Origin of the sequence: Nonomuraea ceibae (assembly GCF_019396325.1) — a bacterium.
Taxonomy (GTDB): domain Bacteria; phylum Actinomycetota; class Actinomycetes; order Streptosporangiales; family Streptosporangiaceae; genus Nonomuraea; species Nonomuraea ceibae.
In genome coordinates, this window is record NZ_JAHKRO010000043.1 from 1 (window position 1) to 55,172 (window position 55,172).

Annotated in this window: 56 protein-coding genes and 2 pseudogenes (1 of these 58 running past the window's edge); 30 read left to right on the forward strand and 28 right to left on the reverse strand. The window is 70.4% G+C overall.

Features of this window, described 5'->3' with window-relative positions:
* Both KME80_RS24880 and KME80_RS24885 read right to left on the reverse strand, forming a co-directional pair.
* Positions 1-265: MBL fold metallo-hydrolase (locus KME80_RS24880; RefSeq protein ID WP_219508549.1), on the reverse strand; the 265-nt coding region annotated here is incomplete at its 3' end.
* A 34-nt stretch (positions 266-299) separates the two neighbouring features.
* Positions 300-869, reverse strand: a complete 570-nt coding sequence (locus tag KME80_RS24885; protein ID WP_219508550.1) for an isochorismatase family protein — start codon at positions 867-869, stop codon at positions 300-302.
* Positions 870-909: 40 nt separating this feature from the next.
* On the opposite strand from KME80_RS24885, the gene KME80_RS24890 reads away from it, so the two are divergent.
* Entirely contained in the window at positions 910-1,362 is a 453-nt protein-coding gene (locus KME80_RS24890; RefSeq protein ID WP_219508551.1) for a MarR family winged helix-turn-helix transcriptional regulator, read from the forward strand.
* Positions 1,363-1,679: 317 nt separating this feature from the next.
* On the opposite strand, the gene KME80_RS24895 is transcribed toward KME80_RS24890, so the two are convergent.
* The 3 genes from KME80_RS24895 to KME80_RS24905 all read right to left on the reverse strand — a co-directional run bounded on the left by KME80_RS24895 (position 1,680) and on the right by KME80_RS24905 (position 3,466).
* Positions 1,680-2,231 carry a GNAT family N-acetyltransferase gene (locus KME80_RS24895; protein WP_219508552.1) on the reverse strand — a complete coding sequence of 184 codons (552 nt, stop codon included), beginning with the start codon at positions 2,229-2,231 and terminating at the stop codon, positions 1,680-1,682.
* Positions 2,146-2,628, reverse strand: coding sequence for a class I SAM-dependent methyltransferase (locus KME80_RS24900; RefSeq protein WP_219508553.1), 483 nt, complete (start codon positions 2,626-2,628; stop codon positions 2,146-2,148). The genes KME80_RS24895 and KME80_RS24900 overlap by 86 nt, the downstream gene beginning before the upstream one ends.
* 223 nt (positions 2,629-2,851) lie before the next feature.
* Positions 2,852-3,466 carry a TetR/AcrR family transcriptional regulator gene (locus tag KME80_RS24905; RefSeq protein ID WP_219508554.1) on the reverse strand — a complete coding sequence of 205 codons (615 nt, stop codon included), beginning with the start codon at positions 3,464-3,466 and terminating at the stop codon, positions 2,852-2,854.
* 115 nt (positions 3,467-3,581) lie between these two features.
* On the opposite strand from KME80_RS24905, the gene KME80_RS24910 reads away from it, so the two are divergent.
* Positions 3,582-4,397, forward strand: a complete 816-nt coding sequence (locus KME80_RS24910; RefSeq protein ID WP_219508555.1) for an SDR family NAD(P)-dependent oxidoreductase — start codon at positions 3,582-3,584, stop codon at positions 4,395-4,397.
* Positions 4,398-4,465: 68 nt separating this feature from the next.
* Entirely contained in the window at positions 4,466-5,287 is an 822-nt protein-coding gene (erm, locus tag KME80_RS24915; RefSeq protein ID WP_308125921.1) for an ErmE/ErmH/ErmO/ErmR family 23S rRNA (adenine(2058)-N(6))-methyltransferase, read from the forward strand.
* Between the two features lie 502 nt (positions 5,288-5,789).
* Here erm and KME80_RS24920 read toward each other — a convergent pair.
* On the reverse strand, positions 5,790-6,524 hold the full coding sequence (locus KME80_RS24920; protein WP_219508557.1) for an SDR family oxidoreductase: 735 nt from the start codon (positions 6,522-6,524) through the stop codon (positions 5,790-5,792).
* A 116-nt stretch (positions 6,525-6,640) separates the two neighbouring features.
* Between KME80_RS24920 and KME80_RS24925 the strand changes: the two genes are divergently transcribed.
* Positions 6,641-7,297, forward strand: coding sequence for a TetR/AcrR family transcriptional regulator (locus KME80_RS24925; protein WP_219508558.1), 657 nt, complete (start codon positions 6,641-6,643; stop codon positions 7,295-7,297).
* 268 nt (positions 7,298-7,565) lie between these two features.
* Here the strand turns inward: KME80_RS24925 and KME80_RS24930 are convergent, their stop codons facing one another.
* Positions 7,566-8,405, reverse strand: coding sequence for a helix-turn-helix transcriptional regulator (locus tag KME80_RS24930; protein ID WP_219508559.1), 840 nt, complete (start codon positions 8,403-8,405; stop codon positions 7,566-7,568).
* 133 nt (positions 8,406-8,538) lie between these two features.
* Here KME80_RS24930 and KME80_RS24935 point away from each other — a divergent pair, with 133 nt between their 5' ends.
* From KME80_RS24935 to KME80_RS24945, 3 genes are read left to right on the forward strand one after another with little or no spacing between them, the layout of a single operon-like run.
* Positions 8,539-8,982, forward strand: coding sequence for a nuclear transport factor 2 family protein (locus KME80_RS24935; protein WP_246645749.1), 444 nt, complete (start codon positions 8,539-8,541; stop codon positions 8,980-8,982).
* A complete protein-coding gene (locus tag KME80_RS24940; protein WP_219508560.1) occupies positions 8,979-9,998 on the forward strand; it encodes an NAD(P)H-binding protein in 1,020 nt (339 codons plus the stop codon). The genes KME80_RS24935 and KME80_RS24940 overlap by 4 nt, the downstream gene beginning before the upstream one ends.
* On the forward strand, positions 9,985-10,836 hold the full coding sequence (locus KME80_RS24945; protein WP_219508561.1) for a helix-turn-helix transcriptional regulator: 852 nt from the start codon (positions 9,985-9,987) through the stop codon (positions 10,834-10,836). The genes KME80_RS24940 and KME80_RS24945 overlap by 14 nt, the downstream gene beginning before the upstream one ends.
* Here the strand turns inward: KME80_RS24945 and KME80_RS24950 are convergent.
* Complete coding sequence (locus KME80_RS24950; RefSeq protein ID WP_219508562.1) at positions 10,823-11,740, reverse strand: NADP-dependent oxidoreductase; 918 nt, start codon at positions 11,738-11,740, stop codon at positions 10,823-10,825. The two genes, KME80_RS24945 and KME80_RS24950, sit on opposite strands and share 14 nt — an antisense overlap.
* Positions 11,740-12,063, reverse strand: coding sequence for an ester cyclase (locus tag KME80_RS24955; RefSeq protein WP_219508563.1), 324 nt, complete (start codon positions 12,061-12,063; stop codon positions 11,740-11,742). Before KME80_RS24955 ends, KME80_RS24950 begins: the two co-directional genes overlap by 1 nt.
* Before the next feature lie 160 nt (positions 12,064-12,223).
* Between KME80_RS24955 and KME80_RS24960 the strand changes: the two genes are divergently transcribed.
* Entirely contained in the window at positions 12,224-13,258 is a 1,035-nt protein-coding gene (locus tag KME80_RS24960) for a Kelch repeat-containing protein (RefSeq protein WP_219508564.1), read from the forward strand.
* 280 nt (positions 13,259-13,538) lie between these two features.
* Here KME80_RS24960 and KME80_RS24965 read toward each other — a convergent pair whose 3' ends face one another.
* A complete protein-coding gene (locus tag KME80_RS24965; protein ID WP_219508565.1) occupies positions 13,539-13,928 on the reverse strand; it encodes a MerR family transcriptional regulator in 390 nt (129 codons plus the stop codon).
* 78 nt (positions 13,929-14,006) lie between these two features.
* Between KME80_RS24965 and KME80_RS24970 the strand changes: the two genes are divergently transcribed.
* Entirely contained in the window at positions 14,007-15,191 is a 1,185-nt protein-coding gene (locus tag KME80_RS24970) for an MFS transporter (RefSeq protein ID WP_219508566.1), read from the forward strand.
* Positions 15,192-15,513: 322 nt separating this feature from the next.
* Here the strand turns inward: KME80_RS24970 and KME80_RS24975 are convergent, their stop codons facing one another.
* Both KME80_RS24975 and KME80_RS24980 read right to left on the reverse strand, forming a co-directional pair.
* Positions 15,514-16,323, reverse strand: coding sequence for an MBL fold metallo-hydrolase (locus KME80_RS24975; RefSeq protein ID WP_219508567.1), 810 nt, complete (start codon positions 16,321-16,323; stop codon positions 15,514-15,516).
* 292 nt (positions 16,324-16,615) lie between these two features.
* Positions 16,616-17,122, reverse strand: a complete 507-nt coding sequence (locus tag KME80_RS24980; protein WP_219508568.1) for a pyridoxamine 5'-phosphate oxidase family protein — start codon at positions 17,120-17,122, stop codon at positions 16,616-16,618.
* A gap of 263 nt (positions 17,123-17,385) precedes the next feature.
* Here KME80_RS24980 and KME80_RS24985 point away from each other — a divergent pair, with 263 nt between their 5' ends.
* Entirely contained in the window at positions 17,386-20,028 is a 2,643-nt protein-coding gene (locus tag KME80_RS24985; RefSeq protein WP_219508569.1) for an ATP-binding protein, read from the forward strand.
* A gap of 18 nt (positions 20,029-20,046) precedes the next feature.
* On the opposite strand, the pseudogene KME80_RS50645 reads toward KME80_RS24985, so the two are convergent.
* Both KME80_RS50645 and KME80_RS24995 read right to left on the reverse strand, forming a co-directional pair.
* A pseudogene (locus tag KME80_RS50645) lies at positions 20,047-20,292 on the reverse strand (Tn3 family transposase); the annotation flags it as partial.
* Positions 20,293-20,319: 27 nt separating this feature from the next.
* Entirely contained in the window at positions 20,320-20,922 is a 603-nt protein-coding gene (locus tag KME80_RS24995) for a CGNR zinc finger domain-containing protein (protein ID WP_219508570.1), read from the reverse strand.
* A gap of 69 nt (positions 20,923-20,991) precedes the next feature.
* Between KME80_RS24995 and KME80_RS25000 the strand changes: the two genes are divergently transcribed.
* The 6 genes from KME80_RS25000 to KME80_RS25025 all read left to right on the forward strand — a co-directional run bounded on the left by KME80_RS25000 (position 20,992) and on the right by KME80_RS25025 (position 28,938).
* Positions 20,992-21,381, forward strand: a complete 390-nt coding sequence (locus KME80_RS25000) for a RidA family protein (RefSeq protein ID WP_219508571.1) — start codon at positions 20,992-20,994, stop codon at positions 21,379-21,381.
* Positions 21,382-21,673: 292 nt separating this feature from the next.
* Positions 21,674-23,086 carry an MFS transporter gene (locus KME80_RS25005; protein WP_219508572.1) on the forward strand — a complete coding sequence of 471 codons (1,413 nt, stop codon included), beginning with the start codon at positions 21,674-21,676 and terminating at the stop codon, positions 23,084-23,086.
* 771 nt (positions 23,087-23,857) lie between these two features.
* Positions 23,858-26,872, forward strand: coding sequence for a S8 family serine peptidase (locus tag KME80_RS25010; protein ID WP_219508573.1), 3,015 nt, complete (start codon positions 23,858-23,860; stop codon positions 26,870-26,872).
* A gap of 671 nt (positions 26,873-27,543) precedes the next feature.
* Entirely contained in the window at positions 27,544-27,969 is a 426-nt protein-coding gene (locus KME80_RS53585; RefSeq protein ID WP_246645750.1) for a hypothetical protein, read from the forward strand.
* A gap of 41 nt (positions 27,970-28,010) precedes the next feature.
* Positions 28,011-28,391 carry a hypothetical protein gene (locus tag KME80_RS25020; protein ID WP_219508575.1) on the forward strand — a complete coding sequence of 127 codons (381 nt, stop codon included), beginning with the start codon at positions 28,011-28,013 and terminating at the stop codon, positions 28,389-28,391.
* A gap of 136 nt (positions 28,392-28,527) precedes the next feature.
* Positions 28,528-28,938, forward strand: coding sequence for a hypothetical protein (locus KME80_RS25025; protein WP_219508576.1), 411 nt, complete (start codon positions 28,528-28,530; stop codon positions 28,936-28,938).
* A 134-nt stretch (positions 28,939-29,072) separates the two neighbouring features.
* Here the strand turns inward: KME80_RS25025 and KME80_RS25030 are convergent, their stop codons facing one another.
* Together KME80_RS25030 and KME80_RS25035 are read right to left on the reverse strand one after the other, a co-directional pair.
* Positions 29,073-29,702: an RICIN domain-containing protein gene (locus KME80_RS25030; protein WP_219508577.1), complete on the reverse strand. Its 630-nt coding sequence runs from the start codon at positions 29,700-29,702 to the stop codon at positions 29,073-29,075.
* Between the two features lie 438 nt (positions 29,703-30,140).
* Positions 30,141-30,347, reverse strand: coding sequence for a hypothetical protein (locus tag KME80_RS25035; protein WP_219508578.1), 207 nt, complete (start codon positions 30,345-30,347; stop codon positions 30,141-30,143).
* A 38-nt stretch (positions 30,348-30,385) separates the two neighbouring features.
* On the opposite strand from KME80_RS25035, the gene KME80_RS25040 reads away from it, so the two are divergent.
* Together KME80_RS25040 and KME80_RS52000 are read left to right on the forward strand one after the other, a co-directional pair.
* Positions 30,386-31,285 (forward strand): Ig domain-containing protein, encoded by a 900-nt coding sequence (locus tag KME80_RS25040; RefSeq protein ID WP_219508579.1) that lies wholly within the window; start codon positions 30,386-30,388, stop codon positions 31,283-31,285.
* Positions 31,286-31,634: 349 nt separating this feature from the next.
* Complete coding sequence (locus KME80_RS52000; protein WP_281427158.1) at positions 31,635-31,757, forward strand: hypothetical protein; 123 nt, start codon at positions 31,635-31,637, stop codon at positions 31,755-31,757.
* Here the strand turns inward: KME80_RS52000 and nuoH are convergent.
* From nuoH to KME80_RS25065, 5 genes are all read right to left on the reverse strand, one after another.
* Positions 31,745-32,992: an NADH-quinone oxidoreductase subunit NuoH gene (gene nuoH / locus KME80_RS25045; protein ID WP_219508580.1), complete on the reverse strand. Its 1,248-nt coding sequence runs from the start codon at positions 32,990-32,992 to the stop codon at positions 31,745-31,747. The two genes, KME80_RS52000 and nuoH, sit on opposite strands and share 13 nt — an antisense overlap.
* 56 nt (positions 32,993-33,048) lie before the next feature.
* On the reverse strand, positions 33,049-33,825 hold the full coding sequence (locus KME80_RS25050) for a helix-turn-helix transcriptional regulator (RefSeq protein ID WP_219508581.1): 777 nt from the start codon (positions 33,823-33,825) through the stop codon (positions 33,049-33,051).
* 51 nt (positions 33,826-33,876) lie between these two features.
* A complete protein-coding gene (locus KME80_RS52005; protein WP_219508582.1) occupies positions 33,877-34,365 on the reverse strand; it encodes a GNAT family N-acetyltransferase in 489 nt (162 codons plus the stop codon).
* Positions 34,366-34,704: 339 nt separating this feature from the next.
* Complete coding sequence (locus KME80_RS25060; protein ID WP_219508583.1) at positions 34,705-34,983, reverse strand: hypothetical protein; 279 nt, start codon at positions 34,981-34,983, stop codon at positions 34,705-34,707.
* A 207-nt stretch (positions 34,984-35,190) separates the two neighbouring features.
* The gene (locus tag KME80_RS25065) at positions 35,191-35,922 is read right to left on the reverse strand and encodes a hypothetical protein (RefSeq protein ID WP_219508584.1); all 732 of its coding nucleotides are present in this window, start codon (positions 35,920-35,922) and stop codon (positions 35,191-35,193) included.
* 157 nt (positions 35,923-36,079) lie between these two features.
* Here KME80_RS25065 and KME80_RS50660 point away from each other — a divergent pair.
* Positions 36,080-36,335 (forward strand): annotated as a pseudogene (locus KME80_RS50660) (transposase); the annotation flags it as partial.
* Between the two features lie 606 nt (positions 36,336-36,941).
* On the opposite strand, the gene KME80_RS25075 reads toward KME80_RS50660, so the two are convergent.
* Together KME80_RS25075 and KME80_RS25080 are read right to left on the reverse strand one after the other, a co-directional pair.
* Positions 36,942-37,094, reverse strand: a complete 153-nt coding sequence (locus KME80_RS25075; RefSeq protein WP_219508586.1) for a hypothetical protein — start codon at positions 37,092-37,094, stop codon at positions 36,942-36,944.
* Between the two features lie 181 nt (positions 37,095-37,275).
* Positions 37,276-38,298, reverse strand: coding sequence for a Gfo/Idh/MocA family protein (locus KME80_RS25080; protein ID WP_219508587.1), 1,023 nt, complete (start codon positions 38,296-38,298; stop codon positions 37,276-37,278).
* 1,034 nt (positions 38,299-39,332) lie between these two features.
* Here KME80_RS25080 and KME80_RS53285 point away from each other — a divergent pair.
* On the forward strand, positions 39,333-39,497 hold the full coding sequence (locus KME80_RS53285) for a nitroreductase/quinone reductase family protein (RefSeq protein ID WP_372455386.1): 165 nt from the start codon (positions 39,333-39,335) through the stop codon (positions 39,495-39,497).
* Complete coding sequence (locus KME80_RS53290; RefSeq protein ID WP_372455387.1) at positions 39,497-39,598, forward strand: hypothetical protein; 102 nt, start codon at positions 39,497-39,499, stop codon at positions 39,596-39,598. The genes KME80_RS53285 and KME80_RS53290 overlap by 1 nt, the downstream gene beginning before the upstream one ends.
* Positions 39,599-39,688: 90 nt before the next feature.
* On the opposite strand, the gene KME80_RS25095 is transcribed toward KME80_RS53290, so the two are convergent.
* Positions 39,689-40,912 carry a cytochrome P450 gene (locus tag KME80_RS25095; RefSeq protein ID WP_219508589.1) on the reverse strand — a complete coding sequence of 408 codons (1,224 nt, stop codon included), beginning with the start codon at positions 40,910-40,912 and terminating at the stop codon, positions 39,689-39,691.
* Between the two features lie 197 nt (positions 40,913-41,109).
* Between KME80_RS25095 and KME80_RS25100 the strand changes: the two genes are divergently transcribed.
* Entirely contained in the window at positions 41,110-43,380 is a 2,271-nt protein-coding gene (locus KME80_RS25100) for a hypothetical protein (protein WP_219508590.1), read from the forward strand.
* Here the strand turns inward: KME80_RS25100 and KME80_RS25105 are convergent.
* Positions 43,362-44,063 carry a LysR family transcriptional regulator substrate-binding protein gene (locus KME80_RS25105; protein WP_219508591.1) on the reverse strand — a complete coding sequence of 234 codons (702 nt, stop codon included), beginning with the start codon at positions 44,061-44,063 and terminating at the stop codon, positions 43,362-43,364. The two genes, KME80_RS25100 and KME80_RS25105, sit on opposite strands and share 19 nt — an antisense overlap.
* Complete coding sequence (locus KME80_RS25110; RefSeq protein ID WP_219508592.1) at positions 44,000-44,320, reverse strand: LysR family transcriptional regulator; 321 nt, start codon at positions 44,318-44,320, stop codon at positions 44,000-44,002. Before KME80_RS25110 ends, KME80_RS25105 begins: the two co-directional genes overlap by 64 nt.
* Positions 44,321-44,443: 123 nt before the next feature.
* Between KME80_RS25110 and KME80_RS25115 the strand changes: the two genes are divergently transcribed.
* The 4 genes from KME80_RS25115 (at position 44,444) to KME80_RS25130 (ending at position 48,065) form a co-directional block, all read left to right on the forward strand.
* Entirely contained in the window at positions 44,444-45,442 is a 999-nt protein-coding gene (locus KME80_RS25115; RefSeq protein ID WP_246645751.1) for an NADP-dependent oxidoreductase, read from the forward strand.
* 118 nt (positions 45,443-45,560) lie between these two features.
* Positions 45,561-46,511, forward strand: coding sequence for an SDR family oxidoreductase (locus KME80_RS25120; RefSeq protein WP_219508594.1), 951 nt, complete (start codon positions 45,561-45,563; stop codon positions 46,509-46,511).
* Positions 46,512-46,598: 87 nt separating this feature from the next.
* Positions 46,599-46,979: a nuclear transport factor 2 family protein gene (locus KME80_RS25125; protein ID WP_219508595.1), complete on the forward strand. Its 381-nt coding sequence runs from the start codon at positions 46,599-46,601 to the stop codon at positions 46,977-46,979.
* 102 nt (positions 46,980-47,081) lie between these two features.
* Positions 47,082-48,065, forward strand: a complete 984-nt coding sequence (locus tag KME80_RS25130; protein WP_308125922.1) for a sigma-70 family RNA polymerase sigma factor — start codon at positions 47,082-47,084, stop codon at positions 48,063-48,065.
* Positions 48,066-48,232: 167 nt separating this feature from the next.
* Here the strand turns inward: KME80_RS25130 and KME80_RS25135 are convergent, their stop codons facing one another.
* Positions 48,233-48,469: an SCO4226 family nickel-binding protein gene (locus KME80_RS25135; protein WP_246645752.1), complete on the reverse strand. Its 237-nt coding sequence runs from the start codon at positions 48,467-48,469 to the stop codon at positions 48,233-48,235.
* A 204-nt stretch (positions 48,470-48,673) separates the two neighbouring features.
* Between KME80_RS25135 and KME80_RS25140 the strand changes: the two genes are divergently transcribed.
* The 3 genes from KME80_RS25140 (at position 48,674) to KME80_RS25150 (ending at position 54,132) form a co-directional block, all read left to right on the forward strand.
* On the forward strand, positions 48,674-49,246 hold the full coding sequence (locus tag KME80_RS25140) for a hypothetical protein (protein ID WP_219508598.1): 573 nt from the start codon (positions 48,674-48,676) through the stop codon (positions 49,244-49,246).
* Positions 49,247-49,508: 262 nt separating this feature from the next.
* Positions 49,509-49,931 carry an effector-associated constant component EACC1 gene (locus tag KME80_RS25145; protein WP_219508599.1) on the forward strand — a complete coding sequence of 141 codons (423 nt, stop codon included), beginning with the start codon at positions 49,509-49,511 and terminating at the stop codon, positions 49,929-49,931.
* Positions 49,924-54,132 carry a caspase, EACC1-associated type gene (locus KME80_RS25150; protein WP_219508600.1) on the forward strand — a complete coding sequence of 1,403 codons (4,209 nt, stop codon included), beginning with the start codon at positions 49,924-49,926 and terminating at the stop codon, positions 54,130-54,132. Before KME80_RS25145 ends, KME80_RS25150 begins: the two co-directional genes overlap by 8 nt.
* A 40-nt stretch (positions 54,133-54,172) precedes the next feature.
* Here KME80_RS25150 and KME80_RS25155 read toward each other — a convergent pair whose 3' ends face one another.
* Positions 54,173-54,865, reverse strand: coding sequence for a GNAT family N-acetyltransferase (locus KME80_RS25155; protein ID WP_219508601.1), 693 nt, complete (start codon positions 54,863-54,865; stop codon positions 54,173-54,175).
* A 97-nt stretch (positions 54,866-54,962) separates the two neighbouring features.
* On the opposite strand from KME80_RS25155, the gene KME80_RS25160 reads away from it, so the two are divergent.
* A protein-coding gene (locus tag KME80_RS25160) for a TetR/AcrR family transcriptional regulator (protein WP_219508602.1) crosses the window boundary here: on the forward strand, positions 54,963-55,172 show its 5' portion. It continues 525 nt past the right edge of the window; only the first 210 of its 735 coding nucleotides appear in the window; it begins with the start codon at positions 54,963-54,965; its stop codon lies off the right edge, out of view.

Consider the following 55,172-nt stretch of genomic DNA (forward strand, 5'->3'; position numbering starts at 1 on the left):
CCGCGTCGGCGGCATGCACGAACACCGGTACGCCGTGTTCGCTGCGCAGGCGCTCGGCGAACCCGATGTGGTCGGAGTCGCCGTGGGTCAGCACCAGCCCGCGGATGTCGTCGACGGACTTGCCGAGGGAACGGAGTTCGGCGTGCAGATCCCGCCAGTGGCCGGGCAGTCCGGCGTCGATGAGCGTGATGCCCTCGGGGGTGTCGACGAGGTAGCACGCGACGAGATCGTTGCCAAGGCGGTGCAGATGGGCTGCGAGTTTCATAGGACCTCTTTCTGAAGGCGTGGTCGGGGAGCGGCTAGGACTGTGGTCGCCGGCCGATCAGGTCGTGCAGTGCGGTGATGACGGTGCGGCCGGTGGGGTCGGTGAAGTCGCGCACCATGCTCGTGACGAAGCTCGCCACCGACGTCACCGTGCCGCCCGCGGCCTCGATCTGGCGAAATGCGGCGTTCTCCGTACGCTCCGACATGCCGCCGCACGCGTCGACCGGGACGATCACGTCATAGCCGTCGGCCAGGGCGTCGAGCGCGGTGTGAAGGACCACGATCTCCGAGGTCACGCCGCAGATGACCAACGTCTTGCGGCCCTCGGCGGCGATGGCCGCGCGCCATGCCCGGTCGTCCCAGCAGCACGGCCCGCCGCGCACGAATGGGGGCGTTTCGGGAAGTTCGACGATGACGCCGGGCCCGTCGGGCCTGGGCGCGACCGACACGGTGAACGGGATGTCCAGCGCCTGCGCGACCTTGGCGAGCACCCCGGCCGAGCGCCTGATGGTCTCTGGGCTGTTGGTGCCGCTCAGGGTCACGATGCCGTCCTGCAGATCGGCGAAGACGATCTGCACAGTGCGATGGTCGAGCATTGTTCTCATCTCAAATCGTTCATAGTTTGAATGGTTTGATGACGGTAGCATGCTGTTGGTGAACGATGTCAAGTTGACCGAGACGCTCAGCTTCCGGCTAGGCGCCGTGGGCGCCCTGGTCGCCGATCAGTACGCGGAGGCTCTGGCCGTCCACGGCCTGAAGCCCAAGCACGTCGGCCTGCTGGGAGTCCTCGACCTGGGACTGGCCGCCTCGCAGCTCGAGATCGCCAAGCTGATGCGGGTGGCGCCCAGCCTCGTCGTGGCCCTTGCCGACCACCTCGAGTCCATGGGAGCCGTCGAGCGCCTCCGCGACCCCGCCGACCGCCGCCGCCAGATCCTGAGCCTCACCGGCCAGGGACGCGATCTCCTCGCGGAATGCACGGCCATGGCGCTCGCCCTCGACGCGAAGCTCGTCGCCGACCTCACCTCGTCCCAGCAGGGCGCACTGAGCGCGGCCCTCGGTCACCTGGCGGCCTCCCACGGCCTGCCCGTACGCGAATGATCAGACGCTGCGGCGCGAAGGGCCTCGTCGTCCTCGACGGAGCGCCAGTGCCGCCGTTTCGACGGGGCGCCAGTTCCGGTAGGTGAACGGGCGCCGGTCGGGATCGAGGAGTGCGGGGACGACGCCCCCGGGGGTCGCCGCGAGTTGCCGGACGATCCCCGGGGTTAAACGCGTACAGCTTTCTGTGGTCCCTCGTCCGGCCCTGACCAGGGAGCGCGACAAGTCGAGGTCTCCGATCTCGGAGAACCGCCCTGGCCGCGATCACGGTGCATGAACTGGTGGCTGCTCTCACCGCCGGGCAGGTCCCGATCCCCCTTTCACTCAGCGCGGTGATGCCGCCAGGTGTGGAGGGGATGTCGGCTACCTGCCCGCGTGACGGGGGTGGCGGCGGTGAGCGCGAAACCGGCGCTGTGGGCTACGGCGACGCTGCCCCGGTTCTCCTGGGCGATGCGCAGGAGGACGTGATCCATCCCCAGGACGTCGTACGCGTAGCCGGTGATCAGCTGCACTGCGCGGGTGGCCAGGCGTCGTCGGCGGTGGCGCGGGCCGACGGCGTAGGCGAGTTCGGCCTCGCCGGGGCTCCCGGTCCGGAAGAGCAGGATCTCGCCCATCGGTGCGTCACCGTCGGCGGTGATGGCCAGTTGGACGTACAGGCCGTCGGAGCGGCGCTGCCGGGCCTGGGCCAGGTACGCGCGGGCGGCTTCTTGGTCGAAGGGGAAGCGCAGCGGGGTCCAGAGGTCGACCTGAGGGTCGTTGAACAGCTCGACCATCACGGGCAGGTCGTCATCGGTCCACTCCCGCAGGACGAGTCCGAGACCGGTGAGGCGGATGTCGGCGGGCAGGGCGGCTGGGATGTCGTCGGCGCTCATGACGGCATCCTGGTCGGGTTGTCGGCGAGAAGACAGGCCGCGGGCGGGTCGATGTCGAGGACCTCGACCCGGGGGTGGGCGAAGCCGGCCTCTGTGAGCAGGTCCTGGAGCTGGAGTTGACGGCGAGGATGGCGTCGAGCGGATGGTCGAAGCCCGGCAGCTGGTCCACGGACGCTTGCGTGAGGTGGACGCGGTGAGCCCGGACGGCGGCGGCGTTGCGCCGGCGGGCCTGGCCGACCATGACCTGTGAGTGGTCGACACCGTAGACGTGGCCCCGGGTCGCCAGGCGGGCGAGCTCGGCGATGGCGAGGCCTACTGCATGGCGTACGCGCTCACCCGGATGCCCAAGCGTCTGCGCGGCGCGCTGATGGTCGTTAACGCCGGATCCGTTCCGCATCTCTCTGGCCCCCGACACGCTGCGCGCATGCTGTCCTGGAGATGCTGCTGGAGGTGCCCGAAGGCCGGCGCTCCTCGGATCTGGAACGCCGGCGCAGGAGCCGGCGGCGCCTCGGGCAGGAATGCGCTGGGGCTCGCCGCAGAAATCCTCGGAGTGGGGCTGGAGGTGCCGCACCGGCGGATGGTCGATTCGGCGGCCGTGACCTCAAGGCGGGCCGCATTGATCAGTGGGCAGAACCGCCGATGCCCGGTCGCATGGCTTTGAGGAAGGCGTCGACGAGGGCGTCGGCGTACTGCGGGGTGAGCGGGCCGGAGCGGAGCAGCCAGCGCTGGTAGACAGGGCCGTACAGCAGCTCCAGAGCCAGGTCGAGGTCGGCGTCGGGGGCGAGTTGGCCGGCTCGCTGGGCGCTGCGCAGCCGGGCCTTCTTGGCCTCGTCGACCGGCCCGGCCAGTTTCTCGCGGTATTGGGCGGCGAGTGCCGGATCGTTGATGATCTCGGTGTTGAGTGCGCGGATCGGCCCCTCGAACGCGGGATCGGCGAACTCGGCCACCGTCGCCCGCATGACCACCCTGAGGTCGGCCTTCAGGTCGCCGGTGTCGGGCAGCGCCATGTCCTGCTCCGGCCCGCTCTCGCTGAGCGCCAGGAAGGCGTCCAGGACCACCGCGCCCTTGGAGGGCCACCAGCGGTAGATCGTCTGCTTGCCTACGCCGGCCCGGGTCGCGATGGCCTCGATGGTCAGCTTGGCATATCCCACCTCGGAGACCAGCTCGCGGGCGGCGGTCAGGATGGCCTGCCGGGAGCGCTGGCTGCGGCGCGCGGGGTTGGGCTGCTTGGCCATGTGCCGGATCATAACACCCTTGCGAGGCGAGACGTACCGTCTTGACACTATGGCGAGGCGAGACGTACCGTCTTGCTTCGTTGGAGCTGGACCCGAACACGAGGAGGTGGAGCCCATGACCCGGGTGTGGTTCATCACGGGCGCGTCACGAGGACTGGGCCGGGCGTTCACGGAGGCGGCGCTGCAAGCGGGCGACCGGGTGGTCGGGGCCGCGCGCAACGTCGAGCCGCTCGCCGATCTGGCCCGGCGCCATCCCGGCGACCTGGTACCGCTGCCGCTCGACGTCACCGACCGCGCGGCCGTGTTCGCGGGCGTGGATCGGGCGGCAGCGGCCTTCGGCAAGCTCGACATCGTGGTCAACAACGCCGGCGTCATGCTCCTGGGCATGCTGGAGGAGGCGACGGAAGAGCAGATCAGATCCCACTTCGACGTCAACCTGTTCGGCGCGATCTGGGTCACCCAGGCCGTGCTCCCCCACCTGCGCTCCCAGGGCTCCGGCCGCATTCTGCAGGTCACCACGATGGGCACCGGCGGCGGCTTCCCCATGGTCGGCCTGTACGCGGCCGGCAAGTCGGCGCTCGACTCGGTCTCCGAGGCCGTGGCGGGAGAGGTCGAGCAGTTCGGCATCAAGCTGACCATCGTGCAGATGGGCGGCTACGACACCGGCCTGTTCACCACGGGCACCACGATGACCGCATCCGCCCCGCACTATCAGGAGCTGCGCGACAAGCTGATCGAGATGTGGGGCGATGAGGCCGGTCCCGCCCCGGAGACCGCCGCTCCGGTGATCATGGAGCTGGTGGACCTGCCGGAGCCGCCGCGGCGTCTCATCGTCGGCGCCGCGTCCTACGACATGGTCCAGCAGGACCTCCAGGACCGGGTCGCGGAGTACCGTGCCTGGGAGCACCTCAGCCGCAGAGCGCCGGGATGACCCGCGCAGGACGAACAGAGCACGCCTGCCGGGGCGCGCCCGACGGAACACCCCGGCAGGGCGGAACGGTGACGCGTGATCCCGCCTTCGGTGACCGGCCATCCACCCGGACCACGAGCCGGGCCGGCGGCGTCCGCACCAACGCGGACCGGGCGCGGCGCGCGCTCTCACAGAACTTCCTGGTCGACCGCCAGGCCATCGATCTCGTGATCAGGGCAGCAGACCCGGCGGGGCTGGTGCTGGAGCCGGGGGCGGGCGCTGGAGCGCTGACCCTGGCGCTGGCCGGTGCGGGCGCGCGAGTGATCGGCTACGAGATCGATCCGCGCCTGGCCCGGCGGCTGGCCGCACGCACACGCGACGATCCCCGGGTCGAGGTGGTGCACGGCGACTTCACCACCGCGCCGGTGCCGGGACGGCCGTTCGCGGTCGTGGGGAACATACCGTACTCGGCGACGTCGAAGATCGTGAACTGGTGCTTGGGGGCGCCGTCCCTGACCTCGGCCACGCTGCTCACCCAGCGCGAGTACGCCCGCAAACGCGCGGGCGGCTTCGGCCGCTGGAGCCGCGTGACCGTGCGGTCGTGGCCATGGTTTCACTGGCGGCTCGGCCCCACGGTGAACCGGAGGTCCTTCCGGCCGGTACCGTCGGTCGACTCGGCGATCCTGCGGATCGAGCGTAGGCCCGAACCTTTGGTACGCGGCCGCCGCACCTACCAGGAACTGGTCGAGCTGGGCTTCAGCGGGCTCGGCGGCTCGGTGCGCGCCTCGCTGAGGACGCGTCACCGAGGAGTGGACGCCGCCCTGGCGGCGGCCGGCGTGCGTCGTGACGCCGTCGTCGGACACGTTCACCCAGACCAGTGGATCGCGCTGTGGCAGCGCCTGCACTGGTGACCCGCCCTGCGCTGTGGCAGCAGACCGGCAAACACTGTCACCTGTCGTCGACATATCCGCCGATGCCGGTGCGTGCCCGAGAGGTCTTCCGCCGGGCGAGTCTCCGCCTGAACATGATCGCGGCCACGGCAGCGCGATGAGAGCCTGATCCACAACGTCAATCCGAAACCCTGTGGGGGCACAACCGGTCGATTACGCCCCCACGACCAGGTCCAATCGCAGACACCCACCAGCCACACTCTGCCGCCCCTGGGCAGGGGGACACGATGACCCTGCTTAAACAGGCCGACTGGAATGGCCCCGGAGATCGCCTACATCACGGCCGAGTTCCCCCGGTACGAGGCGCGCGTCGCGAGGAGGTCGGCGAGATCCCGACGCCCGCCATATGAACGGAAAGCCACGGCAAGCCGCACAACGCCGCTCCGCTAACGGGACTTTTCGTTCGGATGCTCGTCATGCCCCGACGCCGGCATCGACGTCGCCTTCGGCGCCTTGTCAGTGGTCAGACCTGGCCGGTCCCGCCGTCGACGGGCAGGTCGATGCCGGTGACGAAGCTCGAGTCCGCGGAGGCCAGGAAGAGCGCCGCGGTGGCGATCTCATGCTCGTCACCGAGGCGGCCGACAGGCACCCGTGAGGCGATCTGCTCCTTGAACCCCGGCGGGAGGTCCGCGAACGCGGCGGTGTCGATCGCGGCGGGGCTGAGGACGTTGACCCGGATTCCGCGCTGCTTCAAGTCGGTGGTCCAGGTCCGGGCGAACGACCGCAGCGCCGCCTTGCTCGCCGCGTAGACGGTCGTTCCCGGATCGCCCTTGTCCGCGGCGCCCGACCCGATGAGCACGATCGAGGCGCCGTCGGACAGCAATGGCAGCAGTTTCTGCACGGTGAAGAACGTCCCCCGCACGTTCACCCCGAACACGGCGTCGAACGACTGCTCGGTCACGTCGCCGATGTGCTCGTTCCACGTCCAGACGCCGGCGCTGGCGATGAGCACGTCCACCCGGCCCGCTTCGACCGCCACGACCTCGGCCAGGCGGGTCACGTCGGAGATCTGGCCGACGTCGCCGAGCACGCCGGTCACGCCGTGGCCGATGGCGGCCACCGCCGCGTCCAGCCGGTCCTGGCGGCGGCCGGTGATGAACACGTGGGCGCCTTCCTGGACGAACAGCTTCGCCGTCGCCAGTGCCAGCCCAGAGGTTGCGCCGGTGATCACCGCGACCTTCCCGCCGAGCTTCGCCATGTCGCTCTCCCCTGTCTTGAAAAATGAGCATGCTCTCATTTTGGGTGCTGCTCACTGTAGCGAAAGTGAGAGCACCCTCAAAGTTGAGACGTATCGCACTTTGCTACGGTGACTTCATGTCTGCCGCAGGGAACCCACTGCCCGCTCGCCGGGATGCCCGCCGCAACCGTGAGCGGCTGCTCGAGTGCGCCCGAAGCGCGTTCGCCGGGCAGGGCGCACAGGCCGCCCTCGACGGCATCGCACGCGAGGCGGGCCTGGTGGTCGGCACCCTCTACCGGCACTTCCCGACGCGCCTGGACCTGCTGTGCGCGGTGCTCGAGCCGAAACTGCGCCACGTGATCGAGGAGGTGGAGGCCGCGCTCGGCCTGGAGGATCCGTGGCAGGCCTTCCGCGGCCTGCTCGAAGTCCTGTGTACGGCCCAGGCCGGGGACCGGGCGTTCGCCGACTTCCTGGCACGGCGCTTTCCCGGCGACGACCGCACCGAGACGGCGCACAGCGAGATCTGCGCGCTCGCGCAACGGGTGCTGGCGCGGGCGCAGGCGGCCGGCGTCGTCCGCCCGGACGTCACCGGCGCGGACCTCTTCCTGCTGTTGTGGGCGAGCAGCACGGTAGCCGAGGCCACCCGGCACGCCGCCCCGTCCCTGTGGCGGCGCCACGTTCACCTGGCGCTGGACGGGTTCCGGGCGCCGGACCGGCTCGACCTGGGAGAACCCGCGTGGGACGCGGACCGGCTCTGCCGCGCGATCGCCACCGGGCCATCGTGGCAGCCATGACGACGCTTGTGATCGCAGTTCCGCTGGTCTTCTTTCTGGCCGTGCTCGGGTAGTGCGCGCGAACGCCTGCGTGAGACGGACAAGACCGACAGCGTCGTCATGCGGCCCGTGAAACTCCTACACGGCGGTGGTCCACCGGCGCTGCCCCATCGATTCACCGCTGAACCTATACGGTGGGCGACTCAAACTGATCACGGTCGACCGCCGGCCGTAGGTACGCCTACCGCCCGAATGGGACACCAGGATCAGCTCACACGGTGGCTTCGATCTACGTGCCGCGTGCGGCGAGCCGGGCGAGCGCGGCGGCGCTGGGGCTGCCCGGACGCGCGGTGTAGATCACCATCCGCAGATCGGTGCCGGGCAGCAGCAGAGTCTGGCAGTCCAGCTCCAGCAAGCCCAGCTCGGGGTGGTGCAGGTGCTTGCGCAGCGTCGGTATGGGGCGTACCTCGTGGTTGCGCCAGCTGGCGGCGAAGTCGGGGCTGTGCGCGGCGAACTCGTTGACCAGCTCGCCGAGTACGCGTTCGGCCGGGTGACGGGCGCTGGCCGCGCGCAGCTGGGCGGCGGTCTGCCGGGCGTATTCGCCCTGCGAGCCGTCGGCGGCCGAGCAGAGGGTGCCGTTCAGCCGGATGGACAGCCGCACGGCGTTGCGTTCCTCAGCGGGCAGCGACCCGAAGTCGGTGATCAGGTCGGCTGCCGCTTCGTTCCAGGCCACAATGTCCTGGCGTTCGTCGGTGAGGTAGGCGGGCACCGGCCCGAGCCGGTCCAGCAGCTCGCGGGCGAAGGCGGGCACCGGCGCCCGGCCGGTCTCCGGGGCGGGCGGGGCCTGCCCGGCCAGCCGCGCCAGGTGCTCGCGCTCGGCGTCGGTGAGCCGCAGCGCCGTGCCCAGCGCGGCAATGACCTGCGGGGACGGATGCGGAGCGCGGGCCTGCTCAAGCCGTTCGTAGTAGCTGGTGGAGACCCCGGCCAGCGTGGCCACCTCTTCGCGGCGCAGGCCGGGAGTACGGCGGGCGCGGCGGCCTGGCGGGTGGACGGCCGTCGCCGGCAGCTGGTCCGGGCGCAGCGCCTCCCGCCGGCGACGGAGAAAGTCGGCCAGTTCAGCTCTGCTCACCCGTCCAGGCTGCCACAGTGGCGGCCGCCTTAGCCACGGACCAGGGGTCCGGGGCTTACCCGTCCGTTCCACGGCGCCCGGATCCGCGGCCAGGCTGGCATGACCACATTCCACGGGACACCGGAGGACGAACATGCCACGCACTCCTGAGGAGACGATCCGCCGACTGCTGGATCTGCTGCTGGCCAAGGACATGGATGCCATCGCCGATCTGTGGGCGGAGCAGGGCACCGCCGAGTTCCCGTTCGCTGCGGGGGACGCGCCGCGGCGGCTGGCGGGGCGGGATGCCGTCCGTGACTATCTGGCCGGATATCCGGAACGGATGGACGTACGGGAGATACCTGTAGTCACCGTGCATCACACGCAACGGCCGGACACCATCGTGGTGGAGTTCACCGCGCACGGGTACACGGTGCGCACCGGCGAGCCCTACCGCATGGACTACATCTCCGTGATCACGGTCCATGATGGCCTGATCACGCACTACAGGGACTATTGGAGCCCGCTGGCCGCCGCCTCGGCGACCGGGACGCTGCCCGAACTGCTCGGCTCGCTGCGCTCGGGAGCCTCCCGATGAGCGGCGTGCTGGTCACCGGCGGCACCGGGAAGACCGGCCGCGTGCTGGCGGAGCTGCTGCGGGGCAACGGCGTCCCGGTCCGGGTCGCCGCTCGCAACCCGGCTGCCGGGGATCCTGACGCCGTCCGGTTCGACTGGAACGACCCGGGCACGCATCGGGCCGCGCTGCACGCGATGGACCGCGTCTATCTGGTGCCTCCGGTGAATGCCGTGAATCCGATGCCGCTGGTCGAGCCGTTCCTGGACGAGGCGGAGCGGCTCGGCGTGCGCCGCGTGGTGCTTCTCGGCTCCGCCGTCGTGCTGCCGAACGCCCCCGGCGCGCTTGAGCTGGCCGCACGGGTACGGACTCGGCCCGGGTGGGTCGTGCTGCGCGCGTCCGGGTTCATGCAGAACTTCCTGCGCCCGCATCCGCTGGGCGAGCGGCTCCGGCAGCACGGCGAGATTCACACCGCCGCCGGTGACGGCCGGCTGGGCTGGATCGACGCGCGCGACATCGCGGCCGCCGCCTCCGCCCTGCTGACCAACCCCGATGACGAGCCCAGCGGGAGGCCCGATGAAGGGCAGGGCGACCGGCGTGACTACCTGCTCACCGGGCCGAAAGCGTTGAGCTACCAGGACGCGGCGGCGATCATCACCGCCCGCACCGGCAGGCCGATCAAGGTGCTGGCGGTCGAAGCCGACGAGCTGGCGGCCGGTTACCGGGCCGCCGGCATGCCGGCCGAATTCGCCGCCGCCCTTGCCGCCGTGGACGCCGGCCTCAGCGCCGGCCGGGACGACCTGGTCAGCACCGCGGTGCTGGACCTGACCGGCCGCCCGCCCCGCTCGTTCGACGAGTTCGTCCAGAACCACGCGTCCGAGTGGGCGAACGGCGTGGCCGGGTGGGATCGACGTTCAGCACTCCAGCAGCCGGTGTCGCGGAAGGCCGGGGATCAGGACCTGGGATGGGCTGGTGACGATGACGTCGCCTGCCTTCCTGTACGGTGCCCGGTTCACAATGGCGGGTATGGATCTGCGTGAGTTCGGCGAGTTCTTGAGGTCGCGGCGGGATCGCATCCGGCCCGGCGAGGTGGGCCTGCCGGTGCAGGCGCGCCGCCGCGTACCTGGGCTGCGCCGGGATGAGGTGGCCGCCCTGGCCGGTGCCTCAATCGACTACTACAACCAGCTTGAGCAGGGGCGCGGCGCGCAGCCGTCGGAGCAGATGGTGGCGGCGCTCGCCCGCGCGCTCCGGTTGAGCGAGGACGAGCGAGCTCACCTGTACTTCCTGGCAGGCCGCCCCATTCCGCCGAAGCACAGTCTCGCCGCGCACGTGCACCCCGGCATGCTCGACCTCCTGCAGCGGCTGCCCACGACCCCAGCGGCAGTGATCACCGATCTGCACGCCGTCCTCGTCCAGAACCGCCTCGCCACCGCGCTCCTCGGGCCGATCAGCAAGGCCAAGGGGCGCGAGGCGAGCTTCGTCTACCGCTGGTTCACCGATCCGCAGGCACGCTCGCGCTACCACCCGGACGAGCATGGTCATCAGTCGCGCGTCTTCGTGGCGGATCTGCGCGCCGTGGCGGCACGGCGCGGCCGGGACGAGCAGGTGGCCGGCCTCATCGGCGCGTTGCTGTCGGCCAGCCACGAGTTCGCCGAGCTGTGGGCACACCAGGAGGTCGCGGTACGGCGGGCCGACCGCAAGCGCCTCCTGCACCCGGAGCTGGGCGAACTCGAGCTCGACTGCCTCAGCCTGCTCAGCGAGGACGGAACGCAGCGGCTGCTCTGGTTCACCGCGCCGGTCGGCGGCGACTCGGCCGAGAAGCTCGCGCTGCTCGACGTTCTGGGCAGCCACGACCTCAGCGCTTCTACGGCTGGATGATGACCTTGCCCTTGGCGTGGCCCTGGGCGAGGTGGTCGAACGCCTCGGAGGCCCGTGCCAGGGGAACCGTGCGGTCAATCATGATCTGCAGCCCCGCGTCGGCGGCGGCGACGACCTTCGCGAGCCGCTCCGTGTCGGAGCCGTGGAAGACGAACTCGGCGCGAACGTTCCGGCCGGCGGCTCGTTCGACGTCCGGCGGGACGTTGAGGCCGACGAGCAGGCCGCCCGGCCGGAGCACGTCGAGGGAGGCCGCCTCGGTGTCACCCGCGATCGGGTCGATGACCACGTCGGCGTGAGAGACCACGGTGCGGAAGTCGGTCGCGGTGTAGTCGATCACCTCGTGCGCGCCGAGCTTACTGGCGATCTCGGCACCGGGCGGGGACACGGTGGTGACGACGTGCGCGCCCGCCTGGCGCGCGAACTGGATGACGAACCCGCCGACACCCCCGGCACCGCCATGGACCAGCACCTTCTGGCCGGGCTTCAGCTCCGCGACTTCGAACACCACCTGCCAAGCCGTGCCGGCGGCTGTCACCAGACTCGCGGCGAGGCCGAGCGGGACCGAGGCCGGGGCGGCCACCAGCCTCGTCGCCGTGACGGCGGCATGCGAGGCGACGGCCCCGCCCGAGCCGGGGTCGGTACGGGCGATCACCGCGTCACCGACGCTCCAGCCGGTGACTTCGGGCCCGACGTGCTCGATGGTTCCGGCGAGGTCGGTGCCCACGACCGAGGGGAAGGTGATCGGGAAGAAGTCCCGCACATGGCCGGCGCCGATCTTGACGTCCAGCGGGTTGAGCGCCGCGCCGGCGACCTTGACCAGCACTTGGTCGGCGGAGAGGACCGGGTCGGGGAGCTCGGCGACGACCGGGCGCTCGCCGTAGGCGGTGTAGTGCAATGCCTTCATCAGTTCGTGCCTTTCACTGCGTCGACCTGGTCGAGCCGGCTGAGCCAGTCCTCCAGGTGCCAGGTGCGGACGATGCGTCCGCCGGAGATTTCGTGGAATTCGTGAATGCGGACCTGGATCTCGCGGCCCGTCGGTGCGACGCCGAACAGCTCATGCTCCTGAGGAACTCGCACGACCGGGAGCACGGCCCGGTTCGCCCGCAGCCGGGACACCGCGCTGGTGTCGGATGTGCAGGAACGGCCCGCACGGGCGAGTTCCACGGCTGCAGCGCGGCCGATCCCGCTGCCGGCCCCGGTCACAAGAACAACCAGATTCTCGGACATCAGGCGATTCCTCCTTCGACTTTCGAGATCCCACGGTCGTCGGTTCCGCTCCCGGCGAGAAGGCGGCGCTCACACTGGTGATGACGTCACCGGGTTAACCGGCGCCTGGTGCCCGGCTGTCCGCTCGGCCAGCGTTTGGGGGGCAACCGAAGGAGATGTCATGAAGCTTTGGACAGGCGTGCTGGCCGCTGTCGTTCTCACCAGCGCCCAGACGCACCCGGTGCCGGCAGAGCGGCCGGCCGTACAGACCGAGCCGGTCCACGGTCAGGGGTGGCGGACGCTCGCCCCGATCGCCGGCGGCCCTCGCCAGGAGCACAGCGTCGCCGTCGTCGGCGAGAAGCTCTACGTGATCGGCGGTGTGCTCGACGAACCGGCCTTCCCCACCACGGCCCGCATGGAGGTCTATGACACGCGGCGCGACACCTGGTCGACCGCGGCACCGCTGCCGGTGGCGATGAACCACCCCAACGCGGTGACGGTCGGCGGCAAGATCTACGTTCTGGGCGGGCTGTCCGGCGGCACGTCGTGGCAGGCGCTGCGCGACGCCTTCGTCTACGACCCCCGCACCGGCCACTGGACCCGGCTCCCGTCGGTCCCTGCGACCATGGCGCGCGGCAGCGCCGCGATAGGCGTACGCGGAACGAAGATCTACCTCGCGGGCGGCATGCTCACGCTGACGCCGGGACCCGGCGGCCTCCAGGACACCGTGGCGACCGTGACGTCGTACGACGTGGTGAGCGGCCGCTGGGAGAAGCTGCCCGACCTGCCCGAGGCGCGCGACCACGTCGGCGGGGCCGTCATCGGCTCGACGTTCTACGTGGTGGGCGGCCGCGACCGCGGCCAGGTGAACGTCCGGGACACCGTTTACGCCTTCGACCTGCGAACGCGCCGCTGGTCGGAGCGTGCGCCCATGCCCACCGCCCGTGGCGGGATCGCGACCGCCGTCGTGGGCACGAGAATCTATACCTTCGGCGGCGAAGGCAGGCACCACGGCGGCAACCCGAACACCGTCTTCCCCGATGTCGAGGCCTACGACGCTGTCCACGACCGCTGGCAACGGCTCGCCCCGATGCCGGTGCCCCGCCACGGCACCGCCGCCGTCGCGGTGGGCGGCACGATCTACATCCCGGGAGGCGGTACGGCGGGCGGCGGCGCCCCGGTGGCCGTCAATGACGCCTACCGGCCTGCTCGCTAGGCACCGTACGAGGCCGGGCGCGATGACCACCTGCGCGCTCGGCCAAGCTCGGAAGCCGCCGTGTCACTCCCCCAGACCGAAGGGTCGCGCGACGAGCTCGCTGGTGGTGATGGACGCCTTGGCGCTGAGAAACCTCGTGATCCGGCGGTGTTCATCGCCGACCTGCAACGCCGCCACACCGCAACCCTCGACCGGTTGAACAAGGCATCGCGCAAGGACGGGCCAGCCGCGATGCCGCGTAACACCGTGACGGTGGTGGCATCCTCGTCCGGCACGTCGTTCAATGATCGAGCGTGGCGAGTGCACGCCGTGCGACATCGGGCGGGGCTGCCGCGATGACCCTGTCGAGTGCGCCCAGGGACGTCTGCAGGTCTGTGATCGACTGTGTGATCCTTTCCCGCTCCCGGTGAAGATCGGCGAGAAGGTCGGAGCACGTGGGGATCAGCCGGTCGCCGTCGTCGCGTAGGCAAGGGAGGATCGTGGCGATGGCGGAGGTGTTCAAACCGGCGGCCAGGAGGCTACGGATGCGACGGACGGTGTCGATGTCTTCGTCGCTGTATTCCCGGTAGCCGCTGGGGCGCCGCGCGGGGTGGAGCAGGCCCTGTTCTTCGTAGTAGCGCAGCAGGCGCTCGTGAACGCCGGTCCGTCGTGACAGGTCACCGATGCGCATGGCGCCTCCTTCGTGTGCCGCGGGAAATCGTCGCACGACTTGACTCTCACATCCATGTGAGACTCTAGCGTCCTCGCCATGAGAAAGACATTCGCGACACTCGCCGCCCTGTGCGTGAGCGTCTTCGTCGTCGGAACGTCGGAATACCTGATCGCCGGGCTGCTGCCTCAGGTCGGAGCGGACCTGGGCATATCCGTAGGCATGGCAGGCCAAGCCGTCACCGTCTACGCGCTGGGAGTCGTGGTCGGTGGGCCCCTTGTGGCCGCGCTGACTGCCAAGATGCCCCGTAAAGGACTGGCGCTCGGTCTGATGCTGCTGTTCGCGGCGGGCAGCGCCATCAGCGCTCTGGCCCCCTCCTACGAACTGCTGCTGGCAGGACGCCTGGTCTCTTCCTTCAGCCACGCCGCCTTCCTCGCCCTGGCCCTGGTGATGGCGACCAGCGTGGTGCCGCCGGACAAGACGGGGACGGCGATCGCCACGGTCGCCTCCGGCTTCACCGTGGCAACCCTGCTCGGTGTGCCTTTGGGCGCGCTGCTGGGTGAGAGCGCCGGATGGCGCACCCCGTTCGCCGTCCTGACCGCCCTGTCGCTGGCGGGCGTCGTGCTACTCGCAGCCGTCCTGCCCAAGCAGCCGGCCCCGGCTACGCGGCTGCGAGACGAGGTCCGCGTGGTGACCCGCCGGCCAGTCCTGCTGGCCATCGCCACCACCGCGGTCGGATTCTCCGGCGTCGCTACGGTGTTCACCTACATCGCCCCGCTGATGACGCGCGTGTCTGGATTCTCTTCCACAGCGGTCTCCGGGCTGCTGCTCGCCTACGGAGCGGGCAGCTTCGTCGGCAACCTCCTTGCCGGCCGGCTCACCGACAAGTCCATGAGCGCCACCGTGCGCGGCGTCTTCGGCGGGCTGGCCGGTGTGCTCGTGCTCATTCCGTTCGCCGCCGTCTGGCAACCTTCCGCGGTGGCGGCGGTCTTGGTGCTCGGCCTGCTCTCCACCGCCACCATCGCGCCGCTGCAGGGGCTGATCCTGCGCCACGCCGGCGATGCCCCCACGCTGGCCGTCGCCGCCAACGTGGGCGCCTTCAACCTCGGCGCGGCCGCCGGTTCGGCCCTGGGCGGCGTCATCGTCTCGGCAGGCGCCCTGCGCTGGACCGGTCTGGTCGGTGCGGTGCTGAGTCTGGCGGGCCTGGCCCTGACTTACCTCGTCCTGCCCCGAACTCGCGCGACAACGCAGGCGGCCGAAAACGACGTCCCGGCCACCATCTGACTCGCCACCGGCCGCGGCCGCGGTGGTCGCCGCAAGCTGGGGCGATCGCCGGGCCAGGCTGCGCGCCGTACGGTCGAGGCGTAGCCCCCCGCCGCTCCCCCAGCTTCCCCGGCGGCCGAGACCCGTCACAACACTTTCTCTTCCGGACCTTTGTCCACCTTCACATGCGGCAGCGCGTCCACGGTCGGGGCCCCTGAGCACTGCGCTGGCCCGTCACGTCCGACCTTCTGCCATCCAATACTCCGGGCGGTTCGTCGTACTGCTGCCGCCTGCACGCCGCGCGTGGAGACTTCGTCGGCGAGGTGTCCCGGTCGCGCTCGCTTCAGTGGTTGAGGCGCCGGAGTTGGGCTTCGTGGATGTCGCTCACCCACTCCCAGCCGGGCTTGGCCGATGGGCCGACCCGCGGGTCGGCGTGGACTTGGCCGTGCCGCAACGCGAGTACGTACGCCCGATCCCGCTCGATCCGTGCCCGCATCTGGTCGGATCCGCCGACGGAACCGTGGCCTGGGACGATGACGTCGACGTCACCCGCCACGTCCTCCAGCAGTTGCAGCGCGGTGAGGTACTCCTCGATCGCGGTGGCGGGGTCTCCGACGTCGAGCATCGGCACCAGGACATCGGACAGCATGTCGCCGGCGACGAGAACTCCGCGTTCCTCGATGAACAGCGCCGCGTGGCCCGGTGCATGCGCCTGATGCTCGATGATCCGGACCTGGGGGCCATCCCAGGGGATCCGCGCGGTTCCGGCGGGCAGGCCGGTGATGAGGCCGAGCAGCTCCAGGGGAACCTGCCCGGCGATCTCCGTCTCGAGCAGGTGAGCGGCGATGCGGGCCTTCGCCTCCGCGTCCGACAGCACTTCTCGCATATGAGCCGCGCAGCGGGCTGTACCGTAGCGGGGCGCGTCGCCGAGCTGGGCGTGCCAGAGCACGTGATCCCAATCAGGATGCGTCGAGAAGCCTGCCACGACGGGCTGGCCCGCCTTGCCCAGGTCGTCCGCGATGGCAACCATTTCGTCGCCCGTGATCCCGGGGTCGACGAGCAGCACACCGGCCCGGCCCTGCACCACAACGGTGTTGGTCTGCACGAACTCGCTCTCGTGGACCAGCACACCCTCCGCGACCTGCCTCAGCACGAGCTCGCCTCCTTTGCATACTGGATGGCATGACGATGCATCGTGACGCCCTCGTCGTAAGCGATATGGCCGTCGGCCGACACCGGCGCGCAACCCATGATGTTTCCTTTCGTCGCTGTGTAGTCCTGCAGGGTCAAGCGGTCACTCGGGCGAGCGCTCAAGCGCCCCTCTATCTGGGTCAGCTCCGCTCGGGTGCACGTGGCGGCGGCTTCCTCAACGACAGGCCGCGCTCTGTTGTCAGTGCCGTCCACGCGATCGAGCAGCGCACCGGGACGCCTGTCGCCGTCGAGTTCTAGGCAGGATGCCGCCAGGGGATCACCGGCGCACGATGGTCGATGGCGAGGCCGTGCGTGGGGCACGGCTGGCGCGGCCGGCGGGGGCACAGCACGAACGCCTCGCTGATCGTCGCGCGATACAGGCGCCACCCGGCCGGGGCGGTGACGTCCTCGAGTGACAGGGCGGAGCCGCCCCGGCCGGGGTCTCCGGGGTAGATCTCGATACCGCGGTCCAGGTCGCGGCCGGTCAGCTCGGCGGCGGTGCCGGACAGGTATACCGCCCGGCCGTGGTAGGCCGGCACCGTCGAGTCGAAGATCACCATGCTCAGCCGGGGACGCGCGGCGAGGTTACGGGAATGCCGCGTGTCGGGGCTGGACACCCAGAAGATCTCGGCGTAGTCGGCGGTCGCGAAGTAGACCGGCGACGTCCACGGGATGCCCTCGGCGTCGGCGGTGCCGAGAATCACGTACAGGTTGGCGTCCATCAGGTCACGGGCGTGGGCGTCCAGATCGATGTCGGTCATGACGCCGCCCTCCGCTGGGTCCGGTGGATCAGGGTCTCCGCGGCGGGTTCGGTGGTATCGCGCCTGTACGCGGGTGGGTGCCGCTGTTGGGCAGCGACGGCGGCCGGTGGATCGAGAGCTCGTCCCTGACGTGGTCGGGTGGGCATCGTGACCTCCTTGTTCGACGGTGTGCATCCAGGCTGGTGGGCGGCACGCATCCGGACATCCGTGCTGAGCACTGAGCCGGTACGGATCGGTCACCGACGTACGCCATCCTGATAAGCGTGGACTTGGCGAAGATCTCGACCCGGGAGGCCGATGTGCTGGCCTCCGTGGGCCGGCACCTGTCGAACGCGCAGATCGCCGGTCGGCTGCACATCTCGGTCAGGACGGTCGAGAGCCACGTCGCCGCGCTGCTGCGCAAGCTTGACGCGTCCGATCGACAAGCCCTGGCCGCGTTGGCCGAGCAGGCCAGGACCGGGCGGTTCGTCGGCCTGCCGGTCAGCCGGACGACCTTCGTGGGCCGCGTGGCGGAGGTGGCCGCCGTCGGATCGGCGCTGGAGGAGTCCCGGCTGGTGACCGTGGTCGGCCCGGGCGGGGTGGGCAAGACCCGGCTGGCAGCCGCCGTCGCAGAGCGGGCGCGGTCACGGTTTCCCGCCGGCGGCGCCTTCGTCGACCTCGTGCCGGTCCGGACCGCGGCCGTGGCCGGCTCGGTGGTGCAGGCCGTCGCCGACGCGTTGGACGTGACCGTGGGCCCGACGCAGTCCGTCGAGCGGGCGGTGTTCGAGCGGCTGCGCTCGGGCCGACCGCTGCTGGTGCTGGACAACTGCGAGCACGTGATCGACGAGGTCAGCATGCTGACCGAACAGGTGCTGACTGCTTGCCCGCAGGCCACCGTGCTGGCCACCAGCCGACAGCGACTCGGTGTCACCGGCGAGCGGCTCGTACACGTGCGCCCACTTGCCGGCACCGAGGCCGAGCAGCTGTTCCGGGATCGGGCCAGCGCCGCGGATCCCGGGTTCGCCGCGTCACCGGCAGTCGTGGCCGATGTCTGTGCCCGGCTGGACGGTCTGCCGCTCGCGGTCGAGCTGGCCGCCGCCCGGGTGGCCGCGCTCGGCGCCGACGGGCTGCTGACCGGCCTCGGCGATCAGCTGCGGCTGCTGGCCGGCGGCAGAGGGGCACACGTCCGCCATCACTCGCTGCGCGAGCTGATCGGGTGGAGCTACGACCTGCTCGACGCCGACGAGCGAACCTTGTTCCGCCGGCTGTCGGCCTTCGTCGGGGTGTTCGACCTGGACGCCGCGGCGGCGCTGAGTCCGCAGGCGACCCCGGCGGCGGTGGCCGATCTGCTGGGCCGGCTGGTCGATCAGAACCTGGTCGTGCGCACCGGCCCCGGATGGCGGCTGCTTGACACGATCCGCGCGTTCGGCCTCTCGCAGGCGAGCGCCGTGGGAGAGCAGGACGCGATTCGCGAGCGGTACCTGCTCTGGGCGTTCGCGACCGCCGCCGAGGTGGAGACCCGGCTCGACGCCGATTGGCGATCGGCGTTCGACGTCGTCGCCGATGACCTCCGGGCGGCGGCCATCGCGGTCGGATCGGACCCCGCGGCCCACGGCTTCCTGCGCACGCTCGCCCACCTGACCTTCGCCGCGGGCCGGTTCGTCGAAGCGCGAACGCTCTATCAGGCCGCAGCCCGGTGCGCTGCCGGAATCGAACAGGGCCGGGATCTGCGAGCCGGCGCCTACGCCGCGCTGGCCGTCGCCGACAACCGCACCGCCACCGAACTCATGCAGCAGGCCGTCGAGGCCGCGGGCACCGCCGACCTGCGTGCCGAGGCCGTGGTGGTCGGCGTGCGCTACAACTTCGGGCCGATCGAGTCTGCGACCGATGACCAGGCACGCTTGCTGGCCGAGGCGAGGCAGACAGCCGACGCGAACCCGAGCGATCAGCGGCTGGCCGCGCTGGTCGCCATAGCGACGGCCTGGCACGAGGGTCACGGCTGGATGCCCGACCTGGGCCGGGCCCGCGAGGCCGTGGAACTCGCCCGTGCGGCCGGCGATCGGCTGGTGCTACTCGCGGCGATGGACGCCCTGTGCAATGCCCTCGACCGCGCGGGGGCGACCCGGGAAGCCCACCGGCTGGCCGGCGAACGACTGCGCATCGCGGTCACCCTGCCGCGCCACGACCCGGCCGCTGCCGCCGAGATCGTTGACGCGTTCCACGTCGCGCCGAGGGCCGCGCTGGGCGCAGGCGACCTACCGTCCGCGCTGGCGCTGGCCCGGCAGGCCCACGCCGACGATCCGATCGGCGGGCATCCGTACCTGCAGGCCCCGCGGCTCGTGCGCGTGCTGGCCCTCACCGGCGACTTCGACGAGGCGATCAGCCGAGCCGAGACGTTGTGGGTGGCGTGGTGGCGCGACGGTAGCCCGTCGATGCCGTGGATGAACTCGGCGCTCGCCCTCGCCGGGATGGTCCAGGGCTTGCGCGGCAACCCGGCGGGCCAGCAGCAATGGCGTGAACGGGCGCTGACGGTGGCGGCCGGCTCGCCCGTCGTAGCGGCCTGCCGGGCGTTCGCCGACGCCCGGGTCGCCCTCCACTGCGGACAGTATGACGATGCGGCCAACCAGGTCGAACGGGCCTTCGCGCCGTTCTCCGATCAGCGGTGGGTTGGCTACGCGCGCGTCGTCGGGGCCGAGCTTGCCGTCATGGCCGGCCTTCCCGACGCCGGCGACCGGATCCTTGCCGCCGAGCCGTACGCGGGCGAGAGCGACTGGGCGGCCGCGTGCCTGGCCCGGGTGCGCGGCCGGCTCGGCGACCACGCCGCCTTGGCGGACGCTGCGGAGCGGTGGTACCGGCTGGGTGCGCGCTTCGAGCGGGCAGCCACGCTGGCGCTGCTGCCCGACCGGGCCGATGAGGGGCACGGCTGATCGGCGGTGACCCGCCGAACCTGGCCACTTGGAGAAGCCGTTGCAGGACTCGGCCTTGTTGGTCGTCGCGGGTACACGCGCCCGCAGCGCCGGATCGGCCAGGTACCGGAGCAGGGCGGCGGTCCGTACGCTGCGGCCGACCTTCCGGTGCGCCGCCCCACAGCGTGATCCTGCCGACGCCGGCGTACAGGCACGCACGGTCGGGGTGGGCAGGGTGTCAAGGAAGGCGTCACGGCGGGCACGGCGTCCTCCCCCGCAGATGATAGGACGTTGTCCGCGCTTGCGAGTGCGTCACGGGTCCGAGGCCTGCCGGGCGCGGCGAGCCCGGAGCTTGTGGCGGTTGCCGCAGCGCTCCATCGCGCACCATCGCCTGGCACCAGGTCGGGACGTGTCGACGAACACCAGCGGGCAGTTGTCGCTCGCGCACTCGCGGATGCGCCCGGAGAGTGGCCCGGACAACAGCTCGATCATCTCCCGGGCCAGTGTCGACAGCGCTTGCGCGGCCCGTACCGGCGGCGCCCATCCCGCGGTCGTGCCGTCGGCGGCCAGCTCGGGGACCAGTGGTGCCGCGGCTGCGGCCCGGTTGATGGTCTCGATCGCTTCGGCGGGGAGGGGCCGATGCGCCGCCCGGGCGTGCGCCGCGTCCCAGATGGCCTGGCGCAGGGCCTTGGCCGAGGTCAGTTCGTGGACCGTCAGGGGGGCCGTCATGACCGCGGCGATCGGCGGGTGGGCCAGCCATTCGGCCAGGTCGGCAGGCTCGTGGAGGGATTCGAACACCGCGTACGGACCCTCGCCGCCGGTGTGGGCGAAGTCCAGGCAGACGGCGCCGGCATCGAACCAGAACGACCCGCCCTTGGGGTCGTGCAACGTTCGCCCGGTTGCACTCGTTCGCATGACACCACTATAACTGGTGTCGACAGCGACACCCGTATAACTGGTGTCCTCAATGGAGGAGGTCCACACATGGGCGTACGACACATCAACCCCGCCGGGATGCACAGCAGCCCGGCTTTCAGCCAGGCCGTCGTGGTCGAGCAGCCGGCGAAGACGATCTACATCGGCGGGCAGAACGGCGTCGGCGCCGACGGGAAAGTCGTCGGGCCCACGGTCGGGGAGCAGTCCAGGCAGGCGTTCCGCAACCTCACGACCATTTTGGAGAGCGAGGGGGCAAGCCTGGCGAACATCGTGCACTGGCGCATCGCCGTGGTGGAAGGCAACACGTTCGACGAGGGCGTGGCCGCCTTCCAGGAGGTGTGGAACCGGGCCGACCCGCCGCCGGCCATCACCGTCCACGTCGTTGCCGGCCTGGGTCCCGGGTTCCTCGTCGAGATCGACGCCGTCGCCGTCGTGTAGCGCCCTCGGAGGCAGGACAATCCACCGGTCGTCGAATGGCCCGGTTCTGACGCTGAGGCGATCTAACGGCGACGACCAGGTGGAGATCACCCGTCAACGTGCCCGCTGCGAGCCCAGAGGTGGCAGATGCCGTGGGGGCGGCCTGCCCCGCCCCCATCCGCTTGGTACGGGCCGCGGGCCCGGCCACCGCCACAACCCCCACGAAACCACTGCCCGCTGGGCCTTGATCCGCACTCAAGCCGGCGAGCCAGCGACTATCCCGATACTGACGGGTTCAGGACAGGTTCCGAGCATGACGAACGTAGCTGATGCACCCCCTGCCGGGCGAGGCTCCACTAAATCGCCCGCCCCCGCCTGGTCGATCGTCGGCCTGGTCTGCCTGGCGCAGTTCATGATGGTTCTCGACGTGTCGATCGTGAACGTCGCGCTGCCCGCCATGGAATCCGACCTCCGCCTGGGTGCCGAGGGATTGCAATGGGTGGTCAACGGCTACATCCTCACCTTCGCCGGGTTCCTGCTGCTGGGAGGCCGGGCGGCCGATCTCTACGGACGCAGGCGTACCTTCGTCGCGGGCCTGGCTGTATTCGCGATTGCCAGCCTGGCGGGCGGGCTCGCCACCACGCCGTGGCTGCTGATCGCCGCGCGGGCGATCCAGGGGCTCGGCGCGGCGGTGGTCGCCCCGGCCACGCTGACGATCCTCACCACCGCGATCCCCGCCGGGCCGGCGCGGGCCAAGGCCATCGCCACCTGGGGCGCGGTCGGGGCGGCCGGCGGGGCGGCCGGGTCGCTCGTCGGCGGACTGCTCACGGACTACCTGTCGTGGCGCTGGATCCTGCTGATCAACGCACCGATCGGAACGGTCGCGATCATCGCCGCGCTCCGCCTGCTTGCCGAAAGCCGCGACCTCGGCACCCGCGGGCTCGACCTGACCGGGGCGATCACGGTGACGGTGGGGCTGTCGGCGCTGGAGTTCGGCGTGCTGCAAACCTCCGCGTACGGCTGGGGTGCGGCGCGCGCACTGATCCCCATGGGGGTGGGCGTGCTGGCCCTGGCCGTGTTCGTCCTGGTGCAGGCCAGGTTCGCGCGGGCGCCGCTGATGCCGTTACGGGTCTTCAGGGCCCGCTCAGTGTCCGGCGCGCTCCTCGTACAGTTTCTGCTGGGCGCTGCGGGCTTCGCGGTCTGGTACTTCCTGTCTCTCTACATGCAGCAGGTCCTGTACTACAGCGCGCTTCAGGCGGGCCTGGCGTTCCTGCCGCACACCCTCGCCATCATCGTCGCCTCCAAGGCCACGCCGTGGCTGGCCGGCCGGGTCGGCCTGCGTCCGCTGCTGGCCACAGGCGCGCTGATCTCGGCGGCGGGTTTCGCCTGGCAGGCGACGATCACGCCGGACAGTGGCCTGCTCGCCGGCATCGTGCTGCCGGGCGTGCTCATCACCGGCGGAATGGGCCTCACTTCCGCGCCGATCGCCATGGCCGCCACAGCGGGGGTCGGCCCCGGCGAGGCGGGACTGGTCTCCGGCGTCCTCAACTCCTCCCGCCAGATCGGCGGCTCGCTCGGCCTGGCCGCGCTGACCACCCTGGCCGCTTCCCACGCCAGCGCGCAGACCTCCGGATACTCCCTCGCGTTCGGAGCCTGCGCCGGCGTCGTGGCCGCCGGGGCGGTGGCGGTGCTCGTACTTCCGAAGACCCCGAAGAGACGTGCCTGACGCGCGCGGTCGTCATCGACGAAGTGAAGGCGGCATAGCCGCGATCTTGCCAGCCAGCTGGTAAGGCGGCAGGTTCCTGGGAGCTCTCTGCTGGAGAACTCCGTGATCCTCCGCGGACAGACCCGGTCCGCCATCCCTGGCCGAGCGGGTGACATGGACGTGGCAAGCGCTGACGAGCGGCGTACGACGGAGCGGGTGCGCACCCTGCTCGGGCTGCTGCAGCAGCGCCAGATCTGGACCGGCCCAAGCTCGCCGACCGGCTCGAAGTCACGCCGCGCACAGTACGTCGCGACGTCAGTGCGTCAGGCCAGAGCGAGGTTGTGGAGTGAGCGGGCCTTGAAGAAGGCCTGCGGCGAAGCCGGAACGGCATGGCCGGGTGCTCGGCCATCATCTGTGAGAGCGCATCGCCCCCGACCGGTGACCGAAGAGCAACCACCGAGCAACCGGCGGGCGAATTACGCGACCTTGAACATTGGCCCGCCGCTGGCAATGGGCCCGTCCGCCCACTTGCGGTTCCCGGCCTTCGCCATCCGGAACCGGGCTGCCACGAGGTAGCGCAGGCTGTACCGCACACCGGCAGCCGGTGGGATCGACCGCGCTACGGCCCGCGCGGCATGCTCCCCGGCAGGGTGACGGCCGCGCCACCCCGATCCCGTCAACGGCTCGACAGGTGCCGAATGTCTTGACCAGTCCCTCGGCCCGTATGGCGCTCACCACCGTCTCGGCACCTGGCCTCTGAAATCGCAAGTGATTCGACCCGAAGGAGACCTCGTGTCCCTCCCCCCGCCACTCCGGCGATCGATCCTCACCCGGACGCTCGTCGCCCTGGCCGCCGGGTTCAGCTTGTTACTCCCCCAGAGCCCCGCGAGTGCCGCCCCCGAACCAGCAAAGATCGACAAAGCAGTCCTGGCCGACCTGAAGGACGGCGAAGCCACCTTCATGGTCCGCCTCAACGGCGAGGCCGACCTGCGAGCCGCCCGCGCCGCCACCACCAAGGCCGCCAAGGGCAAGGCCGTCTACGACGCCAAGACCGCGTACGCGAAGAGAACACAGGCGAGACTGCGCAAGCTACTGACAGACCGGAAAGCGAAGTACACCCCGTTCTGGATCGTGAACAGGGTGCAAGTGACCGCCGACACCAAGCTCGCCGCCGAGATCGCGGCGCTCCCCGAGATCGCCTCCGTCAACCCGGTCGGCCGCGCCGAGCTGCCGAAGCCGATCCCCGGTAAGGCCGAAGCGAAGGCCAACGCCGTCGAGTGGAACATCGACCGGATCAACGCCCCCCGTGTCTGGAACGAAGACAACAACCGGGGCGAAGGCATCGTCGTCGGAATCATCGACAGCGGAGCGGACTTCGCGCATCCGGAGATCGCCGGAAGCTACCGTGGACTGCGGCCCGATGGCTATGTGGACCACAACTACAACTGGGGCACGTTCCTGGAGGGGTGCTTCTCCCCGGCTCCATGTGACAGCGACGAGGTCAGCCACGGTACCCACGTGACCGGAACCATCGCCGGCAAGAACGGCATCGGGGTCGCTCCCGGGGTCAAGTGGATCGCCGCCAGGGCCTGCGACGGGAGTCACTGCGACGAGGGCGCGCTCTGGGCGGCCGGCGAGTGGATGGTCGCGCCGACCGATCTGAACGGCCAGAACCCCCGCACCGATCTATCCCCTGACATCGTCAATTCGTCCTGGACGATCGGAACGAACGACCCGGCGTTCGAAAGTCTCATCAACACATGGGTCACCGCCGGCATCTTCCCGATGTTCGCCAACGGCAACGCCGGCCCGAACTGTGGAACCAGTCAAAGCCCTGGAAAATACGTTCAGAGCTACAGCGTGGGTGCGTTCGGCGCGGATGGCACGGTCCCCGGGTTCTCCTCCAGAGGCGCCGGCGAGAACGGTGAGATCAAGCCGAACATCTCCGCTCCCGGCGTCGACATCCGCTCGTCGATCACCAAGGGCCGATACGCCGTCTGGAGCGGCACTTCGATGGCCTCTCCGCACGTGGCGGGGGCTGTGGCGCTGATTTGGTCGGCCGCGCCTTCGCTGCGGCGAAACGTGGCCGCCACCCGGGCGCTGCTGGACGGCACCGCCATCGACACGCCGGACACGACGTGCGGCGGTACGGCCGCCGACAACAACGTCTACGGCGAGGGCCGTCTCGACGCCTACGCTGCCGTCCAGGCCGCACCCGATGATCCACTCGGCACCCTGAACGGCACCATCACCGCGAACGGCCGGCCCCTGTCCGGAGCCGACGTGACCGTCACCGGGCCGGTCGGCCGCACGGGCGGCACCGGCCAGGACGGCACCTACTCCCTGCTCCGCGTCCCCCCGGGCAGCTACCAGGTGACCGTGTCCAAGTTCGGATACAGCCCGGTCACCACCACCGCCACCGTCGTGGACGGCCAGAGCTCCACGGCCGATGTCACCCTTACCCGCAGACCGGACGCCGTGGTCACCGGGACGATCACCACCGCGGGCGTCCCCGAGCAAGGAGCCACGGTCGTGGCGTTCTCCACCAGGCCGGTGAAGGCCGTGACCGATTCCTCCGGCCGGTATGAGCTCACACTCCCGCACGACACCTACCGGCTGGAGATCACCTCGGCCTCCCGCTGTGTCGCCCCTGTCGCCCAGCAGATCACCGTGACCGGGAACACGACCAGGAACGCCACCCTGGCGAACAGACACGACGACTTCGGCTATACCTGCGCGATCGGCTCCGAACCGTACGTGGCGGGCACCGACCGTCTCCCCCTGGAGGGCAACGTCGAGACCGTGCGCGTGACAGCGCCGTTCCCGGTGCCCTTCTACGGCAAGGCGTATTCCGACATCTGGGTGACGCCCGGCGGCTTCGCCTCCTTCGGGAAAACCGCCGTCGACGCCGGCAACACCCCTCTGCCTTCTCCGTTCAACGTTCTCGCCGTCTTTCCCTACTGGGAGGATCTCGTCGTGGAGCCGGCCGGAGGGGTCTACACCGCCACCGTCGGCACCGCCCCGCACCGGTCGTTCGTCATCGAATGGCGCAACGTCAGGAACAACAGGTCACTGACCGCCCGCGTCTCCTTCTCGGTGCTGCTGGGCGAGAACGGCACGATCAGCTACCGCTACAAGGACATCGACGACAGCCCGCTCGAACGAGGCGCGAGCGCGACCATCGGCATCGAGAACGCCGATGGCACCGATGCGTTGCAGTACTCCCACAACACCCTGTCGATCAAGAACGGTCAGAGCCTGACCTTCACCGCCGCCGACTACGGCGTGGTGCGCGGCACTGTCACCGACGCCAACGACCATCAGCCCATCGCGAACGCGACCGTGGAGTTCCCTGACGTCGCGACCTTCACCACCGGCGCAGATGGCACCTTCACCGGCCAGATCCGCGCCGGTAGCCACAACGCCAAGGTCTACGCGCCGAACTACGGCACCACCTACAGGAACGTGACCGTCACCCACGGCGCGATCACCGCCATGGACATCGAACTCGTCACCGGCAAGATCACCGCCGCACCAGGCGAACTCGACCTGATCGCCCCACCCGGCGGCACCACCACGGCAACGGTCACCCTCACCAACCATGGCGTCCCCACTTCCTTCGAAGCCACCAGCGATTCGGCCTGGCTGACCGTTACCCCCGCCGAGGGCGGACTGGTGAAGAACCAGGCGGCGACCCTCACCGTCACCGCCGCCGGCGGCGAAACCGAACGCACGGGCAAGATCACCATCAGGTCCACCAGCGGCCGGAACCCCGTCATCGAGATCCCCGTGACCATCACCCCATGAGCACCGACCGACCTGCCGGCTGACCAGCGTGACGGGGGCGTGCCGGACCTGTTCGGCCCGCAGCGGCCCGGCGTCGTCTACTAAGGATCTTCACGTCTGGGCCCGAGGGCTGGTCCGGCCTGCGTCCGGCTCGCCCTTAGTCCCAGTCCACCCTCACGCTGATGGCCCAAGGACGTGTCGATCCGCACGTCGCCGCTGACGACCGGGTGCCAGGCACCCGATACGGACCAGAGAAGTTTTTGGTGTCGCCGCCGGTGGCCTTGGCCGAGCACGTCATGAAGACGCGGTAGAGCCCGTCTCCAGATGTGCACGAGGCGCTTCCCTTATCGGGGGCGCCGGGCATGTAGCGATTGATCCCGGCTTTGCAGATGCGGGGCTCCGCGTGCGCCGCGACAGGGGTGATCAGAACAGCTGTGCCTGCGGCGACGGCCATTGCGGCGGCGGCGAATTTCCTCATAGGTAGCCCCTCAGTGGTGAGGACGGATGGATGCCGAGAAGCCAACCAAACTTGGGTATGCCGGCGGTATGTTCACCTGCCGCCCTCTGCCGGCAGGTGAGCTGCCCCTCAGACGCGGGTCCGGTGGCCGGCGGGACGTTAGCGGCTGATAACGCCATCGTTGCGCCAGCACCGTCAGACGGCCCCCTGCTGGCCGCTTCTACCGGGGGAACCCATGACGCTGTACGCCGCCAACGGCACCCAACTGACCAAGACCACCGCCGCCGTCCCGGTCACCGACCCGATCGTCGAGGTCACCGAGGACCCTGATCGAGGGCTTCCGGCCGGAGGGCACCATCTTTCCCCCGCAGGCGCGCAAGCTGTGGAAGACCGTGGGGACGCTGATCCGGCAGTCGGAGTTCGACGCGATGTCCCCGGCTGCGGAGATCAGCACCGTCAGCCCGGCGACCGGCCCGGTCGCCGGCGGCACGGCGATCACGATCAAGGGCCGAAACTTCACCCTGACCGCGCCGCCGTGATCGGCATCATCCCGAACACCGCGGCGGCCTACCGCAAGCTTTCCGCCCATCTGGCCGAGGCGCGCCGACGCGGCGACTTCCCCGATTTGATCGACGCGGTGCGCAAGATCCACTCCCCGTAGGCCTGCACCGATCCCGGCGAGATCCTCGCCCAGGTCCCGACGTGTACCGGCGCGACCGGGCGGAGAACCAGCCGGTGGCGCTGCTCCTGGCCGCCGAAAAGGACACGCTGCGGACCCAGATCACCGGTTGGACCTTCGACGACGGCGATCCTCGCCCGGCGGTGCTGGCCTACGTCGGCGATGACGACGCCAGCGGCGAGGCGATCCTGACCGACTGGCTCGCCCGAACCAGCGGTTGCTGGTTGGCCGTGGAACAGATCGCGCTCACCCGCGAGCACGTGCTCGAGTACGGGGTCCCGGCCGCGCCCACTCAATGGGAGGCCGAAGCGCCCGACCTCGCCGCGCTCAGTGGGGATGAGCGGACGCAGCTCGCCGGCCTGCTCCAACCACTCGCCGCCACGCTGGCCGAAGGCGGCGACTAACGTCCGTGCCCGGTCCCTGCGATGACGCCTCGCAGGTCGGGGATTCGACACGTTCGTACAAGCTCTGACCGCGATCGCGCCGCACCATTGACATGCGCACGCAGAAACTCGAACTCTTCATGGAAAGGCGTGGTCCATGAGAAACGCACTCAAGGCAGTCGGCGCCGGCGCCGCAGCGATGGCCATGGTGGCCATCTCCGTCGCTCCCGCCCATGCCGATTCGGCGTGGGGAGGGGAGTACAAGGGCTGCAGCAACTATATCGTGTTCGACCGCGAGGGCGAGCGCATGTTCGGGATCGGCATGATGACGTGCAACAAGCCCCAGGCGATCATGCGGCCGGAGATCATTGTCTGGGCCCGCAACAAGATCTACAAAAAAATCAAAGGCTGTGTCAAGGCCGGCCGGGGACCCACATACTGCCAGACCGACAAGCTGTACGTGCCCTATGAGCCGGGCTACCGCTACCAGGCGTACAACGCCGGCACCACCAACTTCGACTACGTCTGGCCGACCTGGACCCACGCCCGCGTCTATGTGACCCGGTGACCGTGGCCCCAGATCGTTCGTATGGCTGTGGGAAGCCGTCCATCCGGACGGCTTCCCGTCTTTCGTAGAAGCGACTGACAGGTTGCGCGCTCTGCCGCCGTGGCCTGAGTCCTGAGCCGCAGGACGATGGTGTGTCAGTACCAGCGCTGGTAGTCGTTCGGGTTGTTCAGGTCGCATCGCCACAGTCCGACCGGGCTGCCGCTGCCTTGCCAGCGCGAGGAGTACCCGTCCAGGCAGGCGTACCACTGGCTCACCGGAGAGGCCAGAGCGAGACTGGAGCCGTTGCTGTAGAGCCTGAAGGTCTGGCCGCCGGCGGCGCCCTCCTTGCAGTCGTAGACGTTGAACTGCCAGCCGAGCTGGCCGTCGGCGGATTCGGGGTAGTCGAGGCAGCGTCCTGAGGCCTGGTTGACGAGCTCCCATCCGTAGTAGGCGGTGGAGCTGTAGTACCGCCACCGCCACTGCTCGGTGATGCCGCGGTTGCAGATCCAGAAGCCGACCGGCGAGTTGTTCGCCCCGTTGCCGCTGGCGAAGTTGTCCAGGCAGTAGGAGTCTCCATAGGCGCGTACGTGGAAGAAGAAGGGATCAGAGTCGTAGACGGTGACTCCGCTCGCCAGTCGCCGCCCGCCGACACCGTCCGCGGCGTTCTTCTTGACCTGCTCGTACGCCTCGACCGCTGAGACGGTGGGAGGCTCCGCGGCCGAGGCGGGAGCCGCCCCGAACCAGACGATGAGTACCGCGATGACGATGGATAAGAAGGACCTCATGCCACGCCTTTCTCTGGGGGGTTTGTCTGACCTCAGAATGCGGCGAGATCACCTGCGTGGCTTGTACGAACGTGTCGATCAAGAGAACGGGCACCTCTCAGCCCAGGGCTGGTGCGCGGCAAGAAGGGCAGTGGTGTTCTACCGGCGCTACCTGACCGTCGGGTCTGCGGTGCGCTACGTCAGCGTGGAAGACGCCGGGTGCGAATGCCGCTTGCCGACGCCGAGCGTAACCGCGAACGCGTCCTGGCCGCGGCCCGCCGCCTGTACGCCGGCTACGGCCTCGGCGTCTCCATGTCCTGCATCGCCTGCGAGGCCGTGCGTCGGCAAGGCCACCCTGTCGCGCCGCTTCGCCACCCGCGAAGACCTCATCAGCGCCGTCTTCGCCGACCGCATGGACGCCTACGCCGCCGTCGGCGCCGGACGACGCGAACGCCGGGGCTACTGGTCGCCGCTGTCGCGGGTGGCCGTGACGTGCTGGACGGCTACGGTCCGGGCCAGGTATGCGCGGTCTATCCCCGCCGCGGCGGGGTCCTCGTAGCGGGGCTTCTCGCCAGCGAGCCGGTGGCGGTCGACGACGTCGTGCTGGAAGGCCTCGTTGTGCGTGAGCAGGTTGTCTTCGAGTGCACGCCCCGGCCCCGGGCTCACCCATTGTCGACGCTGATGTACCGTGAGACCATCCAGCGATGCGTGTGAATCTGTGGTATCGCCATTTATCCCGCATCCTCCTGGCCCTGGTCACAGCCGCCTTCTCCATCGCATTCCTGGGCCTGGCCACCCCGGCATCCGCCACCGTTCCCGACGGCGACAACTGCTGGTCGGGCGCGCCGGGCAGCCCACCGAGCAAGACCGTCAACGGCAGTGCGGCGGTCCAGTGTGACGGTCCAGCGCGCCGCATCGACGCCGCCCCGGCATCCGCCGATCTTCCCGACGGCCACGTCTGCTGGTGGGTCTCGCCGGGCAGCCCACCGAGCAAGACCGACGCCAAGACCGTCAACTACACCGCGACGGTCCAGTGTGACGGTCCAGTGCGCCGCATCGACCTCACCGTGGAGCTGCTCTACCACGGGCTGATCGGCGGCCCCGGCGTAACCGTGACCGGCCGCACCGACGTTTGGCAGTACACCACTCTGGTCCCCCTGTTCGGCCTCGGCGCCCCCAGCCCGGGCGAGGTGTGCGAGTCCGGCTATTACTCGGGCCGGGCGACCGCCACGGTCCAATACCTGTCGGGGACTCCGGAGTTCATCACCCGATCGACGGGGTCTGGTCCGGTGTTGTTCGACTGCCCGCCGCCGGATATCCCCACGCCCTCGCCGGCGATGACGGTCGTCAACCCGGGCACCCAGAACACGTACCTCCCGGACCGCGTGTCGCTGCAGATGCAGGCCACCGGCGGGAGCGGGTCCTACACCTGGTCGGCGACCGGTCTGCCGCCCGGGCTGACCATCGACACGACGACTGGCTTGATCAGCGGCACGCCCCGTGTAGGAAGCTACAACGTCACGGTCACGGCCGTCGGCGGCGGCCAGGCAAGCACCACCTTCACCTGGCGCATCCGGCGCGATGCCCCCTGCCCCACCTGCTGATCTTGCGCCCCCACGGAAACTCTGCCGGAAAGCCACGGCGCGTACTGTCTGCGGTCCCGGGTCGGTCCTCCTCTCCGATCCCGTTCGGTGCGGATAGGAGAGGAGCAACCCGTGACACACGCCGTGAACGATCTTGTAAGGCATGTAAGGCACTGGGGCGAGCGGTAAAGCCATAGGCGCGAGGTCCGCGAACTCGTCCTGAGCTCTGCGCTGAGGGCCCGTAGAAGGCCGGCGGCTTCGAGTTGTCCTTCGCACTCGCCCCGCCGCGCGCCATCGGCTAGTACCGGGGGCTGTTCGGGATGGGCATGAGCGCGTTGGAGTTCCTCGGCCCGGCCGTCGTTACCCCGCTGTGCCTGGGTTGGAGCCGCCCGGCTGGATCGTCCTCGTCGGCCTCCTGACGCCACCCGTGGCCCGGCTCGCCGAACGGCGGGCCACCCTGGTCAGCGCCCGGGTGGCGGATCAGCGGCCGTGATAGTGCGGTAGATCGAGCGGCGGCACCGGGAAGCCGCCTGCGGTCGGCTCTTCGCCGAGCTCCTCGAACTCGGCGTCGACCTGTGCCTTCCTGGCTTCCCGTCGCCGCTGGCCGACGGTGTCGAACCGCATCCAGATGGCCAGTACGCCGACGACGATGATGCCCCCGAGCGCGACGGAGACGGTTCCCGGACTCTGCGTGATCGTCCGGACGGCGGCGACGAGGAGGATCCAGCCCAGGTTGACCGGGATGAGGATCTTCCAGCCCAAGGCCATGAGCTGGTCGTAGCGCACGCGGGGCAGCGAGGCGCGGACCCAGATGATGAAGCAGAACGTCAGCGCGAACTTGATGAAGAACCAGAGCATCGGCCACCAGCCCTCGTTCGCGCCCGCCCACAGCGAGATCGGGAACGGCGCCCGCCAGCCACCCAGGAACAGGGTGACCGCGATGCCGGAGGCGGTGAACGTGTGCAGGTACTCGCCCATCATGATCAGAGCGAACTTCAGCGACGAGGAGTACTCCGTCTGGAACCCGCCGACCAGCTCACCCTCACCCTCGGGCAGGTCGAACGGAATCCGCGCCGCCTCACCGAACATGCAGACCACATACACCAGGAACGACGGCAGCAGCATGACGCCGTACCACAGCGACGTCTGCGCGTTCACGATCTCCGAGGTCGACAGCGTCCCGGCGAAGATGAAGACGGCCACGAACGACAGGCCCATCGCGATCTCGTACGAGACGACCTGCGCCGCCGACCGCAAACCACCGAGCAGCGCGTACGGCGAGCGCGACGACCACCCGGCCAGCACCACCCCGTACAGCGAGATGGCCCCCATCGCCAGCATGAACAACACCGCCACCGGCAGGTCGACCAGCTGCAACGGCGTCTGGTGCCCGAACATCCACACCTTCGGCCCGAACGGCACGATCGAGAACGCCACGAACGCCGGAACCACCATGATGACCGGAGCCAGCAGATACAGCACCTTGTCCACGGTGTTGGGGAGGAGATCCTCCTTCAACCCCATCTTGATCGCGTCCGCCACCGACTGCAGGATCCCGAGGGGACCCGCCCGGTTGGGTCCGATGCGGTTCTGCATCCTGGAGATGAGCTTGCGCTCGAACCAGACCCCGAACACGACCCCCAGCGACAGGAAGAGGAACAGGAACACCGCCTTGACGATGGTGATCCCCAGCGGATCCCTGCCGAAGTCGGCGAGCGTGGCTCCCATGACGTGCTGCCCCTTCCCGTCCCGGCACGCCGTTCGGCCGGGAGCGGAAGGTCACGCTATTCGGCGAGCCGCCCGGTGTCTTGAACGAATGCGAACAGCTGCGCGGGCGTCAGCCGCGACATCGCCCTGACCTCCCGGGTGAGATGCGGCTGGTCGGCGAAACCGCAGCTCAGGGCCGCGTCCAGGGTGGCTGACGGGCGGCGCCAGCTGTCCACGGTCCGCTGGAAGCGGGCGATCCTAGCGACGGTCTTGGGTGACAGACCCACCACTCTGCGGAATCCGAGCTCGACGTACCGCCTGCTGACACCGAGCTCGGCGGCGAGGCCCGCGATCGTGCGCGGACAGTCCGGGGCCTGCAGCCGCCACCAGGCGCGCATGATCAGGTGGTCGCGTCCCGGGCCGGGGCACAGCCACGCCGTCAGGCGCTCCCACAGCAGGGCGAAGCGCTCATCCCAGCTCGCTGACTCGCCCAGCCGCCCCGCCAGCTCCTCGGCCCGGGCTCCGAGGAGGTCAGCGAGCGGCACGGTCGCCCCGGCCACTTCCCGGACCGGCGCGCCCGTCAGCCCGGACATCCCGGCGGGGGTGAGCCCGACCGCCATCCCGTGACGCCACGGCGTGTGAACCGCGAACGTCGCGGTGGCACGCGGGCCGGTGACGATCGGGCTCATGCCGGTGAAGTCGACGATCAAGGTGGCCGCGTTAAGCGGCAGCATCCGCGCGTCTGCCGCCGTCCGCGTCCGGAACCCCGCCGCCCCCAGCGCGTACGGGCGCAGGTGCGGCGGCGACCGCCGCACGATCATCTCGTACGGCTCAGCCTGCCTCAGCGCGGGCACCGAGTGGATCATGCCGTGGCCGGCAGGAGCATGGCGCGTGCCTGACGTGCGTCAGACACGTTCGGAATCCTTCATGTGCCTAGCATGCCTGACACTCCAACAGCACCGAAGGTAGCTGGTGGGCCCACGGGGCATCGCGCGTGGACCTCCCTGGCGAGGGATGTCCTTGATCGAGCCTCGCCTGCCGCTCGCTCCAGCTCGATCGGGGCCAGCGGGGCCCTTCCTCGATGGGTAAAAGTGGGTCCTGCTGGTCTCGGTGAAGCTGTGCTTGGCGTAGAACCGGCGCGCCCGGGTGGAGTCGCGGAGGGTCCACAGATGCACGTCGTCGTACCCGGCATCCCGCATCCCGTCCAGCACGGCCGTCAGCAGGGCCCTCGCGATGCCGCTGCCCCAGACGTCCGGGTCAGGAAGCGGAGGCCCCGAACACGGCGGGGCTCGTCGTCGAGCTGGAGGCGCGGTGCTGCCGCCGACGTGGCCATTGGCCCGGCTGTAGAGGATTGGGGAGCCGGCGGGGATGGCGTGTCGCCGCAGGTTGGGCATGCCGGCCTACGTTCCAGAAGGTCCGGATGCGGGCATGGGACGAGATCGCCTGGACTCCGAGATGCACCTGTGGGCGAACGGCAGCTGGTTCGAGTCCGACGGCGGCGGCTCAACCCTGCCGCGGTGCCGACCCGACGATCCGCCTCACCCTGGTCGCGCATGGGCGGCTCGATTCGCTCTTCCCGCAGGTGCGCAAGCAGTTGCTCACGCACCCCGGGCCAGAGCCCCTGCTGTACGGTCACTTCCGCCAGGACGGGTGGCCGTCTCTTTTGATCGTTACGGGTGGGACTGAGGCCTCCGCCTGGTGCGCGGCGGAGGCATCTCACCTTGGTGCGGGCACTACTCCTTGCCGCCGCCCGCCCCGTTCTTGGACTGGTTGAGCATGCCGCCGAGCGCGCTGAGACTACCGGCGGCCTGGCCGGCGGGGACGGCCTTCGACACCGCTTCGAGGGCGATCTGAGCCATCTTCTGCATGTGTTCGGCGGCAGTCTTCATGGCCTCGCCGGCGCGCTGGGCGGCGGCCTGGTCGTTGCCGGCCGCCAGCTCGATGCCCTTGGTGAGGACCTTGCTGACCTCGGCCATGCCGCTCATGTCACGGAACAGGTTGGCGGCGGCCACGGTGTGCAGTGCCGCGTCTATGCCGGTCGGGTTGGGGAGTGCCTGGATCGTCTGGAATCTGGCCTCGGTCGGGGTGAGAGGGGCGACCTTGACGTCGATGTCGCGGCTCCGGGCACCGGTGGCGATCGGGGCGATGTCGGTGGGCAGGATGGGCGCAGCCGAGTCGATTTCGTGCTCGGCCGCGCCGACGTGCCTGTGAGGTAGCGATCAGTCGGCCTGGTCGTCGTGCTCGGACCTCGTTCCCGTGTCGAACCTCGCTGTCACGGGCGCGGTGCTCCAGTCGCTCACCTCATCGCCCCTGTCGACGCGCAGCAGCCGTGCCTGCGTGGCTTCCATCAGTTGGTCGGCGCCAGGTAGGAACTCCGGGCCGTTGACGAAGTGCATGACGGCTCCGACGACGTCGTGGCTGTCGTCCTCGTCGAGGGCCTCGGCGTCGAGCGGCCTCCAGCCCGTTGCGGTGGCCGCCGCGAGTAGGCGAGCGGGGTCGTGGACGTGCACCTCCAGCAGGCTGATCGTGCGTACGACCGGCCCTGGGAAGGCGTCGAGGCGGGCGTCATGCGGCGTGCGGCTCTCAAGGTCGCCACCGAGGCCGGCCGAGTCGCCGCGGCCGCGCCGCAGGGACTCCCACGTGCCGGCCAGCTCAGGGGCGTCGGCCCAGGTCCCGTTCACGACATCGGCCAGCGTACGGCGGAAGGAGGCGGCGGGCGCGTCGGGCAGAGCCGCTGCGATCCGCTCCGACTCAGCGCGGGCGGCGGGGCCCAGGCCGTTCTCCAGCACCGAGGAGAGGAGGTAGGCGGCGTGCTGAGCGAGGGCGGGATCGGTGCAGGTCAGTATGGCATGCAGGGTCGCGGGCTGGCCGGAGCGCTCGACGAGGGCGTACACCCTGCTCTTGGCGCGGGTGTGCTCGCAGTGGAAGGCGCGAGGGACGGCAGAGGTCATGACGGGCTCTCCATCAACGTGAGGTACGTGGAAAACCGCTGGTGGGCGCGGTACGGCCACGCCCCCTGACGGAGAAGTCCTGCCCGCTGGTGCTGCTGGTACGGCCAGCTGCCCGGTTCGGTGTTTGCATCGTACCGCTTGGGTGTTGTTTCGGACCGGCGGGCGGCCGGAGAAGCACCCGCGGCGGGAGATCGTCGACGCCATCCTTTACGTGGTACCTGCCTACCGACCTGCCTCCCTGGCAGACCGTGTACTGGTACTTCCAGCAGTGGGAGCAGGTCGGCGTGACCGAGGCCCTTCTGTGCGAGCTGCGCATCAAGGCTCGCCGCCAGAACGGCCGTGACGGCGAGCCGTCCGCGGGAATCATCGACTCCCAGAGCGTCAAAGGCGCCGACACTGTCGGGCGTGACAGCCTGCTCGGCGGCATCCTTGCTGCTGAGTGGCCCGGACTGGACGCGCTGAATCCTGGCTGGACTGGCCTTGGCAGGAGGGGCCAGCTTGATCATCGCGTTCCTTATCGGCCCAGCGGCCCGCCGCCTGGCCGGCGAGACCACCTCGCTGACGGCCGCTGAACGCAGGCAGCTGACCCCCAACGAGCGCGTACGCCGCCCGTCACACCCTGATTCAGGCCGCCACCGGCCTGGTCGTCATCGGCGGCGTGGTGCTCACCGCCCAGGGCCTCTGGTACACCGCCAAATCCTTGGAAACCTCCCTATGTCCGAGATCACGACCTCTGCACCTCGCATGACAGCAGAAGCGAACTCCCCGAGCAGTGCACCGCCGCAAGCCTGGGGGCCTCGAGGTGATGCCGCTCGCCAGACCTGAGACCGACGTGCTCGCGGCCCTGACCATCGCTCCCGGCTTGGCTCCGCAGTTACCGTCTCCACCGCCATGTTCTGGAGTTCAGGGTGGAGCTTGAGAGTGTGCACGCTGCGCCTTGTCGTCACGGCGCTGCACAGGCGGCACAACCGCCGGCAGTTGCGTCGCGCGCCGGCGGCGCCCGGCCCTGGGCGCAGGCGTCAAGGAGTCTCTGGTGGAGTGGTCCGCCAGGCCAGATCCGCCGGCTCCAGCCGCTCGGCCACGTCGCGGCGGAGCGGCAGCAGCTCCCCCGTCACCGTGTGCACCACCTCGGCCTCCCCCGAAGGCGAGCCGTGCGGCCGAGTGCCCTTCACCGCGACCAGCGGGACTGCGCCTTCACCACGCCCGGCCGGGCACGGAAGGCTCCACCCCCAGGAACGCGCACAGCCCGTGCCAGTCGGGACGGGAGTGCGCGCCCTGGATGCGTTAATCCATGCCGTTGGTTGTTCTCCTCGATGGCCGGCATGCCCGTCGTCCAAGGGGTCGGGGGGAGCCTCAGGCCGTGACGGCCGAGCCCGAGGCCACCGACTGGTAGGCGAGCTCGATGACGTGCACCGCGTACGCGCCGTCCTCGGGCGAGACGGCGGTCGGCTCGTCGTCCGCGATCGAACGGGCGAAGCTCTCCACCCCGGCCGCGATCGAGTTGTACTTCCAGGTGCCCGGCTCGTACGTCGTGCCGGGCAGCGGCGATCCGGCATGGTCACGCTTGCCGCGGAAGATCATGGCCGGCGGGTTCTGGTGCTGGTCGACGACGATGAGCCCTTCGGTCCCGTGCACTTCGAGGCGCTCGTTCCACGGCCCGCCGGAAGTGAACGTGGATTCGACGGAGAAGAGCGCGCCCGACCGCATCCGGCCGGCCACGACCGACCAGTCCTCGACCTGGCTGACGTCGACGAGACGCTCCGACAGCGCGCGCAGCGAGGCGACCTCGCCGAACATCCACTTCAGCAGGTAGAAGGAGTGGGCGCCGGCGTCGATGATGGTGCCGCCGCCCGAGCCGTCCTGGCGTCCCTTCCACAGGCTCGGGTTGCCGAGCCGCCCGAACTCGTTGCCGCTGATCAGGGTGCGGACGAGGGTCACGTCCCCCACCTCGCCGCTGGTGACGGCGTCGAGCGTCGCCTGATAGGCGGGGACGAACCGGGTGTTCTCGTTCACGGTGAACTTGAGGCCCCTGTCGGCTGCGAGGGCGACGAGCTCGCGCGCGTCCGCGGCGCCGACGGTCATGGGCTTCTCGATCAGTACGTGCTTGCCCGCCTCCAGGAACTCACGCGCGATCTTGTAGTGCAGGTGGTGGGGCAGGACGAGGTCGACGGCCTGGATCCGCTCGTCCTCGAGGAGCCGGCGGTAGTCGGTGCCGGCCTCGGCGCCGAGCGACTGCGCCGTCCGGGTGGCGACGTCCTGGTCGAGGTCGCAGACGACCACGGCCTCCAGGCCGGCCGCCCGCTGGAAGGCGAGATGGTGGGCGAGCTGGTAGATCTCGCCGAGGCCGACGACGCCGAAGCGTACGGGTCCGGTCACTGCATCGGGTCGATCGCCGTGTCCGGGCCGACCTCCCGCCTGCCGGAGAGCCGTCTCATCGAGCTCGGCGCCACCCTGGTCCACGAACGTACGCACGCGTTGTGAACCGGAACTGAACCGCGCAGCCGCCCGGCACGGCGCGACAGCGGCGGAACGCTCGTGCCCGCACCCGTCCGGCACTGCCGTCAGGGGGCGGCGGAGCTCAGGAGAAGTGGCGCTTCTCGTACTCGTCGATGACCTTGCCGAGCTTCGCCGGCCGCTCGGCGAACCCCACGTTCTCCGCGCCCGCCGCCCTTGCCGGGCAGGGCCCTCACGATCCCCGCGTCCGCGCCGGAGTTGTTCACCCAGCCGTTCTTGTGGGCGTACGTCACCTCGGCCGTCTGGTTGCGCGGCCGCACTTCGCGCCCGTACGAGATGCCCTGGCCGGGAATCGTCACGGTGCCGTCAGCGCCGATCCACCGCGAGGCGTGATGGGGTGGCCGGCGCCGCACCGGTTGGTGGTGGAGCGGGCGACGTTCATGCCTTGCTCGGCCAGCCTGCTCCTGAAGAACGGCGGGAAGCGTCGCTAATGACGTCGGCGCTGATACTGGTGCCGTCCGGGGTCTGCCCTAGGGTGCCGGTCCCGCCGTTGACCAGCATCAACAGCTTGGCCCTGCCGAGCGAGCTCATGGTGACCGGATTGCCCGCCGGGCGCCGTTTGTGGTCTTGGCAGCCTGCGCCTTCTTGTGAGCGAGCGAATCGGATGACCCCTCGACGCGGGCTGCCCACCGGTCAGCGTGCTTGCGGCGTAGGTCGAACACCGCGCCGGCGTAGGTGCGTAGACCGTTACGCGCTCCTACCGGAGCCGCAATGGGCCGGGCTCACCACGCCTGAGCAGCCGCCGGTCAAGCGACACCGCCCGGGGAGTCAGACACGACACCGACCGTGTCGGCTGCCTCCGGCCCGGGCTCGCCGACAGCCCGACCGCATGGGTCGCCCGGCATATCGGGGAGTACGTGGAGTCGGGCGGCGAACTCCGCCGTACAGGCGAAGGCATGTACGGGCCGGGGAGATACATAGTGGTGGGGTCCGGTGGAAGTCTGGCCGCGCATCCGGCCTGGTATCTCAATCTGCTCGCTGATCCGCAGGTCGGCCCGGAGAGCTTCCCGCTCGGGCGTCGGAGGCCATCGGGGCCGATCGAGGGCGCCTGTGGCGGATGATGACGCGATTGTGGCCGCAGTACAACGGCTGCCGGAGCAAGCTCGACCGCCGGATTCCAGTGATCGTTCTGGAGGGGATCAGCGCGCCCCGCAGAACCTGACCCATTCGGCCTGGCCCTGGCCCGACGACGACGCCATGCCCGCGCCAGCTCGTCCTGCCGCCCTTCCCCCTACACGGATCAAGAGGCCGGTCAAGACGCGTTCTTCTTGACCGGGAGCCGGACCGGGCGATGGATCAGTCCGTCGTTGGTCCAGCGGAGCGTCGACAGGTCCTCCTGGGCGCGGAGGGAGGGCAGCCGCGTCACCAGGGCGCGGAAGGCTTCCTGCAGTTCCATCCTGGCCAGATTCGCCCCCAGGCAGTAGTGGGGGCCGTGGCCGAACGTCAGGTGCGGATTGGGCGGCGCCGTTCCGGCGAACCTCCGGATGTCGAACCGCAGCGGGTCGTCGAACGCCGACGGGTCGTGGTTGGCGCCCGTGGGGTTGGGTAGCACGACGGTGCCTTCGGGGATCACGCCGCCGGGCAGCTCGATGTCCTCGGTGACCAGCCTGAGCAGGCCGTTCCCTCCGGGACCTTCGCAGCGCAGAATCTCCTCCACCGCCGGTTCCAGGAGTTCGGGGCGGGCCGCCAGCTGCGCGTACTGGTCAGGGTGACACAGAAGGCGGAACGCGCCTCGGATGATGATCGATGCGGTGGTCTCGTGCCCTGCCATGATCAGGGTGAACACCATGTGGGTCAGCTCCGGCTCGCTGAGCCTGTCCCCCTCGTCGCGTGCCTCGATGAGCAGGTCGATGAGGTCGTCGCCCGGTTTGACGCGATGCTCGGCGATCAGCTCCCCGGCGTACGCCATGAACGCGGCGAATCCCTCTCCCCTGGCCTCGGCGCTCGCCTCGGACGTGGACAGGAACATCTCCGTCCAGCCGCGGAACTGGTCGAACCGGTCCATCGGGACGCCGAGCATCTCGCAGATCACGCGCGCGGGCAGCGGCAGGGCGAAATCGGTGACCAGGTCGAACTCCTGGCCGGCCGCGTCGATCAGCTCGCTGGCGATCGCGGCCGCGCGTGGCCGCCAGCGTTCGATGTGTCGGGGGGTGAAGGTGCCCTGCATGATGCGGCGGTATCGCGTGTGCTCCGGCGGGTCCTGGTTGATCAGTGCCGAGGGGTCGTCCTCGAGGGAGGTGCCGCTGACCATCCTGGGAAGCCCGGGTTCGCGCAGGTTGCGGCTGCTGGCCGGCGAGGCGAGAACGGTACGGACGTCCTCATAGCCGACGATCATCGGCACCTGGTCCCCGCTCGGCATCGTGACGGGCTCCGCCGGAGCCTCGGCGAGCCTGCGGGCCAGTTCAGGGGAGGCGGTGCCGAGCGGACCGGGCGGAAGGTCGGGCCATGGCCATGGGGTGCTGGACAGTTCCGTCATGAGCGCCTCCCGGCGATGCCGTCCGACGAGCCCCATGAACGTACGAAACAACCCGTGTGCGGTCAATGACTCATCGGCCACATCCCTTTGGGACATCCCGCCGTGTCTCCGGCGACTGCAGCCGACGCTTGATCCACTTGGCCGGAGATCAGTAGGGTTGGGCGTTTTCCTCCCCATCCCCCATGCCGGAGTGCCTCATGCGCCGCCATCGTTTCGGCCGATTCGCAGCCGGCTTCGCGGCCCTCTACGTGGCCGCCGTGAGCGTCCTCGCCGTCGTCGGACTGGTCACCGGCGACCTCGTCCCCCTGTGGAGGGTCGTCGCGGACCCGAACGGGTACATGGCGGACGAGATCCGGGCGTGGCCGTGGCTGGCCGCCCTGCTGGTGCCGATCGCCGCGGTGCAGGCGTGGGCGTACCGGGAGGTGTTGCGCGGACGGCTGCGCGGGGAACCGGCGCGGTACGGCCGGGAGGTGCGGCTGCTGCGGGTCGCTCTCTACGCGATGTCCGTGTACGTCCTGTCCTGGGACCTGCCGATCCCCTACCTGTGGTGGATGTCCCTGGTCGCCAATGTGGTCGAGCTCGTGGCGATATGGCTGTTCTTCCGCGTGCTGCGGGGGAACCCCCGCCGATGGCCACAGGTGCTCATGCTCGTGACCGGCACGCTCAGCGTGGTGCACGACGGCGTCATCACCATCGCGTACCAGAGCGGCAACTACCTCTTCGCCGGGCAGAACTGGACCTGGGCGCTGGACGCCCTGTGGTCGGTATGTCTGGTGGCCCTGCTGGTGGCGCAGGCGCGGGATCCGCGCTGGAACGGCGCGACGGTACGGGCCGGCGTGATCGCGGTCTTCTTCTCGCTCCTTTCGTCCGGCTCGATCTCGATCGTGGCGTTCGGCGGCGCGGAATCGGTGGCGTGGGAGCTGCTGATGCCCTCGCTCCTGAGCGCGGTTTCGGTCTTCTCGCTGGTCTGGTGGGCGCGTTCCGCGCACGACCTGGGCACGCTCCAGCCTCCCTCTCCCCGGACGGAGCCCGTGCGGGTACGCGCCAGGTGGTGGCCGCTGCCGGCCGTGGCGATCGTGCTCCCGCTGGTCCCCGCAGCCGTCAACCTCGCGCAGGGGATCCCGTTCTGGCTCGGGCCGAAGAACGTGCTGGGCGACGTGGTACGCGAGTTCACCGGGTCGGAGGCCACCGCGTACTGGTTCGCGCTCGACCTCCTCGTCGGCGTCGGCGCGCCGGCGGTGCTGATCCTGGCAGCCGTGCGGCGGCGGACGCGCACGTTACTGCGCGGCACGACGCTGAGCCTGTTCCTGCTGGGCGGGGTCGGCGCCGTGAGCGCGTTCACCTCGGAGCACTCCACCTTCTTCGGGGAGCTGTGGCTCTACCCGGAAAGCCTCTACGTCGAGCCGGGCGCCACCTTCCCCTACGAGAGCGCCCAGCTCCTCTCCCCCGGCATCTCCCCGCTCTGGTACGCCCTCGCGCTCACCGCCTCCGGCCTCATCCTGCTCCTCCTGTACGCCGCCCCGCCCGCCCATCGCATCCGCCACCATGTCCTCCTGGCGGGGCTCGCCTCGACGGTGGCCCTGTGCCTGCTGCCCGCAGCGGACCAGGCCCGCGGCCCCGCCACGGACTGCGACCTGCCCGCGCCGTGGGAGGTCGACACGGGCCAGGCGGCGCCGCGCGAGCTGACGGCCGAGCAGAAGTTCGTGTGCTCCCTGCGCAACCACGACGGCGCGCGGGGCCTGCACGTGTTCCCCGCCACCACGCCCGACCAGGTCGTGCTCGCCTACGGGCGCCGGCTGTGCGGCGTCCACACCCGCAACGACCCACGGGAGCTGGCCCGGCTGAAGATCGGCCGCGCCTCCCTCACCGATCCTCTGGCCGGCATCTGCCCCAGCGCCACCGCCATCGTCGAGGCCGCGAAGGCCAAGCAGGACGAGGAGATCGCGGCGATGCAGGCCGACGCCCAAGCCATGTGCGACGCCACGCCGCGCCACCGCCCGCGCATCAAGCCGGCCAGGGCGATCCGGATGAAGGAGCCGCAGTGGACCGACTACGGGGTGCTGCAGACGTACGAGGGAGGAGAGGAGGAAGCGGCGTCGGACACGGACCCCGGCAACGGGCTGGTCTCCTCCTCTCGCGGCATCCTGGCCGTCATGACCCACCCCGACTTCGACCTCTGCGTCACCCTGGAGACCTACACCCGCCGGCCGCCTGTCGAGACCAAGGGCTGGGACGAGGTGGTCGAGGTCGGCTACTACAGCCCGGGCGGCGAGATCGTGCTCTACGACAGCCTCAGCGGCACCGAGCTGCCCAACCTCGCCCTCGACGGGCGCAAGGGTCACTACCGCATCCGCGTGCACCACGCCTGGTTCCCCTGGAAGGGCGAAGCGGAGAGCGGGCAACGGCTGCTGATCATGGCGTATCCGGGCAAGGGCGACAAGGAGGTAGTTCACCGGAAGCGGAGGTGATTGGTCCTCATGTGGGCTCTCGACCCGATCCCGTCATGACCAGCGGCTGAGCCGGCACACCCACCAAGATCTTCAGGATGTTCCCAGGACTGCCCGGGCGGCCAGGCGGAGACTCTTGAGCATGGGTTCGGGTCGCCCCTGCGGCCGGCCAGGACGACCTGGCTGGGCGGAGCGCCCTCGATCGAGACGGTGACGAGGTCGGGACGCAGTGAGCTGCGCCGATCGCCGACCGGCAGGACGGCGATCGCCCGGCCACCGGCGACGAGTTCGAGCTTGTCCTCGTAGCTCTCGATCTGCGGCACGCCGGCTCCGAGGATCCGATAGGACGTCCAGTCCGCGGTCTCGAACGCGCACGGCGCCGCTTCCTGGCCGGCCAGTTCTTCCGCGGTCACCGACGCGCGGCCGGCCAGGGGATGGCCGCGAGGGACGACGAGCATCCGGGGTTCCTCGTACAGCGGGGTGGTGGATACGTCGTCGGCGGCCAGCGGCAACGGGGTCCTCGCGATCAGGGCGTCGACGCGCCTGTCGGGCAGTGCGCCGACGTCGCGGCAGCTCAGATGCCGGGTGGTGATCTCGGCGTCCGGGTGACGGTGGCGCAGTTCCCGTACGACGGTGGTGATCACCAGGTCTTCGACGTAACCGATGGTGATGCGCTCGCTCCGGGCTTGCTCGCGCACGGCCACTTCGGCCCGCGGGCGGCCTGCAGCAGGGCTTGGGCCCGGGGCAGGAATGTCCGGCCGGCCGGAGTGAGCCGGGTGCCCTGGGAGGTGCGGTCCAGCAGCCTCGTCCCGAGGTACTTCTCCAGCCGCTGGATCTGGCGGCTCAGCGCCGGCTGGGCCACGTGCAGGTCGGCGGCGGCCCGGCCGAAGTGCTGGTGTTCCGCCACCACGGTGAAGTAGCGCACCAGCCGCAGTTCCAGGTCCCGTCCGAGATCGTTCACCGCTTCAGGGTACGCGTCATGCTGTTTCGGAATGACCCGTTTGCCGGAGGGGTCTTGGACGGCCACGCGGTCCAGGGTCTTGACTTAGGGAGCAACGTTTCCCCTGAGAAAGCGATGGGCGCGATGAAGGCGATCCAGTTCCACGAGGCGGGCGGGCCGGAGGTTCTGCGGTACGAGGAGGTGCCGGTTCCCGGGATCGGCCCGGGCGAGGTGCTCGTCCGGGTGCACGCGGCGGGCATCAACCCGCCGGACTGGTACCTGCGTGAGGGGATGAAGGTCATACCGGCCGAGATGAGGCCGGTGCTGGAGTTCCCGCTCATCCCCGGAACGGACATGTCGGGCGTGGTTGAGGCGGTCGCTCCGGATGTGTCCGGGTTCGCCGTCGGTGATGAGGTCTTCGGCATGCTGCGGTTCCCGGGATTCGACGGCCGCACGTACGCCGAGTATGTGGCCGCTCCGGCTTCCGACCTGGCTCACAAGCCGGCCGGTATCAGCTTCGTCGAGGCGGCCGGTGCGCCGATGGCTCTGCTGACGGCCTGGCAGTACCTGGTCGACCTCGGCCACGACGTGCCCTCTCCCTTCACCGGCCGGGTGCACCGGCCGGTGCCGATCACGCCGGGGATGACCGTGCTGGTCAACGGAGCCGCTGGCGGAGTGGGTCATTTCGCGGCGCAGCTGGCGAAGTGGAAGGGGGCACGCGTGATCGCGGTGGCCTCGGGGCGGCACGAGCAGTTCCTGCGCAAGCTCGGCGCCGACGAGTTCATCGACTACACCACGACGCGGGCCGCGGACGTGGTCAGCGGCGTCGACCTGGTGATCGACACCGTCGGCGGCCCGGACAGTTTACGGTTCCTGACCGTGCTCAAGCGTGGCGGCACCATGCTTCCGGTGTTCTTCGCCCAGTACGACCCGGAGGAGACGGCGCGTCTGGGCATCACCGTCTCGATCATTCAGGTGCGTTCCAACGGCCCCCAGCTCGCCGAGATCGGGCGCCTGTTCGACGAGGGCAAGCTCCAGGTCGGGGTGGACAGCGCCTACCCGCTGTCCGAAGCGGCCAGCGCGCACGCGCGGGCCGCGCGGGGGCACATCCAGGGCAAGATCGTGCTGACGGTGTCCTCCTGATCGCCGGCCTCCGCCGCTCCATGACCCCGCTCAGGAGTCATGGAGCGGCGGCCGGGCGATGAGTTCGGCAGAGCTGACGGATCTATTCATCCAGAGGATCCGAACGCTGGAGGCACTGATGGACAACGCACGAACCTACGCTGTGACCGCGGCGACCGGACACGTCGGCGGCCACGCGGCGCGTGGGCTCCTTCGAGCCGGTCACCAGGTCCGCGTGATGGGCCGCGACCACGCGCGTCTGAAGGAGCTGGAGGCGGCCGGAGCCGAGGTCCTCGCCGGTGACCTGGCCGACCAGGGCTACGTGGAGGACGCGTTCGCCGACGTCGACGGCGCCCTGCTGATCGTCCCGCCGCGTCCTGCCGCACCGGACTTTCCCCGCTACCAGCGTAGGATCGCCCGGGTCTACGCCTCGGCCGCCGAACGGACCGGGCTGCGGCATGCGGCGTTCGTCAGCACGAAGGGGGCCGACGACGGTCGCGTGGGCGGCCTGATCGCCGGGCACGCCGCCATCGAGTCCATCCTCAACCAGGTGGATGGCCTCAATGTGGTGCACGTCCAGCCGCCGAGCTTCTTCGAGATCCTCTACTACTTCCTGGGGCCGCTGCGGGAGCGGGCTGTGCTCAGCTCGCCCCTCGGCACCGACGCCACCCTTCAGCTGGTCAGCGCGCGCGACGTGGCGGCCGTCGCCGTACGCCTGCTGGGGGATCCGCATTTTCGCGGGGTCAGCGCCGCACCCGTTCATCCCATCCGGCCCATGACCATGCGGGAGATCGCCACGCTGCTCAGCGAGCACCTCGACCGGCCCGTAGGGGTGGAGCAGACCTCCGCCGAGGCCGACATCGCGGACCTCATGGCGGCGGGCACCGGCCGCAGCTTCGCGACGCTGCTCAACCAGACCTGGGCGATGGCCACCGCGCTGGGCGAGGCACCGCGGGAAGAACCCCCGCCCGCGACTCAGGCGGCGTACCGCATCGAGGACTTCATCCGCGATGAGCTGGTGCCGGCCATTCGCTCGTCGCGGCCGATCTCTGACTATTCAACCGCGACCCGCCCGCGGCCCGCCGCCTGACATCCGTTCACCGGATCAGTAAATGCGGGATGCGGGACGCGCCGCCCGCGGCGTGATCGATCGGTGGAGAAATACAGAGGAGTGTTCATGGCAGAGCGCAGAGCAGCCGTCGACGTCGCGACGGTGTTCATCAAGGCATTCGGAACCGGTGACATGGCCACAGTCACGGAGTGCCTGGCCGAGGACGTGGTGTTCCAGAGCCCCCGGGTTCGACTCGAGGGCGCCGAAGCGGTGGCGGCCGCGATCGGGGGGTTCGCTCAGGTTGTCACGGGAGTGGACATCATCGCGGCGCTGGGTGACGCCGAGCAGGCGGTGGTGGTCTACGACATGAGAACCGGACCGTTCGGTACGTTGCGCACCGTCGATCACCTGGTCGTCCGGGACGGCAAGATCATCTCTGATGTGGTGGTGTTCGACACGTACGCGATGCGCAAGGCGGAGGAAGCGCAGGCGGCAGCCGCCGGGTGACCTCCTTCCGGGGTGTTCCGTGCCGCGAGCTCGGGGGCGCGGAACACCAGCCCCAACGATCCGCCGCTGCGGAGGCGGACGGGAGTCGATGTGACACAGCCAGTGAGGCCCGGCGAGGAGTTCGCTCGCCTGGCCGACCCGTACCGCGACGAACTGCTCAAACTGTGCTACCGCATGGTGGGTTCCGTGCACGACGCGGAAGACATCGTGCAGGAGACCTACCTGCGCGCCTGGCGCTCCTACGGGACGTTCGCCGGCCGGTCCTCGCTGCGGACGTGGCTGTACCGGATCGCGACCAACGCCTGCCTCCGCGCCGCGGAGCAGGCCGGCCGCCGCCCCCTGCCGTCCGGCCTCGGCGGGCCCGCCGGCGACCCTGCCGCACCGGCCGAACCGCGCTGGGACATCCCGTGGCTGCAGCCTTTCCCCGCCCGCGTTCCCGACGAGGCGCGAGACCCGGCCGAGGTGGTAGCTGATCGAGGAACGCTGCGCCTGGCGCTGATAGCCGCCCTCCAGGTGCTCCCGCCCAGACAGCGTGCGGTGCTGATCCTGCGCGATGTGCTGATGTGGCGCGCCGCCGAGGTCGCCGAGCTGCTCGACACCACCGTCGCATCCGTGAACAGCCTGCTGCAGCGGGCCAGGACACAACTCGGCAACCTCCCCGGGCCTGATCTGCAGCTCGCCGAACCCACCGAAGAGCGTCAGCGCGAGCTGCTGCGGCGCTACATCACCGCGTTCGAAGGGGCCGACATCGACGCGCTGACGCGGACATTGGCACAGGAGGCCACCTTCGAGATGCCGCCGATCCCCACCTGGTTCGCGGGCCGGGAAGCCGTCGCCCGCTTCCTGGCGCCCCGTCTGCCGGCCCCCGGGCAGGCGCGGTTCGTCCGCGTCGACGCGAACGGGCAACCCGGCGTCGCGATCTACCTCGCGACCCGGGACGGTGCCTGGCGCGCCCACGCCCTCCACGTGCTCGCCGTTTCTCCGGCCGGGATAGAGCGCATTGTCGCGTTCATGGACAGCAGTGTCTTCTCCCTGTTCGGCCTGCCGCAGATCGATCCGGCGATCGGCCAGGCGGTACGCCGATGACGGCTGGGTGGGGTTGCTGGAGGCGGCCGTCCGGTACGCCTGTCACGGAGCGCGCGCCGTCGGCCCTGCCGGCCTCGCCCGTGGAACCTGGGCATGCTGCTCGCGCACATGTGCGCATCGGCCGCAGCCCTTCACCTTTCCCGGTGCCGGGAAGAGTGTCTGAGCAATTAGACGGTCAGCGGCACGGGGTGGATCTCGTCGGCCGGGTGCCCCGCACGCTGGTGGATCCTCTGCACGGCGTCGGCGTCCGGCGCCTCGGACAGGCAGTAGACGAGCCCGGAGTCGGGATCGGCCCACGCCGTCTCGAAAGTGACCCGCTCTTCTTCCTGGATGGCCAGGTCAGCGTCGTGGGCCTGCTTGAGCTGGTCCGCGGTGATGCCGGTCATGCCATGGTGGACGTCCATGAATTTCATGGTTTCCTCCCAATTCCATGTCCATCCCAGCGTAGATCCGACCCGGGCCACCGGTTTCCCCGTATTGGTTCAAAGCCTGTCCACGGCGAGAAGCAGCCGGCGGGTTCTCACAGTCCGGTGGTGTCGGCGTTGCCGTGGTGACCGCAGGGCCGCGTGCTACTGAACTTTCCGCGAATCCGTCGCATCCAACCCGGTATGAACAAGCTGCAGAAGATCGCCGTGCTGTCCGTACTGCCCGTCGCCGCGGCTGTGGTGGCCCTCCCGGCCCAGGCCGCCGAGCGCCCCAACTGCCCCGTCCCGACCAAGGCGGAGGTGAAGCGGTCGTACGACTCCAAGATCGACAAGCCGCCGAGGGGCGCCACCGCTATCAAGGGAGTCCGCGTCAACCACATCCCGAAGGGGTTCAAGAACGGATCGGTGGTCGTCAACAAGCACGACGGCATCACCGAGTATGGCTACCAGTGGACTGACGACCGCAGCGAGGTGGATCGCCGGAGCCGGTCGCTGTGGGTCAGGGTGGTGTGCTGGCCGAAGGCGAGCAAGCTGGCGCAGCTCAAGAACGGGCCGTTCGACATCGGGACGTTCTCAGGAAAGACCAAGACCGTGAAGATCGGTGACCGTCAGGTGCTCACCCAGCAGGGCGACGGCGCGCTGGGCCACGGCCAGTACGCGGGATGGGTCGAGCGCAAGGGTGTCGTCGTCACCGTGATGGCCAGCCAGCCTCTCGTACCCGAGCTTGCGCAGATCATCAAGGGCATCCAGCTCTGAGCCGGCCGACCTAGCCGTCCAGCCGGGGATCCGGGGGCCCCTCGCCGACCTGCCATACCTGGGCCGAACCGGGTAACGGCGACCGGATCGTCACGTCCCGGTGCTGGGGCGGGGACAGCCAGAGATGGCAGCTCCAGAACGCCAAGCGCCCGCTGGCGCAAAGTCGGCGTCTCGGGAGGATCCGCGTCCGGGCGGGTAGCGCTGGGACCGGCCGGAGCGATACCCAGGTGGCGATCGCCGTACCGGCTCGCGGAGGGGTGGCATGGGAAGCGGTTCGAACGAGACCTCGGGTGCCGGCCAGGGCGTGCTGGCGGTGGACGGCGGGCCGGGCCAGGTGCGGGAGCTGCACGCGTGGCTGTCCGAGGATCCCCTGGTCCGCCGGTGGGTGCGCCTGGTCGAACGCGAGCCTCCTCCCGGGGCGCTGGGCCCGGTGGCCGAGGCGGTGCAGGTGGTGACCGGCTCAGCCGGCGTGGTGGCGGCCGTGGCCGGCGTCCTGATCGCCTGGCTGCGCTACCGCACCAGCGACGTGACGGTCAAGGTGCGCAGGACGGACGGCGACACCGAGGTCGAGGTCAGCGCCCAGCGCGTCAGGACGCTGAACGCCGAGCAGACCCGGGCGCTGGCCGCGCAGGTCGAGGCCGCGCTCAAGGACGGGCTGCCACCCGCGGAGGGCCCGCGTGACTGACCGGCCGGGGCTGCTGTCCGGCCCTGGGGTGCGGGCGCTGCTGGTGGGGTCGAGCCGGCATGTTCCCGGAGCGCTGACGGGCGACGTGCCCGCGGCGGCCACGAGCGCGCGGGATCTCGCCGACGCCCTGGTCAAGGCCACCGGGCTGGCCCGCGAGCACGTGACCTGCCTGCTGGATCCGCCCGATCCCTCCCACCTGGCGGCGGAGATCGACGCCCTGGCCGGGCGGGCGGGCGAGGTGCTGCTGTTCTGGTACGCCGGTCATGGGCTGATCGGGCCGGACAACCGGCTGTACCTGGCCACGCGGGCGAGCGTGGACCTGGGACGGGGGCCGCCGCGCAACCAGGCGCTGCCGTACGCCGAGGCGCGCGAGCTGCTGACCAGGAGCCGGGCCGGGCTCAGCATCGTGATCATGGACTGCTGCTGGGCTGGCCGCGCCGCGGGCTGGCCGGACAGCTACCTGCTGACCGCGACCAGCATGGACGAGGCCGCCTGGTCGCTGCCCGGCGAGCGGCACACGGCGTTCACCGGGGCGCTGATCCGCCTGCTGTCGGAGGGGGATCCCGCCGGGCCGCCGCTGCTGTCCCTGGACGACGTGCACGCCGCGCTCAACCGGGATCTGCGGGCGCGCGGCCTGCCTCTGCCGCGCAGGCAGGCCGCCGACGCCGCCGGGCGCCGTCCCTTCGCGGTCAACGTCGCCTACCGGCTCCCCTCGGGACGCCCGCTGCCCGCCCCGGCGGCGCAGGACGGCAGCCGCAGCCCGTTCCTGGGACTGCACTCCTACGGGGAGGAGGACGCGGCGCTGTTCTTCGGCCGCGCGGAGCTCACGCGCACGCTGGAGGAGCGCGTGCGCCGCTGCGGCGGGGAGCCGCTGCTGGTCGCCGGCCCTTCGGGGGCGGGGAAGTCGTCGGTGCTGCGGGCCGGGCTGATCCCGGCTCTGGGCGTGCGCCGCTGCCTGCTGCTCACGCCGGGCGCGGCCCCGCCGGCGCGCCTGCGCGAGGCGATCGAGGCCGTCGCCGACGTCCCGGAACGGGCGGAACCGGCGGAACAAGCGGGATGGGCGGAGCTGGTGGAGGCCCTGCCCGGCGACGCGGTGATCGTGGTGGACCAGTTCGAGGAGCTGTTCACCGAATGCACCGACCAGGCGCAGCGGGCGGCGTTCATCGCGGCGCTGGCCGCGGCGGCGCGCCGCGCCGCGGTCGTGATCGGCGTGCGCGCCGACTTCTTCGGTCACTGCACCTCCTTCCCCGAGCTCACCCACGCGCTGGAGCACCCGGTCGTGGTCCGCCCGCTCAGCCGCGAGCAACTGCGCGAGGTGATCGAGCAGCCCGCCCGGCTGGCGGGCCTGGCCCTCGAAGAAGGGCTGGTGGAGCTGCTGCTGGAGGACCTGGGAGCCGGGCTGGGCGGCCCGCCGCTGCCGTTGCTCTCCCACGCGCTGCTGGCCACCTGGCAACGCCGCGAGAACGGCGTGCTCACCCTGGGCGGGTACCGGGCCACCGGCGGCATCGGCCAGGCGCTGGCCCGTACCGCCGATCAGACCCTGGACGGGCTGGGCGAGGACGGGCAGCGGCTCGCCCGCCGGATGCTGGTGCGGCTGGTGCACCTGGGCGAGAACACCGGCGACACCCGCAGGACCGCGCCGCTGTCCGACGTGCTGCCGGCCCGTGAGGAGCACGACCTGGCCCGTACGGTGCTCGACGCCTTCACCCGCGCCCGCCTCGTCACGGTCGACAGCGACCGGGCGGAGATCGTCCACGAGGCGCTGATCCGGGCCTGGCCCCGGCTGCGCGCCTGGCTCCAGGCCGACCGCGCCGACCTGCTGGCGCTGCAGCAGCTCGCGCAGGACGCCGCCCGCTGGGACGCCCACCACCGCCAGGCCGGCTACCTCTACAGCGGCGCCCGCCTGGCCGCCATCGCTCCCGCGCGGCGGCGCTGGGAGGCCGACCCCGCCCAGCACGCCGCGCTCGGGGAGGTCGCCCGCGACTTCCTGCGAGCCGGCGACCAGGCCGTGCGGCGGCTGGCGCGGCGGCGGCGGGCGACGTTCGTCACGCTGGTGGCTCTCGTGATCACATCGCTGGCGGGCGCCGGGACCGCCGTCCTCGCGGCCCGCGACGCCGACGCGCAGCAGCGGCTGACCGAGACCCAGAGCCGTCAGGCCCTGTCACGTCAGCTCGCCACGCAAAGCGAACGCGTCCTGACCCGCGACCCCCTCCAGGCGCAGGCGCTCGCCGCCACCGCCTGGCACTTCGCGCCCACCGACGACGCCCGCCGCGCCCTGCTCAGCGCGTCGAGCACACCCGGCAAGGGCTCGCTCATCGGGCACGCCGAGGCCGTCGAAGGAGTGGCGTTCAGCCAGGACGGCCGGACCGTGGCCAGTTCCGGTCAGGACGGCACCGTCCGGCTGTGGGACGTGACCACCCGGCGCCAGCTCGGCGCGCCGCTCACCAGCGGGAAGACGGAGATCGACGCGGTGGCGTTCAGCCCGGACGGCCGCATTCTCGCCGCCGCTGCCGCCGACGCCACCGTACGCCTGTGGGACGTGGCCACGCGCCGCCCGCTCGGCGGGCCGCTGAAGAGCCGGGAAGACCTCAGCACACTGGTGTTCAGCCCGGACGGGCGCACCCTGGCCGGCTCCGGTCACACCGGGAAGGGCGCCCAGCTGTGGGACGTGGCCACGCGCCGCCAGATTCGCCTCCTCGCAGGACAGGGCTACGGGATCGGGTCGGTGGCGTTCAGCCCCGACGGCCGCAGGCTCGCCACCACCAGCGAGAAGGTCGTGACGTTGTGGGACGCGGCGACCGGCGGCAAGATCGGCACCGTCGGCTTCGAGGACGAGATCAAATCGGTGGCGTTCAGCGTGGACGGCCGCACGCTGGCCGGGGCGGGCAACGGCACGGAGGTGGCGTTGTGGGACGTCGCCACCCTCCGGAGCAAGGGCTCCATCAGCAGCGGGCACGACCCTCACCACGTGGCCTTCTCCCCCGACGGCCGGGTCCTGGCCACCACCGGGGGTGACGGGACCAAGCTGTGGGACGTGGCCACCCGGCGCCAGCTCGGCGCCACGCTCGGCGGCCACACGGACGAGGTCGTCTCGATGGCCTTCAGCCGCGACGGCCGGACGGCGGCCACCGCGGGTCTCGACAAGACGGTCCGGCTGTGGAACGTGTCCATCTTCCGCCAGTTCGGGACTCCGCTCACCACCGGGACGGACGATCTCATGTCAGCGGGGTTCAGCGCCGACGGCCACACCCTGGTCACGACGGACGAGAACGACAAGGCGCGCCTGTGGGAGGTGGCCGCCGGCCGCCCGATCGGCGCCCCGTTCACCGGCCACCTGGCGGCGCCGGCCCCGGACGGCCGCACGCTGGCCGTGGTCACCGGGGACGGCACGGTGCAACTGTGGGACGTGGAGGGACGCAGGCGTCTCGGCAAGCCCTTCACCGCCGATCGCTCGTACGTCGATGACCTGCTCTTCAGCCGCGACGGCCGGGCGCTGCTCACGCTCGGCCGGGAGGGGACGAGGCTGTGGGAGGTGGCGACGCGCCGCCCGATCGGCGTCCCGATGCGGCTGGAAGGGGCGTCGTACCCGATGGCGGCGTTGAGCCCCGACGGTCGGGTCCTGGCCGCCACGACCCAGTTCGACGGCAACGTCGTGGACCTGTGGGACGCGGGCGCCCAGCGCCGCATCGCGGCCCTCACCGGTCATACGGGGACGATCACGGCGCTGGCGTTCAGCCCCGACGGCCGCATCCTGGCCAGCGCCGGCAGTGACGTGGACAGGACGATCAGGTTGTGGGAGGTGGCGACCCGCCGCCAGATCGGCACGCCGATGACCGGGCACGACGGGGGCGTCACCTCGTTGACCTTCAGCCCCGACGGGCGGTTCCTGGCCAGCGGCGGCAACGACAGGAGGATCCGCCTGTGGGACGTGGCCACCCAGCAGCCGATCGGCGCCGCGATCACCGGCCATGAGGCGTATGTCGCGGCGATGGCGTTCAGCGCGGACGGGCGCACGCTGGTCAGCGCCGGAGGTGGCGTCGAGGCGGCCATGCGGCGCTGGGACGTCGGACTTCCCGCCGACCGTGACCTGTTCGCCTCGGCCTGCGTCGCGGCCGGCAGGTCGATGACGGCGCAGGAGTGGCAGGAGTTCAACCTGCCGGCACCGCATCGCCGGGCGTGCTCCGCTGTGCTCGGCCGGTGAAGCAGCCGTGCGCCGCGCTCGGCCGGCGGTGCGGCCGCGGTCATCGACGCCAGGCGGACGTCCGCGCTGCGGTCTCGGCCTCTCCGGCAGCGCGGCCGGCGCTCCAGACCATCGTCCGCTGGTGGACCCGCCGGCCGTCGTGCCGGAGGCCGGGCACCAGGGGCGCCGGGCCGTGCTCGGCGAAGCCCATGCGTTCGAAGAACCGCACCGCCCGGGTGTTCTCGACCAGGGTCTGCAGGTGGCAGCCGGGAGATCCGGCCGTCCTGAGCCGGTCGAACCACCGGCTCATCAGCCCGTCGGCGGCGCCGGTCCCCCGGGCCTCGGGTGCCACGTTGATGTGCAGGTGCGCGGGCCACCGGGTGTCGGCGAACTCGCCGACGCGGGGCTGCCTGCGGACCGCGGCCCACGCCAGGTCGGCCAGGCTGCGCGCGAAGAAGGCCGCCGGCCTGGCCCGGAACATCAGCTTGTAGGTCCGCATGGCCTTCTCCATGCGCTCCCCCTCCCCGGGGAACCTCGCGCTGTCGAGGCAGCCCGTCAGGTAGCCCACCAGGGCGCCCCCGGAGACCGCGACGAAGAGCGAGTCCGGCTCCAGCTCCATGTAGGGGTCCAGGTAGACGGCCGCCTCCGAGTCCACGTGCCCCCACAGCGACGCCGTGGGAGCGCCCTCCCCCACGCGCCCGAACAGCTCGCGCAGCTCAGCACGGTCGCCCGGTGCGAACGTACGGATCTCCATCACGCCTCCATCATCATGTACGCCCTACTCTGTACGTCATACGCAATTATTAGCCTATATGACATACACAGATCCCGATCGCACGAGAGGATGTTCGATGGCAGAGCTGCCACCCGTCGTGGCGCGGATGTGGGACCGCGAACCCACCACGCGCAGAGGCCCCCGGCCGCGCCTGGACCTGGCCACGATCACGACGGCCGCCATCGAGATCGCCGACGCCGAAGGGCTGGCCGCCGTCTCCATGAGCAACGTCGCCGCCCAGGTGGGCGTCGCCCCGATGGCGCTCTACCGGTACGTCGGCAGCAAG

Bases quoted from the DNA above. Each gene is read 5' to 3' on its own strand.
- KME80_RS25000 (WP_219508571.1), top strand. From the start codon at position 20,992: ATGGGCGTACGACACATCAACCCCGCCGGGATGCACAGCAGCCCGGCT.
- KME80_RS24905 (WP_219508554.1), bottom strand. From the start codon at position 3,466: ATGGCCAAGCAGCCCAACCCCGCGCGCCGCAGCCAGCGCTCCCGGCAG.
- KME80_RS25065 (WP_219508584.1), bottom strand. From the start codon at position 35,922: ATGACCTCTGCCGTCCCTCGCGCCTTCCACTGCGAGCACACCCGCGCC.
- KME80_RS24960 (WP_219508564.1), top strand. From the start codon at position 12,224: ATGAAGCTTTGGACAGGCGTGCTGGCCGCTGTCGTTCTCACCAGCGCC.
- KME80_RS24965 (WP_219508565.1), bottom strand. From the start codon at position 13,928: ATGCGCATCGGTGACCTGTCACGACGGACCGGCGTTCACGAGCGCCTG.
- KME80_RS24920 (WP_219508557.1), bottom strand. From the start codon at position 6,524: ATGGCGAAGCTCGGCGGGAAGGTCGCGGTGATCACCGGCGCAACCTCT.
- KME80_RS24885 (WP_219508550.1), bottom strand. From the start codon at position 869: ATGAGAACAATGCTCGACCATCGCACTGTGCAGATCGTCTTCGCCGAT.
- KME80_RS25100 (WP_219508590.1), top strand. From the start codon at position 41,110: ATGCGCCGCCATCGTTTCGGCCGATTCGCAGCCGGCTTCGCGGCCCTC.
- KME80_RS24910 (WP_219508555.1), top strand. From the start codon at position 3,582: ATGACCCGGGTGTGGTTCATCACGGGCGCGTCACGAGGACTGGGCCGG.
- nuoH (WP_219508580.1), bottom strand. From the start codon at position 32,992: ATGGGAGCCACGCTCGCCGACTTCGGCAGGGATCCGCTGGGGATCACC.
- KME80_RS25135 (WP_246645752.1), bottom strand. From the start codon at position 48,469: ATGGACGTCCACCATGGCATGACCGGCATCACCGCGGACCAGCTCAAG.
- KME80_RS53290 (WP_372455387.1), top strand. From the start codon at position 39,497: ATGACGCGATTGTGGCCGCAGTACAACGGCTGCCGGAGCAAGCTCGAC.
- KME80_RS24995 (WP_219508570.1), bottom strand. From the start codon at position 20,922: ATGCGAACGAGTGCAACCGGGCGAACGTTGCACGACCCCAAGGGCGGG.
- KME80_RS24980 (WP_219508568.1), bottom strand. From the start codon at position 17,122: ATGACCGACATCGATCTGGACGCCCACGCCCGTGACCTGATGGACGCC.
- KME80_RS25115 (WP_246645751.1), top strand. From the start codon at position 44,444: ATGAAGGCGATCCAGTTCCACGAGGCGGGCGGGCCGGAGGTTCTGCGG.
- KME80_RS24970 (WP_219508566.1), top strand. From the start codon at position 14,007: ATGAGAAAGACATTCGCGACACTCGCCGCCCTGTGCGTGAGCGTCTTC.
- KME80_RS25145 (WP_219508599.1), top strand. From the start codon at position 49,509: ATGGGAAGCGGTTCGAACGAGACCTCGGGTGCCGGCCAGGGCGTGCTG.
- KME80_RS24940 (WP_219508560.1), top strand. From the start codon at position 8,979: ATGAGCGGCGTGCTGGTCACCGGCGGCACCGGGAAGACCGGCCGCGTG.
- KME80_RS53585 (WP_246645750.1), top strand. From the start codon at position 27,544: ATGACGCTGTACGCCGCCAACGGCACCCAACTGACCAAGACCACCGCC.
- KME80_RS24900 (WP_219508553.1), bottom strand. From the start codon at position 2,628: ATGCGGAACGGATCCGGCGTTAACGACCATCAGCGCGCCGCGCAGACG.
- KME80_RS24935 (WP_246645749.1), top strand. From the start codon at position 8,539: ATGCCACGCACTCCTGAGGAGACGATCCGCCGACTGCTGGATCTGCTG.
- KME80_RS25120 (WP_219508594.1), top strand. From the start codon at position 45,561: ATGGACAACGCACGAACCTACGCTGTGACCGCGGCGACCGGACACGTC.
- KME80_RS25140 (WP_219508598.1), top strand. From the start codon at position 48,674: ATGAACAAGCTGCAGAAGATCGCCGTGCTGTCCGTACTGCCCGTCGCC.
- KME80_RS52005 (WP_219508582.1), bottom strand. From the start codon at position 34,365: ATGCCCAACCTGCGGCGACACGCCATCCCCGCCGGCTCCCCAATCCTC.
- KME80_RS53285 (WP_372455386.1), top strand. From the start codon at position 39,333: ATGTACGGGCCGGGGAGATACATAGTGGTGGGGTCCGGTGGAAGTCTG.
- KME80_RS25005 (WP_219508572.1), top strand. From the start codon at position 21,674: ATGACGAACGTAGCTGATGCACCCCCTGCCGGGCGAGGCTCCACTAAA.
- KME80_RS25040 (WP_219508579.1), top strand. From the start codon at position 30,386: ATGCGTGTGAATCTGTGGTATCGCCATTTATCCCGCATCCTCCTGGCC.
- KME80_RS25095 (WP_219508589.1), bottom strand. From the start codon at position 40,912: ATGACGGAACTGTCCAGCACCCCATGGCCATGGCCCGACCTTCCGCCC.
- KME80_RS24895 (WP_219508552.1), bottom strand. From the start codon at position 2,231: ATGAGCGCCGACGACATCCCAGCCGCCCTGCCCGCCGACATCCGCCTC.
- KME80_RS24955 (WP_219508563.1), bottom strand. From the start codon at position 12,063: ATGTCCGAGAATCTGGTTGTTCTTGTGACCGGGGCCGGCAGCGGGATC.
- KME80_RS25030 (WP_219508577.1), bottom strand. From the start codon at position 29,702: ATGAGGTCCTTCTTATCCATCGTCATCGCGGTACTCATCGTCTGGTTC.
- KME80_RS24925 (WP_219508558.1), top strand. From the start codon at position 6,641: ATGTCTGCCGCAGGGAACCCACTGCCCGCTCGCCGGGATGCCCGCCGC.
- KME80_RS24945 (WP_219508561.1), top strand. From the start codon at position 9,985: ATGGATCTGCGTGAGTTCGGCGAGTTCTTGAGGTCGCGGCGGGATCGC.
- KME80_RS25025 (WP_219508576.1), top strand. From the start codon at position 28,528: ATGAGAAACGCACTCAAGGCAGTCGGCGCCGGCGCCGCAGCGATGGCC.
- KME80_RS24890 (WP_219508551.1), top strand. From the start codon at position 910: ATGCTGTTGGTGAACGATGTCAAGTTGACCGAGACGCTCAGCTTCCGG.
- KME80_RS25155 (WP_219508601.1), bottom strand. From the start codon at position 54,865: ATGGAGATCCGTACGTTCGCACCGGGCGACCGTGCTGAGCTGCGCGAG.
- KME80_RS24950 (WP_219508562.1), bottom strand. From the start codon at position 11,740: ATGAAGGCATTGCACTACACCGCCTACGGCGAGCGCCCGGTCGTCGCC.
- KME80_RS25125 (WP_219508595.1), top strand. From the start codon at position 46,599: ATGGCAGAGCGCAGAGCAGCCGTCGACGTCGCGACGGTGTTCATCAAG.